This is a genomic window from Shewanella sp. NKUCC01_JLK, assembly GCF_019345615.1.
GTDB lineage: Bacteria > Pseudomonadota > Gammaproteobacteria > Enterobacterales > Shewanellaceae > Shewanella > Shewanella oncorhynchi.
The window spans coordinates 1-57671 of record NZ_JAHKRD010000011.1; the positions used below are offsets into that span (position 1 = coordinate 1).

Genomic DNA, 57671 nt, shown 5'->3' on the forward strand with positions numbered 1-57671 from the left:
ATTCAGCACTAAATGTTTTTCTGGTTGTCGATCTCATGTTTTCACCTAAAGTCATCTACGAGGTAATAATATCACCTCTATTTAGGTGGCCAAAATTAGTGTGCCACTACACTCTTACCAGTGGACTATTTCGAGCATGTTTTGGATAGGCTAAATAGGGATAGTAGGTTGCGTAAAAGATCAATGGAGGAACGTATTATAGAAGAACGTATTCATCCGGCTGCATTAGAAGAATTGGTTGTTAGATATCGAGAATTCCTAAAGTTTTTTGGTAAAACTAGACATAAATTTGGCGAAAATCCTGAAATGATGGAAGAGTTGCTCTTTTTACTTCGACGCATGGATGATCCTCTTCGATATTTATGCAACAACATAGGTATGAGGCTACCAAAAGAGATGCTTGATGAGTTTGATAGACTATAAATCAGATTTATCTTACTTTGCGGTATTTAACCATTGATACCTTCAAATACCTATCGTCATAGACTCTTGTTTATAAAGATAGGTATTTGAGCGTGAGCCATCAATGATGATCAATGGCTCTTTTGAGAGGTTACTCTTCTGTATCAGTAAATGCGGCTTCGGCTTTCTCTAACTCTTGCTCGGTTTTCAGCTGAAACGCTTGTTGCTTTTTAAGTTTGGCTTCTTCTTCAAGTGCGGCTTCTCTTTGTTTAAATTCGTGTCTCTCTGGTTTAGTCAGAAACTTAAACGCGAGCTTGTTGCCTAGTACGTAGGCGACGACGTCTTCACCTTTTGTGCGGCGCTCATCGACGCGTTGTGAAAAACGGGCGTTATCGCGGGCTTTACGTTCTTCGGCATTTAACTTACTCATAATCTGTTCTCCTCATTTAGTTAATCACGGTAGTGTTCCACTACGCTCAGTTAAACAAATGAGTTGTGTTGCACATTCATAAAGCTGATTATGCGGGATTCTACCATAAGCGCTCATGAAAGCTGTGGGATTAAAATCTACCATCCCATCACTTGCGTTAACTTTACGCACATAAGAAAGATGCGGCAGGAGTCTCTTTTAAGATACACCACGAACGCCGAAGCGACAGGAATTCACCTATTCCTGCGAACTGGCCGTTAGACATGAACCTTGTCGGCAGGGGAGATCCAAGAGGGGGTTGCAGTTGATTCTCTTTAGGTCGGTTATTGATTTGACCTTTGGTTTAGAAATTCAAACAAAGTTTCAAACTAGACTTTCTTAGTGGCGTAACGCAAATGCCGTAACTGTATTGTTGCAAACCGTACCGTTGTAAAGAGTACCGTTGCAAACTGGCCAAGGCTTGCGTAAAAGCCGAAACAACATTGGTATTCAAAGGCAACTCTCAGTAAACTTTCGCTCCCATGTTTTGATCCGGTGCTGTGATGACCTTTCCCGAGCTTTCTTCTTCCCCTGAGTCGTTAACTTTTGCTGAGCTTGGCTTAAATTCGGCGTTACTTAAGGCCTTGCCTGCAAGTCTTAAACATCCGACAAAGGTACAGCAACTCACGATTCCGGCCATTCTTGCAGGACGGGATTTGTTAGCCTTAGCACAAACTGGTAGCGGGAAAACCTTAGCCTTTGGTTTGCCACTCCTACAACAAATTTTGTTGCAACAGCAAACACAGTTGCAGAGCACTAAGTCTGTACAGTCTCTAAATGCACTGGCGTTAGTGTTGGTGCCTACACGGGAATTAGCGCTGCAAGTGACTGAGGCGCTGCAAACAGTGGCGAGTCAGTTATCGACTTCGTTGAACATTCAGCTTCTGTGTGGCGGGGTCGCGCTGGAAGACCAATTAGCCGAACTTGCAGCCAAGCCGCAGGTGTTAGTGGCAACCCCAGGACGTTTACTGGACTTATGTAAACAGGCCCACGTCAGCCTCGATTCGATAAAACATCTTGTGCTGGATGAGGCTGACCGCCTGTTGGAAATGGGGTTTTGGCCCGATGTGCAAAAGCTGATGGCGTTTATGCCTAAGCTTAAGCAAATCTTGTTGTTTTCTGCCACCTTGCCCGAGGCTTTGGATACATTGGCGGGCAAACTGCTGGTGAATAAGCCGCTACGGGTCGAAGCTCACAAGGTGAATTCAGTGGTTGGTGAAATCGAAGAACAGCTCTATTTAGTCAACAAGGGCAGCAAAGCACAGGCATTGATTGCGCTGTTAAAACAGTATCAATGGCCGCAGGTGTTGGTGTTTATCAGCGCCCGTGATGATGCCGATGCCGTCGCTAAACGACTCGCCAAAGCGGGGATGAAAGTCGCCGCGCTGCACGGTGAAAAAGAGCAAACCGTGCGCAGCCAAACCTTGGCCGACTTTAAAGCCAATCGGATCCAAGTATTAGTGGCGACAGATTTGATGGCGCGCGGCATTCATGTTGATGCCTTGCCTGTCGTCATCAATTTGGATTTGCCCATGAGTGCGCCTGTGTACGTGCACCGCATTGGCCGCACCGCGCGCGCTGGCGAAAAAGGGCTGGCGATTTCCCTCGTGTGCCACGGTGAAATGGTAACTTTAACGGCGATCCGCAGTTTAACCGCGCGGGAGTTACCGCTGGCATTATTGGCTGACTTTCCGGTAACGGATAAGCCGAGTGAAAAAATCATTGATGGCGCCACTGAGGGAAAAGCTGAGCGTAAGCGACCACCACGGGATAAACAGGCGAATCGCCGTAGCATCAATAAGCACAGCGCTAAAGAGTTTAAAGGTAAGCGCTGAGCTTGAAGCTATTCATAGCGTTCGAGCTTGGCGTGCCTCAATCACTAAACAGATAACAGAATAAAGCGCATTGGCCGCTGTTATCACTTTCGCTCTGGGTGTAACTTAGTGACTTATTTACATTAAGGAGCTAAGTCATGGGATCGACATTGGCGTTAAGCAAAGCACTTCATAAAGTGGTGAATAACGGTTTAACGACCGAGCACTTTGTACTTAGGCCATTCCAGCGAGCGGATCTTGAGGCTTTTACCGCCTATCGAGCCGACCCTAAGGTCGCTAAATATCAAAGCTGGACGGATTACAGCTATAGCGATGCACTCGCGTTGTTCGAGAAGATGGATTATGCACAATTTGGTGCGGTTGATACTTGGTTTCAGCTTGCGATTGTTACTGGCGCGTTGGGAACAAGACCGACCCAATTAGTTGGCGATCTGGCGCTGCACTTTATTGATGAGCAGCAGGTGGAAATTGGCTTTACGATTGCGCCTGAACATCAAGGTAAACATGTGGCTTTTGAGGCCGTCAGCGCATTGCTGGATTACCTCTTTATTGAATTGCATAAGCATAGAGTTATTGCCATCACCGATGCACAAAATCTTGCCTGCTGTCGCTTACTCGAAAAACTCCGCTTTAGGCGTGAAGCCCATCATGTGAAAAACATCTTCTTTAAAGGCGCGTGGGGCGATGAGTTCGTCTATGCCTTGTTAAAGGAGGAGTATTAATTCCTTTTAGGTGCAAAGTATCGCTAACGCGCGCCGCCAGTGTTTCTCTATTTGGCTTATCTTGTCTATCTCAGTAAAATCTTTCCATTAGTTGAGCCCGTGTTGGCTCAAAGATCTTCACGCCCGTCATGGGATTTAAGGAGTGCCACATGAAATCAATGCGTTTAGGCTTAGTGGGTATGGCGGTCGCGCTCGGATTATCGGCCTGTGCGACCACGCAATCGCCAACGGGGCGAGGGCAGACCTTGTTGTATTCAGCGGCGCAAATGCAGCAGATGGGCGATTCCTCCTTCGAGGAAATGAAAAAACAGCAAAAAGTGAGTAGTGATAAAAAGCTGACGCAATACGTCAATTGTGTCGCTAATCGTATTACCGCAGTGCTGCCGGACCAAACCCAGCGCTGGGATGTGGTTTTGTTTGACTCAGAACAAGTCAACGCTTTTGCTCTGCCGGGTGGGCATATTGGGGTTTATACCGGATTGCTTAAGGTCGCTAAGGGACCAGATCAGCTTGCTACTGTGCTCGGTCACGAAGTCGCGCATGTGTTGGCGCAGCACGGTAATGAGCAGGTTTCCCGTGGACAGTTAACGGGCGTTGGAATGCAGATTGCCGATGCAGCGCTAGGGGCGAGTGGTGTGTCGAATCGCGACTTATATATGTCGGCATTGGGACTCGGTGCTCAGGTGGGGGTGATCTTACCCTTTGGCCGTGCCCAAGAGAGCGAAGCCGATATCATGGGCGTAGAGTTAATGGCTCGAGCGGGTTTCAATCCGGCTCAGAGTGTTGAGTTATGGCAGAATATGTCGAAGGTGGGCGGTAGCCAAGGGCCGGAGTTATTATCGACCCATCCATCGAACAGTAATCGCATTGCTCAGCTACAACAATTGCAAGCACAGATGCAGCCACTTTATGCCAGTGCTAAAGCGCAGGTGAAGAATCAATGTGTGGCGCCGAAATAAGCTGAAGTCTATTTAAGATCTAAGTGCCCGTTTGGTGAGTGTTCGCCGTCGTTTGCGCAGAGATATGTGTCCTTAACCTATTTATGCTTTTGGATAAATACGCAATAAGTGTGTAAAAAAGCCTCCTTAGTTAAATAAGCAGTCAGTTTATCAGCATAGCTCGCTGAACTATGGTAAACTGGCGCGCAAAATTCCACTGATAATTGAGAGTCGTTAATTATGTCTGATAAATTCAGTACTGTTGAACAGCAAGCAAGCTACGGTGTAGGCCGTCAAATGGGTGAGCAACTGGCCGCCAATTCTTTTGATGGTGTGGATATTCCAGCCGTTCAAGCGGGTTTAGCCGATGCGTTTGCCGGTTTAGAAAGTGCTGTGTCTATGCAAGATCTGCAAGTTGCTTTCACTGAAATTAGCGGTCGTATTCAAGCTGCTCAAGAGCAAGCTGCTGCTGCTGCGTCTGCTGAAGGCGATGCCTTCTTAGCTGAAAATGCTAAGCGTGATGGCGTGACTGTGACTGACTCTGGTCTGCAGTTCGAAGTATTAGTCCAAGGTGACGGTGCTACTCCAACTTACGAAGATACTGTTCGTACTCACTACCATGGTTCTTTCATCAATGGTGATGTGTTCGACAGCTCTGTAGTTCGTGGCCAACCTGCTGAGTTCCCAGTTTCTGGCGTTATCGCTGGCTGGACTGAAGCACTGCAACTGATGCCAGTAGGCACTAAGTTGAAATTATTTGTGCCACATCACTTAGCTTACGGTGAGCGCGGCGCGGGGGCATCGATTCCTCCTTATTCAACTTTGGTATTCGAAGTTGAATTATTAGATATCATCTAATATTGAAAAAACGCCTAAGCCTGTCTTAGGCGTTTTCTTATGGAATACAAAGAAAGATTGAGGAGATTGAAATGAGTGGACAAGTGAGAGTGGCAATCGTCGGTGCCGGTGGTCGTATGGGACGCACTCTTATTGAAGCGGCCTACAATCACGACCATATTTTACTGGGTGCCGCCATTGAGCGTGCAGGCTCAAGTTTAGTGGGTGTGGATGCGGGTGAGTTAGCTGGTGTGGGTAAATTAAACGTCATGATCATGGATTCGCTCGATTATGCGACCGATGATTTTGATGTGTTGATCGATTTCACCGCGCCAGACGCCAGTATTGTCCATTTAGATTGGTGTGTTCGCCATAAGAAAGCTATGGTGATTGGCACAACGGGTTTCAATCATGCTCAAAAAGAACAGATCAATGCCTTTGCCGAGCAAACGCCGGTCGTGATGGCGCCGAATATGTCTGTGGGTGTCAATTTGATGTGGAAATTACTCGAACTGGCTGCCGAAGTCATGGGTGATTACACGGATATCGAAATTATCGAAGGCCACCACAGACACAAAAAAGATGCGCCGTCGGGCACAGCCCTGAAAATGGGTGAAGTGATTGCTAAGACTTTAGGTCGCGATCTTGAAAAATGTGCCGTATATGGCCGTGAAGGGATCACGGGTGAACGTGACCGTGAAACTATCGGTTTTGCGACTATTCGTGCTGGTGATTTAGTTGGTGAACACACGGCTATGTTTGCCGATATCGGTGAGCGTTTAGAGATCACCCATAAAGCTTCGAGTCGTATGACCTTTGCTAATGGTGCTATGCGTGCCGCTCACTGGCTCGTGGAGCAAAAGCCGGGCTTGTATGATATGCAGCAGGTTTTAGGTTTGCATTAATATTAAAAACGCCGATATGGCGTTTTTTTTTGCACCCAGTTACCAGTGGGTGGACGGTTTCGCGTTTTTACTGTAAACTCGCTGGAATTTGTCAAAATTTCGTAAATTAGCGGAAATTGGTATCTTAACATAACATAAAAACATTATATTTCAGTGGCTTGGCTCTTTATGGAGGTCGCGTTGACAAAGTCTGCCTTACTCGTACTCGAAGATGGAACTGTATTCTCTGGCACAGCAATTGGTGCCGATGGTCTCTCTGTTGGTGAAGTTGTTTTTAACACTTCCATGACAGGATACCAAGAAATTTTAACTGATCCATCCTACTCACGCCAGATTGTAACATTAACCTACCCACACATAGGCAACACTGGTACCAATGATGAAGATATTGAATCCGATGGGGTTCACGCTTGTGGTCTTATCATTCGTGATCTTCCGCTCATCGCAAGTAGTTTCCGTAATCAACAAAGCTTAAGTGATTATCTCAAAGCGAACAATGTCGTTGGCATAGCAGATATCGATACCCGCAAGTTAACTCGTATTCTCCGTGAAAAAGGTGCTCAAGCCGGTTGTATTATGGCAGGTGCAGACTTAGACGAAGCAAAAGCGCTCGCCGCTGCCAAAGCTTTCCCCGGTTTAAAAGGCATGGATCTCGCTAAAGAAGTCACGACTAAAACTGCCTATCCATGGCGTAAAGGTAGCTGGCGTTTAGTGGGCGGCTTACCAGAAGATACGCCAGCAAATGAGCTTAAATACAAAGTAGTAGCCTACGACTACGGCGTTAAGCAAAACATTCTGCGCATGTTAGTGGACCGCGGTTGTGACGTCACCGTAGTGCCTGCTAAAACTTCAGCTGCCGAAGTGTTAGCGATGAATCCCGATGGTGTGTTCCTTTCGAACGGCCCTGGCGATCCAGAGCCATGCGATTACGCGATTGAAGCGATTCAACAAATTCTGAAAACCGACACGCCGATTTTCGGTATTTGTTTAGGTCATCAGCTACTCGCGCTGGCCTCAGGTGCAAAAACTTTGAAGATGAAGTTTGGTCACCACGGTGCAAACCACCCAGTGAGCAATATCGAGAAAGGTAACGTGATGATCACCAGCCAAAACCACGGTTTTGCTGCCGATGAAACGACCTTACCCGCCAACATTAAGGTGACGCATAAGTCGCTGTTTGATGGTTCACTCCAAGGTATCCATCTGACGGACAAGCCCGCGTTCAGCTTCCAAGGTCACCCTGAAGCGAGCCCTGGCCCGAACGATGCCGCCCCGCTGTTCGATCACTTTATCGAGCTAATCGACATATACCGTCAGAACGCCAAGTAGTACGCTAGCTAGGAGAAGAGAGAAGCAATGCCAAAACGTACAGATATAAAGAGTATTCTTATCCTAGGCGCCGGCCCAATCGTGATTGGTCAGGCATGTGAATTTGACTATTCTGGCGCACAAGCGTGTAAAGCGCTGCGTGAAGAAGGCTACCGTGTCATTCTGGTGAACTCTAACCCTGCCACCATTATGACTGATCCAGAAATGGCCGATGCCACTTATATCGAGCCGATTCACTGGGAAGTGGTCCGTAACATTATTGCTAAAGAACGCCCAGATGCGATTCTGCCAACCATGGGCGGCCAAACCGCACTGAACTGCGCATTAGAACTTGAAGCCAAAGGCGTACTGAAAGAATTTAACGTCGAGATGATTGGCGCGACTGCCGATGCTATCGATAAAGCTGAAGACCGTAGCCGCTTTGATAAAGCGATGAAAAGTATTGGTCTTGATTGTCCGCGCGCGGGCATTGCCCACAATATGGACGAAGCTTATGGCGTACTTGATCAAGTGGGTTTCCCTTGTATTATCCGCCCATCCTTTACTATGGGTGGCTCGGGTGGCGGTATCGCTTACAACAGGGAAGAGTTCGAAGAGATCTGTTCACAGGGCTTAGAGTTATCGCCAACGAGTGAACTGCTGATCGACGAATCACTGATCGGTTGGAAAGAATACGAGATGGAAGTGGTCCGTGACCGCAACGATAACTGCATTATCGTCTGCGCCATCGAAAACTTCGATCCTATGGGCGTGCACACGGGAGACTCTATTACAGTTGCACCCGCGCAAACCCTGACTGATAAAGAATACCAAATCATGCGTAACGCCTCTATGGCCGTACTGCGTGAGATTGGTGTTGAGACAGGCGGTTCGAACGTACAGTTTGGCATCAACCCGAAAGATGGCCGTATGGTTATCATCGAGATGAACCCACGGGTATCGCGCTCTTCAGCATTAGCATCAAAGGCAACGGGTTTCCCGATTGCGAAAATCGCCGCTAAGTTAGCGGTTGGTTTCACCCTTGATGAGCTGATGAACGACATCACTGGCGGTCGCACGCCAGCATCATTCGAGCCTGCTATCGATTACGTTGTGACTAAAGTGCCACGCTTTAACTTTGAAAAGTTTGCCGGCGCCAATGATCGCTTAACCACACAGATGAAGTCTGTGGGTGAAGTGATGGCGATTGGCCGTACTTTCCAAGAGTCACTGCAAAAAGCATTACGTGGTTTAGAAGTTAGCCGTAACGGTCTAGATCCTGTCACAGACATGTCTAAACCTGAGGCGATGTCGCGTATTCGCCACGAGCTGAAAGAGCCTGGTTGCGACCGTATTTGGTACATAGCCGATGCGATGCGTGCGGGGCTGAGCTTAGATGAAATCTTTAAACTGACCAATATCGACCCTTGGTTCCTCGTGCAAATCGAAGAGCTGGTTCAGCTCGAAGGTGTTGTTGCTGAAGCGGGTCTGGCGGGTCTGGATATCGACTTACTGCGCAAACTGAAACGTAAAGGTTTTGCCGATGCGCGTCTGGCCGATGTATTAGGCGTGAACGAAGCCGAAGTACGTAAGCTGCGTGATAAGTTCGACCTGCACCCAGTCTATAAGCGTGTAGATACCTGTGCGGCTGAGTTTGCAACAGACACGGCTTACATGTACTCAACGTATGAAGAAGAATGTGAAGCTAACCCATCGACCCGTGACAAAATCATGGTGTTAGGTGGCGGGCCAAACCGTATCGGTCAAGGTATTGAGTTCGATTATTGCTGTGTGCACGCGGCGTTAGCGCTACGTGAAGACGGTTATGAAACCATCATGGTGAACTGTAACCCTGAAACCGTTTCAACCGACTACGACACTTCAGACCGTCTGTACTTCGAACCCGTCACACTGGAAGACGTATTAGAAATCGTCCGTATCGAGAAGCCAAAGGGCGTTATCGTGCAGTACGGTGGTCAAACGCCATTGAAATTGGCCCGTGCCTTAGAAGCTGCTGGCGTACCTGTCATTGGTACTAGCCCAGATGCCATCGACCGCGCCGAAGACCGTGAGCGTTTCCAGCAAGCGATTCAACGCTTAGAGATGAAGCAGCCTGAAAATGATACCGTGACTACGGTTGAAGGTGCTGTGATTGCCGCTGAGCGTATCGGTTATCCGCTAGTTGTGCGTCCATCCTATGTACTGGGCGGCCGCGCGATGGAAATCGTTTACGACAAGCAAGATTTGCTGCGTTACTTCAACGAAGCCGTGAGCGTATCGAACGCGTCGCCAGTATTGCTCGATCGTTTCTTAGATGATGCGATTGAAGTGGATATCGACGCAGTATGTGACGGTGAAATCGTGGTGATTGGCGCGATTATGGAGCATATCGAACAAGCGGGTGTTCACTCTGGTGACTCAGGTTGTTCACTGCCTCCCTACACGCTAAGCCAAGAAATCCAAGATCGCATGCGCGTTCAAGTCGGCAAGTTGGCGATGGAACTCGGTGTTGTCGGTCTGATGAACGTACAGTTCGCCGTGAAAGATAACGAAATCTATATGATTGAAGTTAACCCACGTGCTGCCCGTACAGTGCCATTCGTGTCCAAAGCAACGGGTGTGCCTTTAGCTAAGATCGCCGCGCGTGTGATGGCTGGCCAAAGCTTAACGTCGCAAAACTTCACTAAAGAAGTGATCCCACCTTTCTACTCAGTGAAAGAAGTGGTGTTGCCATTTAATAAGTTCCCAGGTGTTGACCCACTGTTAGGCCCTGAAATGCGCTCTACCGGTGAAGTCATGGGCGTGGGCGATACGTTCGCCGAAGCCTATGCTAAGGCGCAGTTAGGTGCGACTTCTGAGGTGCCTAAGTCGGGTCGTGCATTATTGTCTGTGCGTAACAGCGATAAGAAACGCGTTGCCGATTTAGCGGCTAAGTTAATTGAGCTCGGTTACCAAATCGATGCGACTCATGGTACTGCGGTTATCCTAGGCGAAGCGGGTATCAACCCACGTTTAGTGAACAAGGTACACGAAGGGCGTCCACACATTCTCGATCGCATCAAGAATGGTGAATACACTTATATCGTGAACACTACCGAAGGTCGCCAAGCGATTGAAGATTCTCGTCAATTGCGCCGCGGTGCACTGCGTTACAAAGTTAACTACACGACGACCATGAATGCTGCATTCGCCACTTGTATGGCCCATGCCGCCGATGACCGTACTAACGTGACGTCAGTACAAGAACTGCATCTGCGCGTACTGGCTAAATAAGCTATAGCGTTAATGTTGTTAATTAGAGGGCCGCATAACTTAGGTTATGCGGCCTTATTATTTAGGCCTGTATCTGTTCTATTGAATTATTGGGTCTATTTTATTTAGCTTGTTTTATTGAGTTGTTCAGCTTGTTTGAGTATGACTTAACTCATTTTATTGCCCATTTAGGTAGCCTGAAAACTATGTCTGCATCTGCCAATAGCCTTGCCAAAGCTGATACTTTTATTGCGCCGCCTTGCCTCGGGCAAATACGCGTACTCTATCAAGATAACGATATTCTACTGATTGATAAGCCGAGCGGATTATTGAGTCTGTCGGGGAAGAATCCGCTGAATCTCGACTCAGTGCATTATCGTTTAGTGCAGGATTTCCCGACGGCCACTTTGTTGCACAGACTCGATTTTGGCACTTCGGGCATCATGCTGGTGGCGCTGAATAAAAGCGTGAATGGTTTGCTGACAAAACAGTTTCAGGCGCGCACGGTTGAAAAGCGTTATACCGCCTTGCTGCACGGGCATTTAGCCGCTGACAGCGGGGTGATTAATCTGCCGATTGCTAAAGATAGTGACCATTTCCCGCTACAAAAGATTTGCCATAGCACAGGCAAAGTTGCGATCAGTGAATATCAGGTGCTGGAACGATTAACCGATCCTTTCGCCACGCGGGTCGAATTTACCCCTGTTTCTGGTCGCACTCATCAACTGCGGATCCACAGTCAGCAATTGGGTCACTCAATACTGGGGTGCGATCTCTACGGCGGCGTGGGTGAGTGCGTGACTGATAAGGCTGATGCAAATGAAGCTGATATCACTAATACGACGAGCAGCAGATTAATGCTGCATGCGACCCGCTTAGCGTTTAATCATCCTATCACGGGTGAGCGTATCGACTGGGTTTGTGAGTGTCCTTTTTAAGCGCTTTTAAAAGAGCAATAGAGTTTAGCTCTCAGCACTCATCACTTAGCACGTAGAATTTAGAGCAATGGGTTTAGTTGCTAAACCCGATACGTTCGGTTTGCATGGGCGGCGCATCGTTGGGGAGCCAAGTACGGTAAATCGTTGCGAAGGTGCCATCTGCTTTTATCGCTTCTAGGCTGTTTTTCCACTGTTCGATCACATCATTGGGCGTGCCTTGTGAGAAGGCAATGTAAAGATGATTAGCACTAATCGTGAAGAGCGACTCTACATCATCAATGCTCGCGCCCGCATCCGACAGAATACTCGGCGCGGTGAGATTGGCATTACACCAAAGATCGACACGTTGCTTCATCAATTGTTTTGCACTCAATAAGGGTTCGGATGAGGCCGCAACATTCGTAAATCCCAGTTCGAGCAATAGGCGTTCTTCCACCGAGGCACGATAGACACCAATTGCCTTAGCCGTCTTTGCATCATTTATAGTGGTTATTTTTATACCGCTATTTTTTAAGGCATAAAAATTAGTCGTGCCGACAGCAACAGGCCCAATCATAGTAAACATTTGCTCCCTTTCTGCTGTGCGCGTCATAGTAAACAACACAGTATTAGGTTGCTCGGTCAGCATTTTCCAGCCGCGAGCCCAAGGTACGACCTTGATTGGATCTGGGTTGTTTATGCGCTTTTGAATTTCTTGTACTACCTGTACAGCTAAACCATCGGGTTTGCCATCGACAGAAAAGCTGATTGGTGACCATTCTTCGGTATAGATGTTGAGCGGCTGCGCGCGAAGAGAAACTGCGCTGCTAAGGGTGAGTGATAACAATAAACTTGTGACTAATTTCATTAATAACCCTAAAAATTAGAATGTTATAATTGAGTCTCACTGCTTGCTCTTGAAACGATTAAAGATGAAGGCTGTGTTTAAATCAAGTATAGCTAGGGGTTCATTTTCTAAGATTAAATTTACTATACCGTTTTGAAAGATAAAAAAAGAGCGCTTGTATGGCGCTCTTAGGTAGGCTTATTTATGGGTGATAGCTTATCTTTCTGTGCCTATATATCACGCTCGATATACATCTCGCATAAGGTTATCAATGCAATGCACAACACGCATACTGGCGTCTTCCATTGAGTGCAGTTGTTTGACCATCTCAGGCAAATTACCTTTTTGTCTCGCATTGAGCGCCGCTTTTCCTGCCTCGTGTACCACTTTATGTGGTGCATCTAATGCTTTGAAGTTACTTAAATGCTGATAATTCTCGGCACCAAATCCTTTGAAATACCATTGCCCTAGGCGGCACTCAGTGTGTGAGTTCACATTGTGGTTATGCTGTGGTTTTTCAATTAATTGATAAACGCTACTTTTCCAGACTGCGTGGTCGAGCTTAGTGGTATTCAAGAATGACGCTGTGGCTGCGTTATGGATAACGTGCTGCATTTGTTTTGAGCGTTGCAGGACATCTTCAACGACTTGACCAATTTGGGTTGAGGAGGTGGCTACATCAACGGCACTGCTTTGATTATTATGAACAATTTCTTTAATCTCAGCTGCTTGCGCGACGATTTGTTTCACGAGCTTTTCAATATGGCTACTGGCTTCATGGGCTTTGCTCGCAAGCTGGCGCACTTCATCGGCCACCACAGCAAACCCTCGTCCTGCTTCGCCTGCACGGGCGGCTTCAATGGCGGCGTTCAATGCCAGCAAGTTTGTTTGTTCTGAAATTCCTTGAATTGCCGCAACAAATTGATTGATTGAAGAGGTCGTAGCATCGAGTTCTGTGACAGCTTTCATGCTGTTCGATGCTTGATCATTAATATAAGTCGCTCTAGTGCCTAAATTGGCAATGGCCACACGGGTTTGATCAAAAACGTGATTGAGTTCAGACAGTGATTCTTTTTCCGCAGAGAGTAATTCGGCACTGCTGGCTAAGCCTTCGCGCACGGCATTAAGCATATCTCCGCCTTGGTTTTGGCAGGCGATCACTTCAGTGTAGTGGTCTGCATTTTGGCGCGACTGTTGCTGCATGGTCTCATTTTCACGGATCATGCCACGCAGTTCATCTATTTCATTTTGGTGTTGGCGTTCTAGTTGGATGAGTCGCTCTTTAAGCGCCTGATTTTCAGCTTTGAGCTGGGAATTAAACCACATATAAAACCTCTCAAGTCGCTAGGACTATCACTATTGCTTATCGACTTACTGTGACTGGGCTCAGCGGTAAATACTGCAATGTTAATAAAAAGTAAAACGATTCAGGTATGGAAATATTAACTGATCTTTAAGCTTTATTCTTAATTTTTTTAAGGTTATTGAAGCTTTTATGCGTTGTCATAAATGGGTTAGCACTATCGAATGATAAGTGAACCACGCTAAGGTTAACTTAGCTTGGTTCACTTTGAGGCCTATGGCATAGGTAAGTCGAGCACCACAGTGGCTATGCTGAAATACACGAGTACACCTATGATATCGGCGATGGAGGTGATGAGTGGCGCACTCGCGGCTGCAGGGTCCATCTTTAACTTGCTCAGTAAGAAAGGCAGAGACATACCAATCAAGCTGCCAATAATCACCACAATTTGCATTGTGAGTGCCACAACCAGCGCGATTTCAGGTCCGCCGCGCCAAAATCCTAGCAAGGACACTGCCGCTGCCATGCTGGCTCCTAATAATCCGGCGACAAATAACTCGCGCCCTAGCATAGATAACCAATCCTTGAGAACCACTTCCCCTGTGGCTAAGCCGCGTACCATTAAGGTCGACGATTGTGAGCCCGCATTGCCGCCGCTATCTATCAGCAGAGGTAGGAAGAAGACTAAAGAGACATAACTGGCAATGGTGTCTTCGAAGAAGGCGATCCCCGCTCCCGAGAAAATATTACCAAAAACCAAGATTACCAGCCAAACCACGCGCTTGCGGTAAAGTAAGCCTATGCTGGCAGTTTTAAGGTTATGGTCAATATTGCCGATGGCCGCAGTTTTTGTGAACTCAAGATCCGCCTGTGAGCTGGCGATATCCATAGCATCATCATAGGTGACGATACCGACGAGCTGGCCTTTGCCATTGACTACTGGCAGCGCCATTAAGTCGTAATGGGCGATCATCTGCACCGCTTCTTCGCGAAAGGCATTGGCATCGAGCGCGACGGGGTCGGGTTTCATAAAGTCGACCACTCGCTCGTGCGGCTGCGCCAGCAATAACTGCCTTAATGATACAGTTCCTATTAAGCGGCCTAACATATCCACCACATAGGTTTGATAAATCGTTTCTTTATCAGCCGCTTCAGTACGCAGAGTATCGATGGCTTCTGCCGCAGTATGGCGGCTATTCAGTAATGTGTAATCCGAGGTCATGACCGCGCCGACTTTAGCTTTATCATAGGCGGCGAGGGTGCGCATATCTTCCCGTTTGGCCAATGCTAGCGCAGGTAAAATCGCCGCTTGCTGGGTTTCATCGAGCAGATTATAGAGGTCGGCACGTTCATCTGCAGCCATGTGAACCAGCAGCGCAGATAGCGTAGTTTTATCTAATTGCTGTACTAAGCTGGCTTGCAATTCATCGGTCAGATAGCGAAACAAATTGGCGCAAACCTTAGGTGAGGCCAGTTGCAATAATAGGACTTGTTGAGCTTGATTAAAGACGTTAAATACGGCTGCAATATCGGCAGGGTGGCGTTTTTCGGCTAATTCAGCCATGGCGCTGGCACTGCGTTGCTCGATAATCATTTGCAGGTTATGGATGATTTTTTTAGTGTTGTTTGTGCTGTTATTCATGTTCATAGTTCATTCTCTCAACGATCTAGTGACCAAAGTAAAAGGTGATGTCTGCGCCAAGTTGCAGCGCGTTGCCACGAAGGGCATTGCCTAAGCTCAATTCCAGCTGTAGCTGTTGTTGCGGCGAGTGTTGATAAGCAAACTGATAGGTAGTCTCGCTCAATTCTTTTTGATAAATCTCGGCTATCACGCGATGGTGACTACTGAGTTCATACGCCGCCGCGATACCCACAAGCAATTGGGTTGATTGATTAAACTCATGGGTAAAACCTAAATTGGCATAGAGACTGACATCAGAATCGCCTAAGGTTTTACCAAAAATGCCGAAGACTTCGGTGGCTAATTCGTTACTGGCATCGAGGTTTTTCTGCAAGTTGATTACCAGTGCGCTGTGCCAATCATCCTGTTGCTGCTCTGGATCTGAGTGGGAGTTTACGTTGAGCGGTAGCTTAATGCCGACTTCTGCTTGCTCCTCACGAATATCGTCATTGGCATTGGACGCTAATCCTAAATGCCATTCCCATTGATTGCGGCTGCAAGTCGTGGCCGCGTTTAATTGTGGGCGAGCATGATCCGACCTAGGTTGTTGCCAGCCCATTTCTAATTCACAGCGCTCCGCGAGGGCGGGATCATCTACTTCGAGATGGGATGCCGCCGCACTCATGCTGTAGTACAAGCTGATACTTGCACAGGATAAAGATCGCAAAATTGATGTGTTGTTTATGTAAGCCATATTTAGGCTCCTCAGATGTAAACCCATAGATGTAAATCCATAGGGAAAACGAAGTCCACTGAGGCAAAAAACTTGCTTTGAGATGCAATAAATACACATAACCGAACCCCAGCAAAATGCTGGAATTGCTAAAGCGTAGCCATAGGCTCAGGCTTATTGTCTGTGATTGATATTTTGGGGGAGGCTGAGTGAAGAATGGTTCACACTACTACCCTGCTTAGCAGGTAGCAGCAAATATTGCGGGCTAGTGCTAGGCGTTAAATCCTGTCTTTTGGACAGGGCATCTACTGTCGCTTATGTGTGTGCCCACAGTGGGTCTCCGCAATGATTAAAGTCGCCACATTCTAAGGGACTGAAATGTAAAGTCAACCGCACATGTTATTACATATGTTTTTGTTTGAATTTACACTTTAAGTAAAAGTTAATTTTATGACCATTCTTGGGCTTGCGTGATTTTGTTGGGAGTGCTGATGGTTTTGTGTACTAATCATTGTTGTGTGATTGTTTGTTTTTTTTGCGGGTAGCGGTTGATTTTTGTTGCCGGATTTAACTGTGATATTGAATTGTGGTTTTTAACGGTATGACTTATCTCAGTAAGCTGTATTTGAGTCGCCAGAGATGAGTTAACACTTTATCCATAATAGGGGATTTGGCATTAGCGCACTTCGGGTATACCCTTGTCGTGCCTGCGGTGAGTCATTGTGCTCACTCAGATTAAGTCAGATTAAGAGAGTTTGCTGTATTCAGATTTTGGGGGTATTAAGCTGTGGCACACAATATCGATGAGTTGGAATCAATAGCTGCACCTATCGATCATAAGTGCACCGCGAATATCAAGATCGCCAGTATCAATCTGTTTAACTTTATTGAGCCGCCTTTGGCTTACTATGATTTTGAAAATATCTATAGCCATGGGCAATGGCAGAAAAAGTGTCAGTGGTTGAGTGAGTTTCTCGCACATCGCCAGCCCGATATTGTGGGATTTCAAGAAGTGTTTAGCCCTGAACCGCTCAAACGAATCGCTCGCGAGCAAGGTCTAGGGTATTTTGCGGTCGTTGATGAGCCAACTCTTATCAGTGATTACATTTATCGTAGCCCTGTGGTCGCGCTTGCCTCCCGGTATCCCATAGTGGAAATCAGCAATGTCGAACCTGATGCGCGTTTAGTGGTAGCCATGGGATTATCGAGTGAATTTGCCTTTAGCCGTAAGGTGCTGCGCGCAACCGTTGAAGTGCCACATATCGGCAAGTGTGACTATTATGTGGTGCACTTTAAGTCAAAACGCGCCGGATTAGCACTTGAACCTAAGCTATTTGAACATCAGTCCCTTGAACATCAACCTCTCGAACATCAGCCACTTGGGTTAGATAACTTGGCTCCCGCAGCGAGCATGAAACTGCATTCAGAAACCCAATTACTCACAGAGCAAGCCTTAGGCCGCTGGGCATCTACCATGCAGCGCGGCGCAGAAGCAGCATTATTATTCAATGGCATATTGGTACGCAGGCAAGAATCTAAACATCCCGTTATCGTGATGGGGGACTTTAATGACAGTCTGACAATGGGCGCCTTAGATGCGTTAATGATACAGGGCGAGAGTATCCACAGTAATGACATTAAAGCCGCTGGCCTTGGGCATTTATCGGATGCGGCGTTAGCGGCGGTGTTTGCTCAGTATCAACTTAAGGATGCCTATGAGTTATTTATTGAAGCGAACTTGAGGGACAGTTTGACGGGTAATACCGCTTACCATAGGGAACACAGAGCGGCGACCCATTACTATGGCCCTAAAGGTTCAGTGCTGGATTATATTTTGCTTTCGAGTGAGTTTGATGCGAGCCATGGCCGCAGTTTAGCGCAAGTCGTAGATTATCAGACCTGCGATAGACACTTAATCAGACCTGAATATGAACGCGACGCCTACAGTACTGACCATGCGCCCGTCATTGTTGAGTTAGCGCTACGTAGCTAAGTTCTCGTGTTTACTGATTAATTCGTCTTATTTCAAATCATGTCAGTTGTCTTTACGGTTTTGTTAGCGTTGTTTCATTAACCATTCCAACATCATTTCGCATGAATATCATTCAGAATTAACCGTTAAAATAAGGTATGATCGGCCACCCGTGGATGATGGTAAATAAGCGCTTCGGCGTGTTCGGTACTCGCACTTAGGTGGCATTGGGTATATCATCCGTTTCCCATTTTTAGACAGCAGCCCTTTTTTAGTGGCGGCCCTATTTTTAAAGGCAACTATGGCTATCAGAATCAAACTTAAACCCGGCCGCGAGAAGTCACTCGAGCGTCGCCATCCTTGGGTATTTTCCAATGCTATTCATAACATTAAGGGAAAACCTGAAGCGGGTGAGACAGTCGATGTGGTCGCGCATGATGGTCATTGGTTAGGTCGTGGTGCTTGGTCGCCTGAGTCGCAAATTCAAGTGCGGATTTGGACTTTTGATCGCGAAGAGGAAATTGATCGCGCGTTTTTTGCCAGACGTTTACAGCGGGCGCAAATCGGCCGTAACGATCTAATCCGCGAGCAAGGCTTAACGGGTTACCGTTTAGTGGCTGCTGAGTCCGATGGTTTACCTGGGATCACCATCGACAGATATGCCAATGTGCTGGTGTGCCAGTTACTGAGCACAGGTGCTGATTTATGGCGCGATACCTTAGTTGAGCTATTGGCTGAGCAATATCCAGATTGTGCTATCTATGAGCGTTCCGATGTGGATTCCCGTAAGAAAGAAGGCCTGCTGCCTGTTACCGGTTTACTGCATGGCACTCTGCCAGAAATGCCAGTGATTATCGAAGAAAACGGCATCAAGATCGCCGTCGATGTGATTAAAGGCCATAAGACAGGCTTCTATCTCGATCAGCGTGATAACCGCGCCATTGCCGCCCGTTTTGTCAAAGATAAATCGGTATTGAACTGTTTTTGTTACACGGGGACTTTTGGTCTGTACGCTGCGAAAGCAGGCGCTGCCAGTATTGAAAACGTCGATGTGTCTTCTCTCGCCTTGGCGACAGCGCGTCTCAATATGCAAGTGAACGGTTTGAGTGATGACAATGTGCATTACAACGAAGCCGATGTGTTCAAGTTGCTGCGCCAGTACCGTGATGAAGGCAAAACCTTTGATGTGATTGTGCTCGACCCGCCTAAGTTTGCCGATAACAAGGCACAGTTAAACGGGGCTTGCCGTGGTTATAAAGACATCAATATGATTGCATTGCAGTTGTTGAATCCGGGTGGCGTGTTATTGACCTTCTCTTGCTCAGGATTAATGCCTGCGGATCTGTTCCAAAAAATCGTGGCCGATGCTGCGCTCGATGCGAAACGTGAAATCCAGTTTATCGAACGCTTAAGCCAAGCGAGCGATCACCCTATCGGTAGCGCCTTCCCAGAAGGATTCTACTTAAAAGGTCTAGTCGCCAGAGCTTGGTAAGCCAAGAGCTTGATATAGGCTGTCTGCGATGGGCAGCTGAGTCAGATAACATTGAACCCTAAAAAGAACCATAAAAAATGCCAGCCCTTTGAAAAAAGTGGCTGGCATTTTTACAGCGTATTTTGACAGTGTTTTTTACATCTGCAGCCGTGTGACTGGGATGTGAGTGTTAACGCTTAACTTATTTGGCGGTAAAGGTTTTTACGCCATCAGGGGTGCCAACGAGTAACACATCCGCACCGCGTTTGGCAAACAGACCGTTAGTCACTACACCGACTATCTCATTGATCTGACTTTCTAATTCTTTTGGATTAAGGATCTTAAGATTGTACACATCGAGGATCACGTTGCCGTTATCGGTCACAACGCCTTCACGGTACACAGGATCGCCGCCAAGTTTAACGAGTTGACGCGCCACATAAGAGCGTGCCATCGGAATGACTTCTACGGGTAGTGGAAATTCGCCTAGTATGTCGACTTGCTTAGTGTTATCCACGATACAGATAAACTTCTCAGCCACTGCCGCGACAATTTTCTCGCGAGTTAATGCCGCGCCGCCACCTTTAATCATATCCATACGGTCGTTGATTTCATCGGCTCCGTCCACATAGACAGATAAACGATCGACGCTGTTTAAGTCATAAACGGGAATACCCAGCGCTTTCATTTTCTGAGTTGATGCTTCAGAGCTAGAGACTGCGCCTTCGATATCGGCTTTCATGGTCGCCAGTGCATCGATAAAGTGATTCACAGTCGAACCCGTACCAACACCAACAATGCTGTCTTTTTCAACGTACTTAAGTGCGGCCCAACCGGCAGCTTTTTTCATTTCATCTTGAGTCATGTTGACATCCTGTAACGGCAAATGAGTAAAAAATTCTGGGCTTAGTATACTCTTTTCCTATAAATAATGTGGCGCAATTCCACCGTGGGTGTGATCTAGATTGCTGGCATTTTCACATTAGCAACCAGTCCCAATAACGTAAGTAACTTAAGCAGTTAAGTTGGAAAGCATTTCGCTATACGCAACTAATCTAACTAAGTTACTATGGCAAAAGCAGAATGATTTATTGAGGATTTAGCATGGCAGGCGCGAGTTTATTAACCTTACTCGACGATATCGCATCGATTTTGGATGACGTAGCGGTAATGAGTAAAGTAGCGGCAAAGAAAACCGCGGGTGTACTGGGGGATGATTTAGCCCTCAATGCCCAGCAAGTGACGGGCGTAAGCGCCGATCGTGAATTACCCGTAGTGTGGGCGGTGGCTAAGGGATCATTCCGTAATAAGTTGATTTTAGTGCCAGCAGCAATGCTTATCAGCGCTTTTATTCCCTGGGCTGTCACCCCTTTATTAATGTTTGGTGGACTGTTTTTATGTTACGAAGGGTTTGAAAAACTGCATCACAGCTATAGCCATAGAAAAGGCCAGCAACAACACGAAACCCAAGTAGAGAATGAGTTACCTGAGATTAAAGATTTCGCCGCCTACGAGGCCGAAAAAGTCAAAGGGGCGATTCGTACCGACTTTGTGTTATCGGCGGAAATTATTGCCATTACCCTTGGTATCGTGGCGGACAAATCCCTATCAACACAGTTTTTTACGTTAGCTGTCATTGGGATAGTCATGACCATAGGCGTGTATGGCTTAGTGGCGGCAATTGTGAAAATGGATGATGCGGGTTTGTACTTGAGTCAACGTGAAGGCGCCTCTGTATTAACTCAAATGAACCGTAAATTAGGTTTTGGTTTATTGAGCGCAGCTCCCGTATTAATGAAAAGTTTAACGATTATTGGCACGGCAGCCATGTTTATGGTGGGCGGTGGGATTTTAACTCATGGCCTACACCTAGTCGGCGAGCAAATCCACCATGCTGAACAAGCGGTTGCTGCCATTGGTGTTGTTGGACCTGTGTTTGCTGTGCTGACGCCAAGTATTCTTAATGGCTTATTTGGTGTCGTTGCTGGCGCTGTTGCACTTATTGCGATGACAGGAATACAGAAATTGCGTAGTTAACTAGCTGCGCGCATCAACCATCAAGGATGAGCACGATGAAGTTAATGAAGTACTGTGTCTCCCCGAGTAAGTTGGCTTGGTTACGTAAAGAGTTTGGCAAAGATGCCGATGGGTTAATGGCGGCAATGGATGCTGCTGGCACGGCTTATCTTGATAACCTCAATGCCTCGACTGAGCCGCTGAAAAGTGAGCGGGTATCGGCCGAGGCTGAAAATGCGATTAAAGCTAAAACTCAACTTCAAGCGCAGCGTCAGTGGGTATATTTGTGGCTGCAGCAACGTATCGCTTTGACTACACGTATTGATGATATTGAACTTGCAGCGTTAGCAGCTTTTGAATTTCAACATGTCCGCATCGAGGTAGTTGAGCCGTCGGAGTTCGATGCGGTTGTCGCGCGATTACAGGTTGAGCAAGTCTTAGGTTTTGATACTGAAACCCGTGCAAGCTTTGAGCGCGGCGTGCAACACCCCTTGAGTCTTATCCAAATCGCGACAGCGAATACCTGTTATTTATTTCAGCATGCCATTCTGGGAGAGCAATTTATCCAGTTAAAAGCCTTATTAGAAGATGAAACCATACTCAAAGTCGGGGTTGGTTTACGCAGTGATGCACACGCTCTCAGGCGGCAATGGGGCATTAATGTCGCCTCAACATTAGATTTAAATTGGGCACTGGCTCAACTTGGAGCGGAGAAGGAAATGGGGACGCGCCAATTAGTTGCGGCGCTTTTGGGTGCTCGTATCGACAAACCTAAAAAAGTCACCTTATCAAATTGGCAGCACGTGCCTTTATCCAGTGCGCAAATTCATTATGCCGCAGCCGATGCCTTGGCCGCACTCAAATGCTTCAACGCGTTAATCACTCAACTGACACCCTTTTATCATGCATCGAGTGCCGCAAAAGCCGCATTATTAATTCCTTCAAGTTTGATAGTGCCCTTGGCGAAATATTTTAAGGATGCAGAATGAAACACAAAACCCAAGATGCTGCAAAAGTTAAAATCATGCCATTACATTCGGATGTGAGCTCGCAAGGCACCAGTACTTTAGGTTTGATTTATCGCGTACTTGGCATCTTGCTTCTGTTAAGTGTTATCACTTTTGGGATTAATGCTTGGGCATAGATAGCGGTATTGCCAGCAGTCGAAAATAAAGGAGAACACTATGTTAGATGCTATTTGTGAACTCGAAACAGAGGATCATTTAATTGCGAGAACGACTTATAGTGTTTTTAAGTTTCAACAATTACCCGATGAGGATATCGAGCGTTTGCGGCAATGGTTAATTTGCCCCGCCTGCGGTGGTAAAGCATATTTCCGTAAAGCCTCAAAAGACGGTAAAGCCGCTTGTTTTGGCTCGCGATATCACCAAGCTGATTGCATTGAATTTAAACCTTCGGCACAAAAATCCCGTGAGGAGCAAGATGCCATTGAAGTGCAGCAACAGCTGGTGGATGCCGATGCGTTAATGATCGATTTTAGCCGTAAACCTCGTCGCCATACGCCTGCAAACAAAGTTTCGACAACACAGGCATTAAGCGGCAAGACTGAGCCAACGCCTAAATTGTCCTCTATGCCTGAGTCATCGAAAGCGTCTGTTGCATCGTCAGTGGATGATCGAATACAAGAGTCGAAAACAGGCTACCAAGTTAACACCGCTGAACATACCACTGAAAAACGAGTGCCTAGCCAAGGGCTCGAAAAGTTACTCCACAGTTTATTGCGCGGTACAGATTTAGCAAAATCGGATCTCTGGGTATACACAGACGCTGAGCGAAAATACCGTTGGCGGGCGAAGAACCTGTTTGTCAATTTTGCCGATGCGGACCCAAGCGATAATAAACCCCACATGTATTGGGGCACGATATCCCACACTGACCCGACGATGAGTTGGCTTAACCCCGCCGACAGCAAAGATATCGGCATTCCTATCGATGGGATAAAGCAACCATTATTAGCGCAATTTGAAATAGAAGATAAACGCTGCTTTGAAGGTGCGGGTTTGATTTTATTTGGTAAATGTTTTTGGAATAAAGAAAAGACCCGCAAAATTATTCAGCTATGGAATAACGATTTGCAGCGGATTTTTATCTCAAAGTTGGAAGATTAATTGGCTTTGGGGAGAGAAACTAAAAAGAGGGGAGAAAAGGGGCGATTCCCGACGCACAAAAGCGTTACAGCAAAAGTCCCTATCTATATACGCTGATGAAAGCGCTTACTTGCCGCAGCACTTCTTGAATTTTTGACCGCTACCACAAACGCAAGGCTCGTTACGATTCGGTTTTTTCTCGAAAGTCGTGGTCTTAGGCTTATTTAATAAACCTTCTAATTCAACAATATCTTCAGCGACGTCGGCATTGACTTCGATATTGGCGAACAGCTGGTGTTCGGTAACAATCGCGGCAACTTCGAGTTTACGCGCTTCGTCGGCAACAATTAATTGTAATGGTAATGCTTCTGTACCCGGTTTAGCGGCACGCTTAGTGTTGTAGCCATAGCTTTCGTGCTTCGGCTTAGGGGTTTTACGACCCTTGAAGAAAAATTTGTCAGACATGAGTGGTTCCGTCGAGCTGTGTATGAAATTGACGATGCTTATACTATAAAACGCCGATTTTATAAATCGAACTCAGATCTTTTTTCGATAAATGCGCGTCTTTAACCCTTAAGCACCTCAAAATGGCCGAAACGGCACACTTATTCGACGTCATCAAACTGATTTGTTGTGGGATCATTTAGTCGAGTTACTATTAACCTATGGGCTCTAAACTAAGTATCTACTACGTCATTAAGCTAATATGCGATGGCTTTTTAATCTCAGTGGCAGTTAAATCAACAGCAATAGCCTAACTTGTTTGAAAAACCTTCAGTTAATGAGTTTTGCCATAAAAAGTACTTTACCTTTGGAAGTGCTTTTAGCATAATGCCCCACGTCAACAGGGGTGTAGTTCCAATTGGTAGAACAGCGGTCTCCAAAACCGATGGTTGCGGGTTCGAGTCCTGCCACCCCTGCCAAATAAAACAACGGCTTGCATAGAAATATGCGAGCCGTTTTATTTTGTGTTGAATAAAGCGTAAAAAATGATTTTGCTTGGATTGAATAACTTGCCATTTTTTAACGCTACCAATTGCTGGTACTATTTCCATTTTTCTGTCGTAACCCTCCACATAACTGCGGTAGTAGGCTCATTTGCTGTCAATGCTTGTTCATCAAATAGGTTGTTGGCGAAGTCACTAATCCGCCAGTTTTTAGCTTGATAATCGATGCTAAAGCGAGTTACCACATAATCATCTGCAACTGTTATCGCCGTTATAAATTGAGCTGCCTGTGCTATCAAAGTCTTGGCTGTGTTCGAAATAAGATAGGCCAATCAGAGCCACGGTTATTTAAATCAAAACGGTATTTCTCCCATCTAAAATTTACCAATGTGTGACTGTTTGTGCCGTTACCTGTGTAAAAGTTTGCATTGAACCTTTGTCCGTCATGAACCCGCAGTACATTGATTAAGCCTATTAGCCGTCAGAAATGGTTATTCCACGACACTTTATTTTTTGTTCATCTTTGGGAGCTTAGTTCCAAAATCTAAGATTTAGTTTGAATTGAAGGTCATAACAGTACAATATAAGGGTCATATTGAATGCATCTTAAGTGTGTTCATCATCGTTCTGCAACTCGGCTAACAACTATGCTAAATATTGATGATCCTACACAAACCGAACGTACTCACGCGTTATGGCGCTTAGGCTTTAGACCTTTTTTCCTTGGGGGAGCCATATTAGCTGCGCTATATATCCCTTTGTGGCTATTAACTTGGTTTACTCCCCAATATAGCTTTTTCCCTTCATCCTTTTGGAGCAAGATACTGCCGCTATGGTGGCATCCACATGAAATGCTGTTCGGTTTCGCTATGGCAATTGTGTGTGGATTTTTGCTGACTGCCGTTCAAAATTGGACCAACCAACCCACATTAAAGGGATGGCCACTCGCATTGACCTTTAGCTGCTGGCTATTGGCACGATTATTACTCTTACTCCCAATGCAAGTTCCGCTCATTTTGCCCGCCGTGTTTGATTCATTGTTCCTTGGTATGGCAAGCCTTACCCTATGGCGCTGTATTTATAAGGTGAAGCAATGGCGCAATATTGGTTTTCCGATCATGTTGTTTGCCGCACTCGTGATTAACAATGTCAGCTATTACGCCCTTTTTGAGCGCGACTTTATTCTTGCCAACCAGATCTGGCAGGCGATGTTATGGTGGTTAGCCTTACTTATCACCATAGTCGGTGGGCGTGTGATTCCATTTTTTACCGCGATGCGCATTAAGGCCACTAAAGCAGATCCCTTAACTTGGATTGAATACCCGCTGATCCTGACGATGATCTTGCTCGTCATTCAATCACTCATCCACCTTATACCTCTGGAAGTCGAGCGAGGCTTACTGCTCATTGCGGGGCTCTTGCAGCTGGTCCGATTTGCACGCTGGTTACCCCATAAAACACTGAAAGAACCTATGCTGTGGTCCTTGCATCTTGCCTATTTAATGTTGCCACTTAGCCTGTTAGCCATGAGTTGGTATCTCGATAATGAATATGCCTATCGCAGTTTGCTTCACCTATTTGCTATTGGTTGTATGGCTACCCTGTGTCTTTCGATGATCTCCAGAGTGTCACTCGGGCACACAAGTCGAAATATTTATGAGGGCCCGAAAATGATCTTGGCATTTATCTGCCTACCATTAGCGGCACTGCTCAGGGCATTAATGCCCATCTGGTTTCCGGCCCACACCCAAGTCTGGTTATGGTTGGCTGGCAGTTGCTGGTTTATCGCATTTGCACTGTTTGTATGGCATTACTTGCCGATACTTTCTCGCCCCCGTATCGATGGGCGCCCAGGTTAATATTGATGTTAGGACAAAAGGATACAAAGTGAAAACTTATTTTAAAACAGTCACATTGCTAGAAATGATTTGCTTGCTCGCCATAACTACATGTACATCTGTAGCGGCTTCCGATACTAGCAATCAACAAAAATATCCTAACCAATATCAATCTTGGCAAGCCACCTCTGAACAGGTCGAGCGTGAGGATATGCTCGCCAATTATCCCGCCAGCATCATACTCTGGGCAGGATCTTCCTATGCCAAAGAGTACCATAGCCCACGTGGGCACCATTTTGCCGTTGCCGATGTGACGCATACTTTACGTACAGGTGTCCCCCCGAAAGCAGGAGAGAAAGGATTATCCGCCAGTTGTTGGACCTGTAAGACACCGGATGCCCCTAGATTGATTGAACAACTGGGATTTGAAGGATACTCCGCTAAAAACTTTACCGATCTGGGCAAAGAGATCCAAAGCGTAGTGTATTGCAGTGATTGCCATGAATCTGGCACTAATAAGTTAACTTTACCTCGCCCCCATGCCCAAGAGGCTATGGCTAAAATTCACCTGCCATTCGATAAACAAGATACCGATATGCAAGGTGCGCAGGTATGTGGTCAGTGTCATGTCACTTACTATTTCCGTCCGGAAAAAAGTAATGTTGTTAATATTCCCTGGATTTTTGGCAGCACAGCCGACGATATTGAAAAATATTATGACACTCGCCGCTTCTTCGAATGGATCCATCCTCTTTCGAAAACGCCCATACTCAAAGCACGTCATCCTGAGTTTGAACACTGGAGTCGCAGTAAACATGCCGAAGTCGGTGTCACTTGCATTACCTGCCATATGCCTACCCAGCAGGATGCAAAAGGTGTTGAATTTACTAGTCATAAAGTTGATAAAGCCTTACCGCATTTTGATAACAGTTGCAGTGGCTGCCATAGCAGTAAAACCAAAATTGAAACCAAGCTCGCGGCCAATAAATTAACGATTGAGACCAAAGCCCGCGAAGTTGAAGCTCTGCTCGTCAAGGCCCACTATGAAGCCAAAGCGGCATGGGATGCAGGTGCTAAATGGGAGAATATGAATGAGCCAATTATGGCGATACGACACAGTCAGTGGCGCTGGGACTTTGCCATGTCTTCACATGGTTTGTATGCACATAATCCACAAGAAGGTAAACAGCTTTTAGATAAAGCCATCGAACAAGCGAACGAAGCACGTCATCTGCTCGCTGGAATATTGAAGCAACTTAACGTGACTCAAGTTAGTTATCCAGATATCAGTACTAAGGAAAAGGTCCATCAAGCGATAGGGTTAGTTGAATCGGATTTAATCAAAGAAAAACAAAAGTTTATTGAAGAGGATGTTAATAAAAACTGGCACCCTGTCGCAAAATATGGTTACTAGTTTATTAACGGGTAGCTGATAATTTGAGGGATTTTAAAGCTCAAAAGCGAGAGGAAGTTCGAGTATTTATGCTTTGATTCAGTGAGTGTTATGCCAACAAGGCTTGGTCGGTTCTACAGCAATGCTCATCTTCTTTGCACGAGCAATAACTGCAGCCGAAATGATTCATGTCATTTCGGCTGCAGTACATAACTCATTGAGATGTTGGTCTGTAACGACAAATTAATCACTGTAATCTGTGTCAGACATCTGTAATTCAGTTTTTTAATGCGTAGAAAGCCGATCCTACTTTGAGGCAAGTGATTGATGAAATTCTATTATCTTGGTTGGCTGCCAAAGTGATTGGTTTCGGTGCGAAACTAAAACCAGTGTACAACTCTGTTCGCAAATAGCCTTGACTACGCGCTTTTCTGTCTCTTCATCCAATGCCGAGGTGGCCTCATCCATTATCAGAATCGGCGCATTTTTGATAAGCGCGCGTGCTAAGGCAAGCCTTTGGCGTTCCCCTCCCGATAACCCTGCGCCTTGCAGGCCGACTTCTTGGTAAATGCCCAGTTCTGATCTGTCTAATACTTCATCCAGAGCCACTTGGCGTGCCGCTTTATCTACGGCTTGATCGTCGGCATCAGGGTTACCAATACGAATGTTACTGGCAATGGTGCCTGTAAAGATGAGTGGATCCTGCGGCACATAGGCGAAAAAGCGGGCAAGTTCAGTTGCGGGAACTGACGTGAGCGGCACCTTGCCCAAAGTGATCAGGCCTAGGGTGGGATCATCAAAGCGCATCAATAGCTTAAGTAAGCTGGTTTTACCTGAACCGCTCGGGCCACAAATCAGCACGCGTTCACCTGATTCGATAGTGGCATTGATATTTTGCACCGCAGGGGGAAATGTTACGTTATTCAATTCGATTGTATGATTGTTCGGTGTCTTTTGTTGCGCTTGGCTTGGCTCTTTGAGCGTTGGCGCATGAGTCGCTTGTCGATAGTGTTTAATAGCCGCTAACTGATCATTAATGCTTATTGCCGCCACGGCGAGAGTCTCAAGTGGCGCCGCCGCGCGCATGGTCAACATCAAGACAGCGAGCAGCATTGGCGTATTGTTTATACCGGATAGCACCAGATAGAGTGCAATGCCTGCAATAGGTAAAAAGCTGGCGATAGCCGACAGTAATGTTGCTATAGCAGCCGCGTGATTAGTTCGTTCCAGTGCTATTTCTTGTGTTTGCCAGTTTTGCTCTAACCGTGTTGTTGCGCCGCTATATCCTGCTGCTGTACGCAGTAACTCTAAGTGGTCGATCAGTTCAAGGGTTGACTGATCTGCTGCCAATTCAGTGTTGTTTCGGTCCATATCTGCGCGGGCAAGGGCTCGTTGCGCCATACTCTGAATCACAAATGACACGAGCAACAAGCTAGCCAACATCAGTACCAGTGGCATGCCACCGATCAATCCTATGCCAAAGGTAATACAGAGCGGAATAAGCGGTGCATGAATAAATACCTGAAATTGATGTGCCGGAATACTCATAAAGCCAGGAATACTCCGAGAGACAGTTTCTATGAGTAGTGTCCTGACACTCGGTGTAAACCAAGAGAGTTTCGCTTGTTGCATGGTCGTGCCTAATGCACTGTAGAGCGCATTGGCCAGCCTTGCGCCAGCCCAAAAACCTGAACGCGAAGCCAGTATTGTGGTTAGTATGGTTATTGCGGCAATCGATAGCAGTTTTTGCGGTGATTGCTGCTGAGTCATGGCTAAAGCCAGTTGAATGTAGCATGCCGCTTCCAATATGGCCGCCACAGCCCAACCGCAGGCAACAGGTATTAAGTGCTTTATGGCTGCGTAATCTTGGGGACGATTTATCATTGGCCTTCTCCTTCCCTGTGATGATGTTTGAGTGCGAGCTTGTCATCCGCCAGCTCGGCAAGCGTTAAGTCATGGGTGACCATCACAATCGTTTTGTGGTTTGTTTTTGCGTGATGGCTTAGCGCTGTGAACACGTTAAACGCCGTTTCGCTGTCTAGGGCCGATGTGGGTTCATCAAGCAATATCACCCTAGCGGGTGAAAGAAACACACGGGCAAGATTAACGCGTTGTATTTCACCGCCAGACAGTGTGCTTGCATGAGTATTTAAGGGTTTATCCAATTGCGCGCAGTGTAATGCTGCTAAGTAATCCTCATCCGTGGCATAAGGTGCGGTGAGTGCGAGATTGTCGGCGATGGAGGTTGCCAGTAGTCCCGCACCTTGCGGCAATAGCATGATCGCGCGATTAATCGAGGTTTCATCCATCTCTTTGAGTGCCATACCAGCGAGTCGAATATCTCCGGCATTTAGCGGCTCCATGCCAGCTAATAAGCGCAGTAATGTGGATTTGCCAACACCACTGATCCCTGTAACTGCTGTCACTCTGCCAGATCTAAATTGATAGTTAATGGGCACTGTTTTACTGCTTGTAGACATTGAAGGCACGACATCGGTGAGGGTGAGCGGCATAGGTGTATTAAGCTCAATATTGCCGCTACCAACAGGGACTCTCGACTGCTCAAGAAAATCCGTTAGCCGCTGAGCGGCAGCGCGGCCCGTGGCGAGATAATCAAGCCCATGCCCGAGCTTTAGGGCTGGCGTGACTATGGCCAGACTGAAGAACAAGGCTGCAGCAAGGTTTTCTGGGGGCCATTCATACCCGATGGCATAGACAATGGCAAAAGTACAGACAGCCTGCAGTAGTGATGTGGCCACGGCGACTGAAGTTGATACCTTGCTTACCCGCTCAAGAATATCCCCAATAAAATGTGTCGTTGCCTTTTGGTAATCGGCCATAGCACCAGTTTGTACGCCATAAATGCGAAATACAGGCGCACCACGAGCGTAGTCATCTACTGCTGCAGTGATATTTCCCATCACATTGACTCGTGCTTCCCCCTGTTTTGCAGCAAGCCTTGGGATCACCACCAAATAGAAAAGCGCTGCGACTAGGCCTGGGATAAGGGCAAGTAATGCCACTAAGCCCGCACTTAAGATCAGCAAACCAATAGTGATGGCAGGGACAATGATAAAGGTCGCTAGCTCAGAGGGTAAATGCGCGATCATATGATGCAATGACGCTATGTCATCGACCATTAATCGCTTTAACTTTTCGCCCTTATATTTTGCCAAGGTACTTGGTGGCAACCTGACAAGATGCGCTGCAACATGACGCCTTAATCTTCCAGAAAATTGCGCCTCAGCATTGTGGTTAACCCAAGATGCGCCAGCTGATAGCAACGCTGACACTACCCCAAATATGAGCGCCCCCGCTAACCATAGCGAGTGATGACCAGCAATAAGTTGAATCAAGCACCAGAGTGCACCTAGTGTCGTCACGCCAGCACCTGCCGCTAGCAGCATTCCGAAAGTGAGTGCGGGAATCGCCGGACGTAGGGCGAAGGCTAATGTTGAAGTGGGACTGAAAAGTCGCTGCATTTTAATGTTCACCTAAAAAATCGAAGTGGAACAGGCTGGGCTTCGGTCTGGAAAGTGTGATTAACACAAGGCCAATGAAGCGATGAAGTCTTGATATTGCAGAGTAAAAAATAGTCTGAGTGCCAGAGTTTATGGGCAAATGAACATCCACGAGCCAAATTCCTTGTTTCATAAAAATTGAACCGCCATGAGATGGCGACCATATTAAGCGGTCATTTTTATTTATCAACATAGTGTTGATAAATGTTTTGAACGGCGATAATATAATTGATAACTATTCTCATTGGCAACAAATCTTTCGTATAAGGAGTTATTACACATGCCCCGATTTGGTAAGTTTTACCCACAATCAAAGTGGGTTATCGGTTCTCTTGCGCTGGGGCTTAGCGCTATTTCAGGCTCAACTATTGCTGATAGTGGAACTGCTCCGGATAAGCAATCCAAGCAACAAGATGCAGCGGGAAATATTGAAGTCATCACAGTTTACGGTCAGAAAATCGAGCGCACGCTGAAGGAAACGGCGAGCTCAGTGACAGTGATCAATGAAGAACAGTTGAGGAAAAATGCGGACCAATCAACGATCTCTGAAATTCTCGGCGGTACGCCAAACTTAATTTATGCCGGAAATACCGATGCGCCCATTATCCGCGGTACGGATACCAAAGGGCCTGTTGCAGCGGGTAATGCCTATTTATCTAAGCCTGTACCCGGGGCAACTATCAGTGTTGATGGTAAATATCTGAGCCCCGCAGAACTGGATTTAGGTGCCGCTGGCGTGTGGGATGTGTCGTCTATTGAAGTTTACCGTGGTCCGCAAACGACCAGTCAAGGAGCCAACAGTATTGCTGGCGCTGTAGTGATCCATACCCATAACCCCACTTATACGCCAGAATTTGCAGCGCAAGCACTTTATGGCAGTCGGAATAAGCAGCGTTTTTCGGCTATGGCATCTGGTGCGCTAAGTAATGACTTTGCCGCAAGAATTAGCGCAGATTACAGCGCTAGAGATACCTTTGTTGATTACGTTAACCCCGATTTTACTGCCCATGATTTAGATTTTGAGTTTAAAAACCAAAATCTACGGGCGAAGTTGTTATGGGAACCCGAAAAATACAGCAACTTTTCCGCCATGCTGACTTATTCCTCCACTGAGGCTAAACGTCCCAGAAACGAGGTGGTATCAGAACCCTATGATGACTTAGAAAATCGTTCAATTTTTCAGGATAATCAAGAAGTCAGCAATCATGTTGGAATTTTTGATCTTGAATATGTGTTCGACAATGGGATGAAGTTGCATAACCAACTGCAGTATTCAGAAGGGCAGTTTGATTATCGCTTCGCAGCACCTTATCAAGGGATTGCAAAACGAGATAATGAAAACTTTTCGAATGATATAAGGCTGAACTTTGGTGACAAGAGTTCAGAATTTAGTGGGGTTGCCGGTGTCTTCTACTGGGATGATAAAACGAATAACAAGCTGAATAACGTATTTGGTAATGCCGACGCCGACCTGAGACATACCAGTTTTGCCCCCTACGGTGAAGTCATATGGCGCTTCTCACCTAAGTGGGCATTCACCAGCGCTCTTCGTTATCAGTCTGATGAAATTAGCCACGATGGTATTGCCAGCTACATCCCAGGTGTGCGCCATCAATATGAAGAAACGTTTACGGCGTTATTACCTAAGGTTGCCCTGTCCTATGATCTGACAGATAACGTCTTGGTCGGCGCGATGATCAGTGAAGGTAACATTCCAGGGGGCACAGGTATTAACTTCCGCGGCGGCGAATATTATACATTCGATGCCGAATCGGCATGGAACTATGAACTTTTTACCCGTATCGATCTGCTTGAACAGCGCTTAATCATAAATAGCAATCTCTTTTACACCCGCTTTAAAGATTCACAACGTTCAGTTACTGACTACCTCGATGGACGTCCCTTTGGTTCTGTCATTATTAATGCCGATGAAGCGCAAAGCTATGGGATTGAATTAGATTGGAACTTTAAAGTGGTCGATAGTTTTAGCCTATATGGTGGGCTGGGTTTACTTGAAACTGAGATAAGTGAATTTAATGACTACCGTGGCGAGGAGTTTGTCGGCAACGAGTTTAGTAAAGCGCCAGGATATATGTTCAATGTTGGGTTTGACTATTCAATCACAGACACTATCAAAGTGAGCGGTGATGTGCGCCATACGGATGGATACTTTTCAACGGATACCAATGAGCCTGAGTTAAGAGTGGGGTCTTACACTACGGTAAACCTGAATTCTTCCTATCAAATCAACCAATATTTTGAAGCCTTTGTTTATGCACGCAATTTGCTGGATGAACGTGCACCCGTGGCAAAAATGGCTGACAGAAGTACCGGAGGCGTGGATGCATATTTACTTGAACCTCGAGAAATAGGTGTAGGCGTTAGGGCGAAGTTTTAGCGGCTAGCTTCTACCCGCGGTATTGGCTATTGCCATGCAGCGGGTAGCAAGAGCGGTTAGAATGGCTTTTTTGCCTTGGAAACCTTATCGATATGACACAAGTACCGGATCAACCCACTCAAAAACGCCAGCGTGGCAGACCTAGCCGTATTTCCCGTGAGGCTATCGCCAGAGCTGCGTTGGAGATTGGGGTTGATCAAGCGACTATCCCAGCTATAGCGGCGCATTTAAAGGTCGATCATTCTTCCCTCTACCATCACGTAGCAGGTCGAAATGATGTTATCTCCATTGCCGCTGAGCTTGCAATTAATGAGCTGGACTGGCGAGCGCCAGCGGCCACAGATTGGCGGAGCGAATTGATCATATTGACCGATGCCATTTGGGCACTCTATGAGCGTCATCCTGGCCTCGCTGAGTCTATCCATCAGGCCAGTGTTACGCCGTCATCGGGTATACGTTCTTTTGCTGAATCGGTCGAAAAGCTGCAACGCAAAGGCTTCTCCCTCGATGAGGCCGTGCTTGCCGTTGATATCTTAGTTGACATGGTGGGGGAGTGCTTTTTGGGATGGTGGTCAACCACTAAACCAGAAGCCGATGGTCGGACACGTAAAGAGCGAATTATCGCAATTTGGGAAGATGAAGCCACCAAGCTCCCTGATAAAGCTGAGCAGATAAATGCGATGGTAGACATTATGAAGGTGGGCGCCCGCAAATGGTGGGAGCGAAAACGTGACTTAGTGTTAGCGGGTATTGCCGTTACCCATGCCCAAAAGGCAGGGGGATCTGATAAGGCTCAAACATAGCGCGTCGATATGAAAACCTCATAGCGGCTGCAGATTAGTACAAGATTTATTGCGTATAGGAAGTAACAGTTTGTGAAGGTGGTTTATGCACTGACGTGCTTTTTTGTGCTTTGTTTTGCCTCATTGCTGCTAGGTGCAAAGTATGCATCTGTGACGCAGATGCTGACGTTCTCGGATGATGTCTGGTTGGTGTTATCTGCGAGTCGTCTGCCGCGGCTCTTTGCCTTGATTTGCTCAGGTGTAGGGCTCGCTGTCTGTGGCGTGATATTGCAGCAGATTGTGCAAAACAAGTTTGTTGAACCTGCTACTTGTGGCGGGCTTGATGCCGCCAAACTAGGCATATTAATTTCAATCATTCATGCCCCGAGTATGGGTGTCACCGCCAGAATGTTGGGGGCTTTGGTTTTTTGCTTGCTTGCGAGCTTAGCTTTTATTCTGATTATTCGTGGTATTCGGTATAAGAGTCCGGTGCTCATTCCAATTATTGGGATTATGTTTGGCAGTGTACTCAGTGCGATAGCGGAACTTTATGCTTATCAAAACAATATGATGCAAAATATGCAGGGATGGATGCTGGGTGATTTTTCAAAAATCGTGCAGGGTAACTACGAAATCATCTATCTGATCCTTCCCGTAGTCATACTGACCTACCTTTATGCACAGCGCTTTACCATTGTAGGAATGGGCGAAGGCTTAGCTACCACACTAGGCCTGAGTTATTTCAACCTAGTTATCTTAGGGTTAGTGCTGGTTTCCCTGACCATAGCGACCACAGTTATCACAGTCGGGAGCATTCCATTTATTGGTTTGATTATTCCTAATCTTGTCGCTATGCGTTACGGCGATAATTTAAAACGTACCTTGCCTATTATCGCCTTTGCTGGCGCAACGCTTCTGATTATCTGTGACTTGCTTGGTCGGATTATTTTGTATCCCTTTGAAATTCCTATAGGTCTAACGGCAAGCTGTTTAGGTGGACTCATATTTTTAGTTATCGTTTGGAAAATCAAATGAAAGACAGTGCATGGCGTTTTTTGAGCTGGGGGCTGCCTATTATGTTGGCAGTCACATTTTTATTGATGGGCTCAGGCTTTGATTTTGACTATGTCATACCGAATAGATTGGTGCGTTTGGGCACTATTTGCCTTGGTGGTGTCTGTATTGCGTTTTCTTCGATACTGTTTCAGACCTTAGCCGGAAATCGCATTTTAACGCCATCTATCATGGGGTATGAAGGGGTTTACTTGATTTTGCAGGCACTGTTGATCCTTATCTTAGGGATGGGCAGCAGTATTCTGATCACCGCTAACAGCAATTTCTTTGTCTCAGTCGTGGTGATGTTGCTTTACTCAATGGCGATTCACCGCTGGCTATTTAGTGGAGATCGACATGATGTGTTCTTCCTACTGCTTGTGGGCTTAGTGCTCACTGTGGTGTTAGGCAGTTTTACTCAGTTAATCCAATATTCTATCAGTCCCGGTGAGTTTTCTATTTTCCAGAGCTACAGCTTAGCGTCGTTCAACCGCGCTCAACCAGAGCAATTGCTTATCTCTCTAGTACTTGTCAGTGCCGTGTGTATTGCCGCTTGGAGAGTGCGTGTAGTGCTTGATGTATTACTGATGGGGCGGGAGCAAGCTATCTCTCTTGGTATTGATTATCAAAAAGTGGTGCGCCTGCTATTGGGTCTTATCGCGGTATTGGTCGCAATATCAACCAGTTTAGTGGGGCCAACTGCCTTTATGGGGATATTTGTCGCGAATATGGCCTATGCACTGGCAAGGCATCCGTCGCACTCATTTACTTTGATAACAGGATGTGCCGTTGCTATCTCGGTTTTTCTGATCGCGCAAATGCTTGTTGAGCATCTGTTTAATTATCAAACCAGTGTTGGGCTGTTAATTAATCTATTTTGTGGCGCCTATTTCTTTGTTTTAATTCTTAAACCTCGGAGCGCAGTGTGATAACCGTCAATAACTTATATCAGTCTTATGGCGCGAAACCTGTGCTAAAAAATGTCACGGCACAATTTCCAGAACATCAGATGACTTCTCTCATCGGTCCCAACGGTGCCGGCAAAAGTACCTTACTGATGTCGATTGGTCGGCTACTGAATATCCAGCAGGGCGAGGTATTACTCAAAGGTACTGCTATCCACAATATTCCCTTGAAGGATTATGCCAAGCAAGTGGCAACCATGCGTCAGTTTAACAGCCTCAATTTACGCCTGACGGTCAGGGAGTTAGTGGCATTTGGTCGTTTTCCCTATAGCCAAGGGGCACTCACAAAGGAAGATCATCGCGCCATTGATGAAGCGCTGTCGTTTTTAGCTTTACAGTCATTAGCCAATATATTTATTGATGAACTTAGCGGCGGACAACGCCAAATGGCTTTTCTGGCAATGGCGATTGCGCAGCAAACGGATTATTTATTGTTAGATGAACCGCTCAACAATCTGGATATGAAACATGCCGTTAGCATCATGCGGGCACTTCGCCATCTGTGTGACGATTACAAACGAACGGTAGTGTTAGTGGTTCACGATATCAATTTTGCGGCTAACTACTCCGACTATATTGTCGGTATGAAGCAAGGCGTTGTGCACTGCGCTGGACCCGTTGAAGAGGTCGTCACAGCACAAAGGTTAAAAGCACTGTACGAACTGGATCTTGAGGTGCTGAAAACGAACCAAGGAACAGTATGTAACTATTTCAACTTCAACTTACAAGGGGAATACAAGTGACGTCGAAATGTAAAAGCGGTACTAAAGTGATGGCGATTCTGTTATTTAGCTCGGCTTTTTTGCTGGCCTGCGATAATAAAACCGAATCAGTACAACTTGCATCATCGGATACGAGTGCTTCAACGGCTGAGTTGGATTTTGCCCCGATAGAGGTAGAGCATAAGCTGGGCACTACTGTTATTACAAAACGGCCAGTACGCGTTGCGGCCCTAGATATGAATGAAGTCGACTATCTCGAACAGTTGGGTATTCCCATTGTCGGTATGCCAAAGGATTTTGTTCCTTATTACCTGAAAGATTACAGCAACAATAGTGATATCGTTGATTTAGGTGCTATCGTTCAACCCAATATGGAACGTATTTATGCACTTAAACCCGATTTGGTGCTGATGTCATCCGTTCAAGCTAGTCATTATCAAGCGCTTTCCAATTTGGCACCAACCATTCATTTGGATATTGATTACCAAGACAGCAACAGCGATTACTTTGATATAGTCACAAAACACTTATTGATGCTGGGGAAATTATTCGATAAGCAAACCTTGGCAAAACATAAAGTGGATGAACTGGAAAGTAAGATCCAAGCCGCCAGAATGGTGATTAAGGACAGGCCAGAAAAAGCCTTGGTGGTGCTACATAATAACGGCGCTTTTCGATTTTTAGGTATTCGTTCTCGGTATGGGTTTATTTACAGTGCGCTAGGGGTTAAACCCGCTAGCTTATCAGAGCAGATGGGACTGCACGGTCAACCTGTATCAAGCGAGTTTATTCTTGAAAACAATCCCGACATCATTTATGTGGTAGACAGAACCGCAGTAATGGAGCGAAGCCCAGTACTGGATAAACAGTCCATAGATAACCCTCTCTTGCGTGAGACCAATGCTTGGAAGACGGGGAATGTTATTTTTGTGGATCCAGAGGCTTGGTATATCACAGGTGCGGGCATAACATCCCTTAATATCATGATTGATGATGTGTTAAAGGGTTATGTAAAGTAGCTGGCTGCAAATCGTCTATGGACGGCATAGCTAATGACTCATTAGATAAGTTACCTCTTGTAACATTTAAGCCCTACGGCTTAGGTAAATCGGTTTGCAACTTTAGTAGTGCTTAACATACAATCGCCTGCCAAATTATCTGAGGAAGTAGGGTTTGAATAGTGTGATACAAACAAGACGCACCCTAGCGATATGGCTTGCTGCCATATTGGTGCTATTGTCTGTTGCCATTGCTGTTCACAGTGTTTCCCATGCTAGTGAAGACTCCAAGGCCAATTGTTCGCTGTGCTTACATCAGCACCAGTTGCAACATGCGCTAACCAGTACACCCTTTCATTTCCAACTCGTTCAACAGGGTTATATTTCGGTTGAGTTTCAGGCCGTTTCCTTTAAGCGACCTTTTAGTCGTTTCTTCAATAGTCGTGCTCCGCCCATAACAGCATAAGTTACTGTTTATTCAATTTATCTTAATTAACTTTGAGCGCCTTGGCTTAGCTAAGGCGCCGATGCTGTTTATTTTCGGAGTGAAAATGACTTCTTTTTATGTCCCTAAGCGCACTGCGCTGTTGCTGGGCGCCTTGTTTGTGCTCAATCCTATTTCAATGCTGTTGGCCGCAGAAAGCAGTCAATCGAGTTCACAAGCTATTGATACTGTGAGTGACGCAGTGCTTGACACTGATATTGAACGTTTAAGTATCCACTATCGCCAAGCCTATCGTGGCAATGTGTCCTCAACTGAACTTCCCCAAGCGATCAGTGTGTTAGACGAGCAATTGATAAAAGATGCGGGGCTGACGCGGTTTCAAGATGTACTGGACTATTCTGCCAGTGTGGCGCGGCAAAATAATGGCGGCGGCTTATGGGATAGTTTTTCCCTACGAGGCTTTCCGGGCAACGAAAACATGCCATCGGGGTATTTAATCAATGGCTTTAATGGTGGCCGAGGTTTTAGTGGTCATAGAGATTTATCAAACGTTGCCTATGTCGAGATTTTAAAAGGCCCAGGTTCGGCACTTTATGGCCGCTCGGAACCCGGTGGCACAGTCAATATTGTGACTAAGAAACCTCAGTATCAAACCAGTGGTTATTTAAAAGCATCGGCTGGGAGTTTCGACCAATATCGGTTAGAAGGTGATGTGACCTCAGGTTTAACCGATAACTTGGCATTTCGGATTAATGGCGCTTGGCAGGAACACGATAGTTTTCGTGATTATGTGTTTAGCGATAAAAAAATCGTTACGCCGTCTATGCGTTGGCAGATTTCCGAAAAAGCTTCCTTGCTGTATGAAATGGAATACCTCAAGCAGGAACAGCTATTCGATCGCGGCATTATTGTGCTCAATAACGATATTAATACCGTACCACGCTCGCGTTATTTAGGTGAACCTAATGATGGCGCAACGGAGGTGAATGCCACAGGGCATCAGCTGACCTATGACTATGAATTAAATGATGATTGGTCATTAACTGCTGGCTATAACTATCGAGACTCTAGCTTGAAGGGGTATTCGTCTGATGCCGAGTTAGCAAAGGGGCGGCAATCGCTATTTGATGATGATCGCACGCTGACTAGGCAGCACAGATATCGTGACTACGCCTCTGAGGATAATTCGCTGCGTCTAGAGTTAAGTGGTCATGTGGATACGGGTTTTATTCGTCATAATTTACTGCTCGGTGCCGATGCCTATCACTACAATTTGAAGACAGGACTGTATCGTTATCGGGGCAAAAAAGGTGAATACGCCATCGATATCTATGCCCCTCAATACGGTGGGCTTCAGCCAGAGGTGAGTTTGTTGTATGAGAATAACGAGACTCAAAAGGCGTGGGGGACCTATCTGCAAGATCAAATGGATTTAACTGAAAAGTGGAAGTTGCACCTTGGGCTAAGGTTCGATAGTTATCAGCAAGATATCAGTGAAGTCGCGAAAGATACTCTGTCAGAGCAAACCGATAGTCGAGTCAGCCCCAAGGTGGGTCTGGTGTATTTATGGTCCGATGCCTTAAGTTTCTATAGCTCTTATTCTGAAGGCTTTTTACCGCTTTCTGGAACTGACTTTGCGGGTAAGCCCTTCGAAGCGGAAGAGAGTCAGTCGGTTGAACTGGGGATGAAGTTTAATGGTACTTGGTTAAACGATCTTCCTATAAACGGTAGTTTAGCCGTGTTCGATGCCCAAAAGAGCAATATCTTGACCTCAGATCCTATCAATGTTGGTTTTTCTGCCACCTTAGGTAAAGCTAAAAGTAGCGGGGTTGAACTCGATTTAGCCGCCGAACTGACGGAGGATTTACAAGCAAAATTATCCTATGCCTATCTTAATACCCGTACCGCCAATGACAGCTTGAATCCTGATTGGGGCGTGCTCATTCCTGCAGGCAGTCCACTGGTGAATGTGCCAAAGCATACCGCGAGTGTGATTCTGAAACAGGATTTGAATAGGCTTTCTATTGATGGTCATCTAGGGCTTAGCTGGCGTTATGTGGATTCGCGTCTCGGTGATTCTGCCGATCCGAGTTTTCAATTGCCTTCTTATCAGTTAGTTGGGTTGTTTATGAACACCCACTTAAGCGACAACTTAAGCCTTGGAGTGAATCTGGATAACTTACTGGATGAACATTACATCGCGAGTAGCTATTCCGCTCTTTGGGCCGTGCCGGGTGAGCCACGTAGCATTAAAGTGAGTGTTAGCTATGAATTCTAATATCAGCGCTAACCCAGCGTTATCTTCAGGTTTTGCTGAGCAAGAACTGGGTCGTTCTATTGGCCGCACCCGGATTAATAGTATCGATATGATGCGCGGCGCCGTGATGCTTATCATGTTACTCGACCATGTGCGGGAGCGGTTTTTCTTTCACATGCAGGTGAGCGATCCTATGGATTTGAGTTCGACCTCTTGGGGGCTTTTTGTGAGTCGCTTTGCCGCCCATTTTTGTGCGCCGGTCTTTGTGTTCTTAACCGGGGTTTCTGCATGGCTTTATGCCAATCGTAGCCATGGCGAGCCACGTTCAGCACGTATGTTTTTGATTAAACGCGGGCTGTTTTTAATCGCGCTGGAAATTTTAGTGATTAACTTCTCTAACCTCTCTTGGATGGTCAGCTATTACACCCTTTGGTTGCAGGTGATTTGGGTGATTGGTCTGAGTATGTTAGCGCTCGCTGCGCTGATAAACCTGCCTAGACCTTGGATGGCCCTTTTAGGATTTGCGATTGTTTTTGGCCATAATCTGTTGACGCCAATTGGTTTTCAGCCCAATGAGTGGGCTTACGGTCTGTGGACCATATTGCACGACCGCGGTTATCTCGTCAGCGAAGGTGCGCTTAGGGTTAAGGTGAGTTATCCCGTGCTGCCTTGGATTGGGGTGATTTTACTGGGTTATGTTGCAGGGCCTCTTTTTAGTAATAAACCGAACGGAAGCCATCTTGATACATTGGCTCGCCAGCAAAAGCTGCTGTTTTTAGGGATCAGCTGTTGGGTACTTTTTGCGGTACTACGTGGGTTTAACCTTTATGGCGAAACCTTGCCTTGGCAGTCGGGGGCACATTTGGGTGAAACCTTGATGTCGGTATTCAATTTAACGAAATACCCGCCATCATTAAGCTTTTTACTGGTGACCTTAGGCGGCATGTTTTTTTGCTTAGTGGCCTTTGAGCGGTATTTTGCATCAAGTGGGAAAGTGGGTGGGAGATTAGCGCGAGTGGGCCATGGGTTGTCTGTGTTTGGCTCAGTCCCTATGTTCTTCTATATCTTACATTTGTACGTGCTGTTACTGCTTTATACTTTAGCGAAATTCATCTTTGGCGCAAACCATGGTGAGTACTTTGGCGTGAGCAATATAGGATGGGTTTGGTTTATCGCGGGCGTGTTAGCCATCGCATTGTATTATCCCGTTAAGCGATTTAGCGAGTATAAAAAACACAGCACTCAGGCTTGGATTAAGTACCTCTAATCTATTCTGTTTGATCAAGCTTTAAAGGCAAAAGTCGCCAAGTGTTTACTTGGCGACTTTTTTGCTTTGGTCAGAGCAATAATCTATTTAGCAATTATTCTGCGAGTAAGCTGCGTAGCATCCAGGCATTTTTCTCATGCAGTTGGATGCGCTGGGTGAGTAAGTCCGCAGTCGCCTCATCATTCGCTTGATTTACCAGCGGATACAAGGCTCTGGCATTGCGGATTACTAGCTCCTGATCGCTTAATAGTTCGCGGATCATGGTTTCGGCTTGAGTGACACCTTGATCTTCTTTTATCTCGGTTAGCGCGGCATAGGCTGAATATGAGCCGAGTGCTCTGGCGCCTAATGCACGTACACGCTCTGCGATAAGGTCGACCGCAAGGGCAAGTTCGGTATACTGCTGTTCAAATAGCAAGTGTAAGCTAGTGAACATTGGGCCAGTAACGTTCCAGTGAAAGCTATGGGTCTTAAGGTAAAGACTGTAGCTGTCAGCCAATAGTTGGTTTAGCCCTGCGGCGATTTCTTCTCTGTGAGCTTGATTGATACCTATGTTAATCATGGCGTTTTCCTTCTATTGTCTTACTGAGTGTGTTTAGTCTAATCTTCTGATATTAAATGTAAAATGAGTAAATTAGATTTTGTAAATCTATAAATTCGATTGAACTTCCGAGTGTTAAATCTCGTAAGCGATAAAGCCAGATATCATCTCCTTTCGCCGTGCTGCAGTAACAATGCCATGGCAGAACTGCTATCCTAGCGGCATATTGTGAGTCGATACTTTAATTGAATAAAACTGACCTTAATGAATAAATCAGCCTATTTAACCGCCATGAATGTGACAACTTGGCGAGTGCGCGACACTAAGGTGAAACCTTATTTAGTGATTTGGGATGAAAACGGTGAGTTACCAGAAGCAGAGCCGCTTATTGACGCTGTGCTAAAGCTTATCGACATAAAGCGTGACGAATGTGATTTTGACTGTGAGCCCCATACGGGTAAACAGATCGTTTGGGATCTGCGACGTCACAAAGTTAGGCCACGTACCGCATGGTTAGTGTCTGAGCCGTTGGCCGATTTATTGGTGGGTTGGCAGGCTAAAAGCGCGCTCTGGCAGCAGATTTACCAATGGCGCGACCAAGTTAGCGGCCAAGCGCCAAGCAAGTCTTAAGCTCTACTCGTAAATACATTAATAACCAATACTTTGGAATACCGGCGTTGAACATCCCACCAGTAGATAGTCTATTCACAACACCATTCGCAGCACAATTGACAGCAGGTTTGCCTGTTGAGCTTGTGGCTCTCACGCTTGAAGATGTTCCCCAAATGGCGCAGCTTGAATCCTTGGCCCATAGCCATCCCATGAGTGAGGGGAATCTTGCCGATTGTTTTGGTCACTTGTACCGTGTCCTAGGTTTAAAGTTGAGTGCTCACTTAGAGGTAGATGTAAATACTGAGGCAAATATTGACGTCGTTTCGGATTCAGATACTTATCACGTCGAAGGACTCTTAGGGTTTGCGATAGTGCAGCAAATTATCGATGAAGTGACTTTATTGGATATTTGCCTATTACCGAGTCAGCAGGGCAAAGGTTACGGCAAGTTATTACTTAAGGCTGTGATGATATCGGCCAAGGTATCGGGCGCTGTGGTGCTTATGTTAGAAGTGCGAGAGTCTAATCTCGGCGCCCGTGCTTTATATCAAAAGGCTGGCTTTATTGAATCGGGACGTCGCAAAGGTTACTACCCGATAGAGGGCGGTAAAGAAGATGCTATCTTGATGGATTTAGCGATAACCCAAGAATAAGCAGAGCATTAGCGTTCATGTCGTATAACGACAGCTATACGAACCACTCTTCATAAACAACAGTCATAAATAACAGTCATAAAAACAGCCAATAAAAAACAGCGCCTAAGCGCTGTTTTTCTATTTTAATAACCTTGAAATCTACATCACCTAAGCTCTGTATCTAAGCAAGAAGGTTATTTCACTTCTTTACCTTGGGCTTGCAGGTCCGCATGGTAGCTTGAGCGCACTAATGGGCCACAGGCTGCATGGGTAAAACCTAACTCATCGGCTAAGGCTTTAAGCTCATCAAATTCCGCTGGCGGCACATAACGTTCAACCGGTAAGTGGAACTTAGACGGCTGTAGGTATTGGCCTAAGGTCAGCATTTCAACGTTGTGGGCGCGCAAGTCACGTAATACTTGAGCGATTTCTTCGTTGGTCTCACCCAATCCCATCATCAGGCCTGATTTAGTCGGCACATTGGGATGACGTTCTTTAAAGCGTTTGAGCAGATCGAGCGACCATTGGTAATTCGCACCTGGGCGCGCTTTACGATAATGCATGGGCGCCGTTTCTAAGTTGTGGTTAAACACATCAGGCGGCTCAGTCGATAAAATATCTAAGGCAGCATCGATACGACCACGGAAATCAGGCACTAAGGTTTCGATCTTGATGTCAGGATTTAGTTTGCGGATCTCACGGATACAATCGGCAAAATGCTGGGCGCCACCATCACGTAAATCGTCACGATCTACAGAGGTAATCACCACATATTTTAGCTTCATATCGCGGATAGTTTGCGCCAATTTAACTGGCTCTTCAGCATCAGGCTTAAGCGGACGACCATGGGCCACGTCGCAGAATGGGCAACGACGAGTACAAATCGCACCCAAAATCATAAAGGTTGCTGTGCCGTGGTTGAAGCATTCAGCGAGGTTAGGGCAAGAGGCTTCTTCACAGACAGAGTGCAGGCCATTTTTACGCAGCGCTTGCTTGATGTCTAAAATGCGTTGATTCGATGCCGGCAGTTTAACCCGTAACCAATCGGGTTTACGCAACATAGTGTCGCGCTCTGATGGGACGATTTTGACCGGAATACGAGACACTTTATCGGCATCTCTTAGTTTTACTCCGGGTTGTAAACGTTCAGGCCTATTCATGACGCTGCTAATCCTTGATGATGAACTAGGTGTTGATAGCCCAGTAATTGGCTAAAAGTAATAGTAAGTTGCTCGCCCGCTTCAATCACGGTTTGTGGTCCGCCAAGTGCTTTGCATTGCACCATTTCAAGACCGGCATAACCACAAGGGTTGATGCGGCGAAATGGTGCTAAATCCATATCGACATTAAGGGCTAATCCATGGAATGAACAGCCTTTACGGATGCGTAATCCGAGGGAGGCAATTTTACGTTCATCCACATATACGCCCGGCGCATCGGCCTTGGCATAAGCGTTAATTTCGTACTTGGCGAGCATATCGACAATGCTTTGCTCTATATGAGTAACGAGTTGACGCACGCCGACTTTACTACGTTTTATGTCGAGAAGAGGGTATACCACTAGTTGTCCAGGGCCGTGGTAAGTGACTTGGCCACCACGGTCCACTTGGATCACAGGAATATCGCCAGCATTCAAAATATGCTCGCTTTTACCAGCTTGGCCTTGGGTAAACACGGGTGGGTGTTCTACTATCCACAGCTCATCTGGGCTCTCACTATTACGCGTGTCAGTGTAGTGCTGCATGGCATGCCACACTGATTCGTAATCTTGTTTTCCAAGATGCCGAATGTGCAAAGTCGTGTCTTGCAAGGGCAACCTCTCCCCTTAGAATTGAGTGGCGCTATTATACGCCTCTTGACCATAAATGTAAGACAGATCACATTTCATGGCCTTGAGGAATATTTATAGTACGCGGCGTACACCTTCGATGGCGGCAAGTTCAGTGTACAAAATTTCGATATGGTCTTTGCTTGTCACTGTCACGCGGATAGTAATGGAGTGATAGCTACCTTTGCTCGACGTTTTTGTCGAAGGTGAATAATCACCCGGTGCATGTTTTTGTACCACAGCCACGACTTTGTCAGTTAGCGTTTCGTGGGCTTCACCGACGACCTTAAAAGGAAATGCGCAAGGGAAATCCATCAGTTCATCAAATTTAGTGTCTAACATACTCAGTACTCTTAGCGGCTATATTGGGATATATATGGTGGCGATTATACCCGATTCAAGGGCGATGCACTCCCCAAAAAAATAAAGCCACCCTAAGGTGGCTTTATTTATGTGACTTAGCTTAGCTAAACCATCCAGAAAACATCTGCTTAAAGTAATCGACTAATTTACTAAACCAGCTACCTTCGTTGACTTCTTGCAACGTCACCAGTGGGAATTGGGCAATGTCTTTACCATCAAGTTGGAAGAATAGACGGCCTACAGTTTCACCTTTTTTCAACGGTGCATCTAATGGCTTAGTCAACTCGAAGTTTGCTTTCAAGTCTTTACCGCGGCCACGGCTGATCGTAATAGGTGTATCTGTTGCGACGCCTAAATCAACTGTGCTCTTGTCACCGTACCATATCTGTTGGGTTGTGAAGCTATCACCCGCTTTGTAAGGCGTGACAGTTTCAAAGAAACGGAAGCCATAGGTCAGTAACTTTTTACTTTCAGCTTTACGGGCTGATTCACTTTGAGTACCCAGAACCACAGAAATCAAACGCATGCCGTCTTTGGTTGCAGATGCCACTAAGTTATAACCTGCACCAGAGGTGTGGCCTGTCTTGATACCGTCCACGCTCATGCTGTTATCCCACAACAAACCATTACGGTTATATTGTTTGATACCGTTGAAGGTATAAAATTTTTCGCTATAGATGCGGTATTCTTCTGGAACGTCGCGGATTAAGGCTGCACCTAACAATGCCATATCATAGGCAGTTGTTTTGTGGTTTTCTGAGTCTAATCCATGGGAGTTTTCGAAGTAGCTATCACGCATACCCAGCTGTTTTGTCCATGAGTTCATCATGTCAACGAAGGCGCCTTCGGTGCCAGCGATATGCTCTGCCATAGCCACACACGCATCGTTACCCGATTGGATGATGATACCGCGGTTTAAATCCCCGACTTTAACGGTAGTACCGACTTCAATGAACATCTTCGAGGAGTCAGAGAAGTTTTTAGACCAGGCATTTTTACTGATAGTCACATCATCATCGACCGAGACATTGCCCGCTTTGATTTCTTGACCTATGACATAGCTGGTCATCATTTTAGTTAGGCTGGCTGGGTTAAGGCTTTCATAAGCGTTACTCTCAGCGATAATCTGGCCCGAATTATAATCCATCAAGACGAAAGCCTTGGCGGCCACTGCTGGTGCATCAGGTGTAATAATAGGCTGCGCAGCATAAACGGGGAGAGACACACTGGAAATTAGCAGCAATGTTTTAATGGGACTTTTTACAAAATTCATCATTAACTTGGCACGTCTTTTGGTTGTATTAAATGGAAAGGATTCGAGAAGATCTCCAACAGTGTACCACTTTCTGACTGTGGGTTTTAGTGAAGGTTCCTTCATATCTATTTTTAAATCAATTCTGGTCCGAGCAAACAGTCATTACTCATGGACTATATAGCCCTCAGGAAAGCCATTTTGCTGGACGTTATTGAGCAGTTTGTCTGCTAATTCAGGTTGGCCTATGGGGCCGAGCTGTAGTCTAAACATATTGTTTGCGGCTTGTACACGGGTCTTTACCTGATATTTTCGCTCCAGATTTTTCGCCATGGTATTGAGTTTGGCTTTATCTTTCGATGCGACTAACTGAATGTAATGATTACCTGTATCTTGCGCGCTGGCAATAGCCGAATTAGTGGCCGCGACACTGCCGACATACACCACATCGAGTTTGATCCGCGCGGTTCCTTTGCCGAGCATGCCGAGTTTATAGGCGGCGGCGTAGGAGACGTCGAGAATACGGTCTGAGTGGAATGGCCCGCGATCGTTGATACGAATGATCACTTGCTTATTGTTATCTAAGTTAGTGATCCGAGCATAACTTGGCAGTGGCAGCGTTTTATGGGCACCTGACATGGAATACATGTCATAGGGTTCGCCATTGGATGTCTCATAGCCATGAAATTTTTCACCGTACCATGAGGCACGGCCCGTTTCACTAAAACCTTGGCCTGTGTTCATCACAGTGTAAGACTCGCCGTAAACCGTATAAGGCTTGTTACCGCGGCGACTATAGGGCTCGTACTTAGGCGTGGCATTTGGCACATGATCCACATTGGGTGGATTGAGTGGCAGCTTGTCATTCTTTAGCGAATAGCGCCCCTTGTTGGGGTCCATATTTTTTTTGTTTGTGCTGGAGCTAGCTTGGTTTGGGCTCGAAGAACACGCAACAAGTGTGAAGCACGCAACCAAAGCGACAAGCTGTAAAAGATTATTTTTTAGCGGCATGCTGTTCCTTTAATTGTTGGCTAAATTGATAAACGGCCATTGAATACAAAGGACTGCGATTATAGCGAGTGATTACATAAAAATTGTTTAAGCCAAGCCAATAATCATCGTGATCGGCTTGTTCCAGTTTAATGAGTAAGGCTTTTTGCGAGACATCCAAGTCCCTCGCATCAGCCAAGGACAAGGTTGGCGTTAGAATATTGGCGACTTTATAATTGAGCTTTTCGCCTGCCCATACTTTTGCTTTTGGCGCTGTTTGGCTGCTATTGACCAGCGGCAAAGCAACTGGTGCATTGGCTTGCCAACCGTGTTCATGGAAATAATTGGCAACACTGCCAATTGCATCCTCTGGGCTTTGCAATAAATCGCGGTTACCACTGTTATCGAAATCGACGGCGTAATGGCGGTAACTTGAGGGAATAAACTGTCCATAACCCATGGCACCCGCATAGGAGCCTTTGAGGGTATTGATATCTAAGTGTTCTTCTTTGACTAATTTCATCAACTCACCAAATTCCTTGCGAAAAAAGGTGGCGCGAGGCGGGTAGTGAAAACCTAAGGTATAGAGGGAATCAATTACGGGGTAATTACCTGTGAACTGACCGTAGAAGGTTTCAATCCCAATAATGGCAACGATAATCTGTGGGTCGACATGGTACTTAGCCGCCGCTTTAGCAATGGTTTTCTCGTGTTTTTTCCAAAAAGCGAGCCCAGCATCAAGACGTTTTTCTGTTAAAAAAATCGGGTAATACACATGCCAAGGTTTTGCTTCCCATGGACGGGTCATCGCATCGATAACCCCTTGGTTGTATTTTGCTTTGTCTAGAAAAGCGAGCACTTCTGTCCGAGTAAAACCTTGTTTTACTTGAGCTTGGATAAACTCTTCTTTGAGCTCAGCGGGAGTTGCGGGTACTAGTACTTTATCCACTGCGGGAGCCACTGGGGTGCTTGAAGCGGGTGCCTGCGCGGGTGTCGGTTCATTTGCCGTGGTGCATGCGACTAAGCATGAACTTAAACACAGTAAACCGAGTGGAGCCAAATAAGCTCGGAGAGTAGGCATAAAAAAGTCCCTAAAATTATCTATCTACGAAACGTCTATGGGTATGAATGCTCATAAGAATGCCAAACCCTGTCATCAATGTCAGCATGGAGGTTCCACCATAACTGACAAGGGGCAGTGGTACACCTACCACGGGCAGGATACCTGAAACCATGCCAATATTCACAAAAACATAAACGAAAAACGTCAGCGTGATACTGCCAGCCAGTAGACGAGCGAAACTGGTTTGTGCGCGGGAGGCGATGACTAACCCACGGCCTATGATGTAAAGGTACATAATTAACAGTAAGATACTGCCAATTAAGCCAAATTCTTCACCTATCACCGCAAAGATAAAATCGGTATGGCGCTCGGGAATAAACTCAAGCTGTGATTGAGTGCCTTCGAGCCAACCTTTGCCCCAAAGCCCACCTGAGCCGATGGCGATTTTCGACTGGATAATGTGATAACCCGCGCCGAGGGGATCTTGTTCAGGATCGAGCAGGGTTAATACCCGTGTTCTTTGGTAATCGTGCATCAAGAAATACCAAAGGATAGGCAGGAAGGCGAGTACTGCCGCGATAAAACTGCCAACAATGATCCAGCTCATACCCGATAAAAACAGCACAAAAATCCCCGATGCGGCCACCAAAATTGAGGTGCCTAAGTCGGGTTGTTTAGCGATCAATAGGGTTGGTACGAGTAAAATCACTCCTGCGCCAGCGAGGTAACGTTTCTTGGGGGGAAGAGGGAACTTACTGATATACCAAGCCATTGTGATGGGGAAGGCGAGTTTAATAAGCTCTGAGGGTTGGAACTCCATAAAGCCTAAGTTCAACCAGCGCTGCGCGCCTTTATTGATTTCACCGAAAAAGTGTACCCCAAGCAGCAAGACAACCCCCGCAAGATAAATGGGTAATGCCCAACGTTTAAGCGCTTCAGGATTGATTTGTGCCATGGTAAACATGATGCCTAGCGACAACACCATACGGAATAGTTGTCGTTCCATCATCTCTAAATCTGCACCGCTGGCAGAATAGATGACAAACAGGCCAAAGCCCATCACAGCTAATAGTCCGAGCAATAATGGCAAGTCTATGTGCAAGCGTTGCCAGATGTTTTGATATTGGCTATGGGTACTCATGGTATGGGTTTCCAAGTATCTCTAAGCATATATTCATCGAGCATAGCTCGAGCGACTGGGCCAGCATTTGCGCCGCCCCAACCTGCGTTTTCCATCACGACGGCGAGGACTATTTTAGGATCCTCGAAGGGCGCATAGGCCACAACTAAGGCATTATCGCGGAAATGTTCGGCAATTTTACTGGCATCGTATTTAGTATTTTCCGCCACGCCGATGACCTGTGCAGTACCGGTTTTCATTGCGGCAGTGTAAGTGGCATCGGTAAAGCGTGACTTATTTGCAGTTTGGCGCATAGCTTCGTTGATGATGTTCCAGTTACGGGGATTTTTAAGTTCAATTGGCGGTAACTCATTAATCGGTGAGTCAATTTTGGCAGTATTGTCTTTAATGGATCTCAGCAGATGTGGCGGGAGACGGCGGCCTTTGTTGGCCATAATCCCAACGGCATTAGCGAGTTGTAATGGCGTTGCCGTCCAATAACCTTGGCCAATACCTACGGAAATGGTGTCGCCTATATACCAAGCTTGATTGTACTTTAAGCGTTTCCATTCCTTGGATGGCATATTGCCAGCCGATTCTTCAAAGATATCAATCCCTGTATTTTGGCCAAAGCCAAATTGTTCCATAAAGCGGGCGATATGATCGACACCGACCTTATAGGCTAACTCATAGAAAAAGGTATCGCAGGATTCTACAATCGCGCTATAAACGTTGACCCAGCCATGCCCCCAGCGTTTCCAGTCGCGGTATTTACGTTCAACACCAGGTATTTGCCAAAAACCGGGATCCCACACTCGGGTACTCTCGCTAATGGCTTTCTCATCAAGGCCTAACAGTGCGAGGTGAGGCTTGATGGTAGACGCAGGTGCATATTGACCTTGAGTCGCACGGTTGATCAAAGGGCGGGATTTATCATTGAGTAACGCACTGTAATCTTTGCTATTAATGCCTTGTACAAACTGGTTTGGATCATAGCTTGGGCTCGATACCATAGCTAATACTCCACCGTCACGGGGATCGATGGCAACAATAGAACCGCGCAGACCTGTGAGTAGTTCCACCGCTTTTTGTTGCAGCTTGAGATCTAAGGTGAGGTAAATATCTTGCCCCGGCTCTGGCGGCACAATTTTTAAGGTGCGAATGGCGCGGCCGCGGTTGTTCACTTCTTCTTCTAAGTGTCCGGGTTTGCCATGCAGCAAAGATTCATAAAATTTTTCAATGCCTTGCTTACCAATGTCTTTGGTTGCCGCATAGTTTTTCCACAGATCGCTGCGTTCAAGTTGGGCGCGATCTCGGGTGTTAATTTTGCCTACATAGCCCAGCACATGGGTGATTTGCGCGCCGTAGGGATAGTTACGTTTAAGACCCGCTTCGACTGAAATACCCGGAAATCTGTGTTGGTTAACACTAAAAATGGCCACTTGCTCTTCGGTGAGCTGGTTTTTCAGTGTTAGCGGTTTGAAACGGCGATGAAATTTCAGGGCGTCAGTAAAGGTTTCGCGCTCATCATCACTGATCTCAATTAACTTGCCGAGTTCATCTAAGGTCTCTGACATGTTACTGATTTTTTCGGGCACGAGATCGAGGGAATAAAAGGGTAAATTTTCAGCTAAAAGTATACCGTTGCGATCGTAAATGAGACCACGACTAGGGGCAATTGGAACAACACGGATGCGATTATCATTTGAGCGAGTTGCATAATCTTTATAGGATTCAACCTGTAAATGATAAAGGTTGGTGACTAATACGCTAAATAGAGCGAAAACGCAAAAAAAAGTGAAAAGCGCCCTGCGCTTAAAAAGAGACGCCTCGGCGGCGTGATCATGCATTGTTATCCGCTTTTTTGGCGACACTTATGCTATCTCCGGCTGATCCCATGACGGGTGGTTGACACTCGTTAACATCAAGATCCCGCTATTCTCTATGGTAGGGGTGATTCGTGTTCACGCTCCACGCGCGGTACAAACTTTCGGCAACCACCACCCGTACGAGTGGGTGAGGTAAGGTTAATGCCGAAAGACACCAACTTTGGTTTGCCGCTTCTTTGCAAGCTGGCGCTAATCCTTCAGGTCCACCAATCAGTAAACTGACGTCGCGACCATCGAGTTGCCATTTAGTCAGTGCGGTTGCTAGCTCGGGGGTCGTCCAGTTTTTGCCAGGGAGATCTAAGCTAACAATATGATTGCCTTTGGGAATGGCCGCCAACATTTGTTCGCCTTCTTTTTGAAGTATCCGGACAATGTCGGCATTTTTCCCCCGCTTTCCAGCGGGTATTTCGATAAGCTCCAGCGCCATATCACGGGGAAAACGGCGCTGGTATTCTTCGAAACCACGGGTAACCCAATCGGGCATCCGTGTTCCTACTGCGATGAGCTGTAACTTCATCAGTCTTGCTTTTCTGACCAGAGCTTTTCAAGCTGGTAGAAATCACGGGTTTGATCTTGCATAACGTGCAGGATCACATCGCCCATGTCCACAAGAACCCATTCGCTGCTTTCGCGGCCTTCAACACCTAAAGGTGGAATACCGGCTTTTTTCGCTTCAACCACAAGGTTTTCGGCGATAGCTTTAACGTGAGTCTTTGATGTACCTGAACATATGACCATGTAGTCAGTGATGTTAGATTGCTTGCTGACATCCAGAACAACAACGTCTCTGGCTTTCAAGTCGTCGATCTTGTCGACAACAAACTGTTTTAATTCCGCGCTCTGCACGCTGGCGTACCTCATTAATTTTAAATAGCGCGGTAGTATACCAGTGTTGCTGCTGGGAATACATTGTCATTGGCAGTTGAGTTGGCGATATCTGCTTACGGTTCGAGCTAAGGTAAGTAAAGTCGTTGATTTTTGATGTAATCTAGCGTGACTGGCATGAGTAAATCGGCGGGAATTTCGCCTTTTGCCAGTTGTTCACGGATTTGAGTTGAAGAAATATCCTGTGGTGTAATCGCTACAGGGAAAATCTGCCCACAGTTTTTATGGACACAGCTAGTACGACCTTCGTCTGTCCCTTGGGGCGCTTGACTGCGGGCCGTCAATACCTGCTGCATAGGATGTTCTGCATCGAGCTGCCAACCCGGGCGCTGGCAGACAACGAGATGGGCAAAGTCGAATAGGCGTTGCCACTCATACCAGCTTTTTAATTGGAGGAAAGAGTCCATCCCCATGATAAAAAACAGCTCGTCTTCCGGATGTAAGGCTTTCAGTTGCTCAAGCGTCACAACTGTGTAGGAAGGCGTGTCGCGTTTAGCTTCGATGTCGCACAGTGCAAATCCGTCGAGTTGCTGACAGACATCAGCTACCATTTTGAGGCGCTGTGTTGTGGTTAAGTTCGGCTGCTGTTTATGGGGCGGAATATGGTTCGGCATCAGCAGGATTTTATCCAAGGCTAATGCTTGCTTCACTTCAATTGCAGGACGGATATGACCATAGTGTATCGGGTCAAAGGTGCCGCCTAAAATACCAATACGCATATCAACTCTTTGGTTAATCAATGATTAGTCTATGGCTATATGTGCTAGGTGCCGATGGGCTCTAGGATCAAATAACAGACACAGGTGGCTCAGACCAGTCCAATCCTCTTTCCCCTGTTGCTTTAAGTTGAGCTCAAGTTTCGAGGCGAGGGCGAGCATATGTTCGAGTTGTTCAAGGCTGAGTCGTTGCAGCGCCGCTTGATACAGTGGTTTACGTTTATCCCAAATTCGATGTTTACCCCAGAGTGCACTGAGCGCAACGCCTTGGGCTTGCTCGCATTTCAAATTGAATAACAAACCGAGTTCTTTAAACAAGGCCCACAGCAGGATAGGTAAGGCAGTGCCTTCGCCATTGAGCTGGGCTAGCATGTGCTGCGCGCTATCCTGTTTATTATTCAGCAATGCATCCGTGAGTTGGAATACGGTGAAGCGCGACTGATCTTCAAAATAGTGGCCCAGTTCGTCGGCACTGACGGGGTTTGCTGGGCTCAGGAGTTGCAGCAATTGCATGGCTTGATCGGCGGCCAGTAAATTCCCTTCATACAGAGAATGCAGCATAGCACGGGCATCAGGCTGCAGATTGAGCTTAAAGTGCTTGATGCGGCCATCGAGCCAGCGCATAAACTGCTCGCCCTCTGGCGTAGCGCAGGGCAGATACATGCCATGGGCATCTAAGGTCTTAAACCATTTACTGTTGGTTTGCTCTGTGGCGAGCTTTGGCCCTTCGATAATCAACAGCATATCGGGATTGGGCGTCTGCAATAGTGCTTGCAGTGTGCTTGAGCCTTCGGCACCGGGCTTAGCTTGGGGAAGGGTTAGCTCAATCAAGCGTTTACTGGAAAACAGGCTCATGGCCTGCCATTCCTGAGTCAGATCGTTCCAATTAAAGCCCGTCTCTTGAATGAGTTGGACTTTTTCATCGAATCCCTGACGCTTGGCGAATTGGCGGATCTGATCTTTGGTGGTTTCAATCAACCAAGGATCATCCCCAAAAATCAGATAACAAGGAAATAACTGGTTAAGGTGGCGGGAGAGTTGGTCTGGATAGACTCTCATTTAATGATAGCCCCGCATTAATTCACCTCAGTACTGGCCATTGCTTGCAGAATACGATCGGCAGCTTGGATACGCATTTCCTTCGTCAGCAATTCCATTTCACGGCTCTTTGCCAATGCGGTACGTGGATCGTCTAAGTAGTCGCGGCGAATTTCAACCTTGAAAGGCTGCGCTTCCTTGCCCGGCAATGCCACAGCAAATTCGACTAAATAAATCAGCTCATACTCGGCGACGTTACCTGTGGGGTACAAAGATAAGGTCGAGCGTTCAAGGGAGTCGGTGATTAATCTTAATACTGGAACATTATCTGCGGCGTCGACAACTTGGATATTGTTCAAGCGCAGGCGTTCACGCACCAAACGAGTGAGTTCACTGTATTCATCCACACTGCTCAAACTCAAATGATTGAGGGCATCAGGGATCTGATAACTGCGTTGAAGCTTAAAACCGCAACCAGCGCTGGTCATAATGACTAGTGCCATGATTGCGAAGCATATGCGTTTGATTAGCATAGATTTCGCGGTTTCCTATTCGTGGTATACCCTACAGGCTTGAAGTTGCAGCTATGCTGCAACTTCATTGGCTTTGAGTATAGCGAGTTATTAGCAGCCGTTAATTGGCCACTATGCTGAGCAGTTTGCCCGGCACATAGATCACTTTACGTACTGTTAGGCCGTCTAGGTATTTGATCACGTGTTCATCACTCATGCCTAAGGCTTCTACTGATTCTTTATCAGCGTCGGCAGCTACTGTGATTTTTGCGCGAACTTTACCGTTGACTTGCACAACGATGAGCTTGCTGTCTTCAACTAGCGCAGCTTCATCAACGATTGGCCATTGGCTGTCTTCGATGTTGCTTGCATTACCTAACTCGTTCCACAGGTTAAAGCTCACATGCGGAATGATAGGGTACAGCAAACGTACTATGGCGGATAAGGCTTCGCCGATAATGGCGTTGTCTTGGCCTGTGGTTTGTGGTGCTTTTTGCAGATGGTTCATCAGTTCCATCACGGCGGCAACCGCAGTGTTGAACATCTGACGGCGGCCGATATCGTCGGTCACTTTCGCGATCGTCTTGTGGACTTCACGGCGCAGCGCTTTTTGATCGGCAGTTAACTTGCTGACATCTAAGGCTTCGCTGTTATCTTGGTTCACATGCTCGTTTGCAAGCTTCCACAGACGTTTAATGAAGCGGTGTGCGCCTTCAACGCCAGACTCTTGCCATTCCAGAGTTAATTCTGGTGGTGAGGCGAACATCATAAATAGGCGAACCGTATCTGCGCCGTATTTTTCGACCATGACTTGAGGATCGATACCATTGTTTTTCGACTTAGACATCTTGCACATGCCGGTATAAACCAGCTCGTTGCCGTCTTTGTCGATAGCCTTAGTAATACGGCCCTTGTCGTCTTTTTCTGTGGTTGCTACATCTAAAGGAGAAACCCATACACGGGCGCCTTTTTCGTTGATGTAGTAGAAAGCATCGGCCAACACCATGCCTTGGGTCAGCAGTTGTTTGGCTGGCTCGTTAGAGTTAACCAGACCTGCATCACGCAGCAACTTGTGGAAGAAGCGGAAATATAACAAATGCATACAAGCGTGTTCGATACCGCCAATGTATTGATCCACAGGTAGCCAGTAGTTGGCTTTAGCGGGATCTAACATTTCGTCTGCATGCGGGCTGCAGTAACGGGCGTAATACCAAGAGGATTCCATAAAGGTATCGAAGGTATCGGTTTCGCGCAGCGCATCTTGACCGTTGACTTGGGTTTTCGCCCATTCTTTATCGGCCTTGATTGGGCTTTGAATACCGTCCATCACGACATCTTCTGGCAGCAATACTGGCAGTTGATCCGCTGGCGTTGGGATCACAGTGCCGTCGGCTAAGGTCACCATAGGAATAGGTGCGCCCCAGTAACGCTGACGTGAAACACCCCAATCGCGCAGGCGATAGTTGACTTGGCGCTTGCCTTTACCTTCGGCGACTAACTTGTTAGCGATGGCATTAAAGCCTGCTTCAAAGTCTAAACCGTCGAACTCACCCGAGTTAAATAGTACACCTTTTTCGGTATAAGCGGCTTCGCTAATGTCCACTTCGCTATCAACAGGCTTGATCACAGCCTCAATTGCTAGACCGTATTTTTTTGCAAATTCAAAGTCACGTTGGTCGTGCCCTGGAACTGACATTACGGCACCTGTGCCATAGTTCATCAACACAAAGTTAGCAGCCCAAATCGGGACTTGCTTACCAGTGATAGGATGAATGGCGAAAAGCCCTGTGGCCACTCCGCGTTTTTCCATGGTCGCGAGTTCAGCTTCAGATGTCGTGCTGTTTTTGCACTCATCGATAAAGGCGGCAAGCTCAGTATTGGTTTGCGCGGCGATTTCAGCTAATGGATGACCTGCGGCAATCGCCACATAGGTCACGCCCATTAAGGTATCTGGACGCGTGGTATAGATATCGAAGCTTTTATCG

Annotated in this window: 52 protein-coding genes and 1 tRNA gene (1 of these 53 running past the window's edge); 29 read left to right on the plus strand and 24 right to left on the minus strand. The window is 46.5% G+C overall.

Annotation, left to right across the window (positions count from 1 at the left end):
* Positions 1-168: 168 nt before the first annotated feature.
* The gene (locus KO537_RS12830) at positions 169-423 is read left to right on the plus strand and encodes a hypothetical protein (RefSeq protein WP_219234608.1); all 255 of its coding nucleotides are present in this window, start codon (positions 169-171) and stop codon (positions 421-423) included.
* Positions 424-553: 130 nt separating this feature from the next.
* On the opposite strand, the gene KO537_RS12835 is transcribed toward KO537_RS12830, so the two are convergent.
* Positions 554-832, minus strand: coding sequence for a DNA polymerase III subunit epsilon (locus KO537_RS12835; protein WP_173243176.1), 279 nt, complete (start codon positions 830-832; stop codon positions 554-556).
* Between the two features lie 542 nt (positions 833-1374).
* On the opposite strand from KO537_RS12835, the gene KO537_RS12840 reads away from it, so the two are divergent.
* From KO537_RS12840 to KO537_RS12875, 8 genes are all read left to right on the plus strand, one after another.
* Entirely contained in the window at positions 1375-2706 is a 1332-nt protein-coding gene (locus KO537_RS12840; protein WP_131523200.1) for a DEAD/DEAH box helicase, read from the plus strand.
* Between the two features lie 137 nt (positions 2707-2843).
* Positions 2844-3428 (plus strand): GNAT family protein, encoded by a 585-nt coding sequence (locus tag KO537_RS12845; RefSeq protein WP_131523201.1) that lies wholly within the window; start codon positions 2844-2846, stop codon positions 3426-3428.
* Positions 3429-3577: 149 nt separating this feature from the next.
* Positions 3578-4387, plus strand: a complete 810-nt coding sequence (locus KO537_RS12850) for a M48 family metallopeptidase (RefSeq protein WP_028759303.1) — start codon at positions 3578-3580, stop codon at positions 4385-4387.
* A gap of 219 nt (positions 4388-4606) precedes the next feature.
* A complete protein-coding gene (locus KO537_RS12855; protein ID WP_006083907.1) occupies positions 4607-5224 on the plus strand; it encodes an FKBP-type peptidyl-prolyl cis-trans isomerase in 618 nt (205 codons plus the stop codon).
* 71 nt (positions 5225-5295) lie between these two features.
* Positions 5296-6108, plus strand: coding sequence for a 4-hydroxy-tetrahydrodipicolinate reductase (gene dapB, locus KO537_RS12860; protein WP_105251661.1), 813 nt, complete (start codon positions 5296-5298; stop codon positions 6106-6108).
* A 168-nt stretch (positions 6109-6276) separates the two neighbouring features.
* Positions 6277-7437, plus strand: a complete 1161-nt coding sequence (gene carA / locus KO537_RS12865) for a glutamine-hydrolyzing carbamoyl-phosphate synthase small subunit (RefSeq protein WP_113941188.1) — start codon at positions 6277-6279, stop codon at positions 7435-7437.
* Between the two features lie 27 nt (positions 7438-7464).
* A complete protein-coding gene (carB, locus tag KO537_RS12870) occupies positions 7465-10689 on the plus strand; it encodes a carbamoyl-phosphate synthase large subunit (RefSeq protein WP_105251663.1) in 3225 nt (1074 codons plus the stop codon).
* A 185-nt stretch (positions 10690-10874) separates the two neighbouring features.
* On the plus strand, positions 10875-11606 hold the full coding sequence (locus tag KO537_RS12875; RefSeq protein ID WP_219234609.1) for an RluA family pseudouridine synthase: 732 nt from the start codon (positions 10875-10877) through the stop codon (positions 11604-11606).
* Between the two features lie 73 nt (positions 11607-11679).
* On the opposite strand, the gene KO537_RS12880 is transcribed toward KO537_RS12875, so the two are convergent.
* From KO537_RS12880 to KO537_RS12895, 4 genes are all read right to left on the minus strand, one after another.
* Complete coding sequence (locus tag KO537_RS12880) at positions 11680-12453, minus strand: ABC transporter substrate-binding protein (RefSeq protein WP_198571775.1); 774 nt, start codon at positions 12451-12453, stop codon at positions 11680-11682.
* A 216-nt stretch (positions 12454-12669) separates the two neighbouring features.
* On the minus strand, positions 12670-13758 hold the full coding sequence (locus KO537_RS12885) for a methyl-accepting chemotaxis protein (RefSeq protein WP_219234610.1): 1089 nt from the start codon (positions 13756-13758) through the stop codon (positions 12670-12672).
* Between the two features lie 251 nt (positions 13759-14009).
* Positions 14010-15383, minus strand: coding sequence for a magnesium transporter (gene mgtE / locus KO537_RS12890; RefSeq protein WP_173243187.1), 1374 nt, complete (start codon positions 15381-15383; stop codon positions 14010-14012).
* Positions 15384-15402: 19 nt separating this feature from the next.
* Positions 15403-16110: a hypothetical protein gene (locus KO537_RS12895; protein WP_173243190.1), complete on the minus strand. Its 708-nt coding sequence runs from the start codon at positions 16108-16110 to the stop codon at positions 15403-15405.
* A gap of 766 nt (positions 16111-16876) precedes the next feature.
* Here KO537_RS12895 and KO537_RS12900 point away from each other — a divergent pair.
* Positions 16877-18082, plus strand: coding sequence for an endonuclease/exonuclease/phosphatase family protein (locus KO537_RS12900; RefSeq protein WP_219234611.1), 1206 nt, complete (start codon positions 16877-16879; stop codon positions 18080-18082).
* A gap of 280 nt (positions 18083-18362) precedes the next feature.
* Positions 18363-19553, plus strand: a complete 1191-nt coding sequence (locus tag KO537_RS12905; protein WP_011788387.1) for a class I SAM-dependent methyltransferase — start codon at positions 18363-18365, stop codon at positions 19551-19553.
* Between the two features lie 181 nt (positions 19554-19734).
* On the opposite strand, the gene rpiA is transcribed toward KO537_RS12905, so the two are convergent.
* Positions 19735-20397, minus strand: coding sequence for a ribose-5-phosphate isomerase RpiA (gene rpiA, locus KO537_RS12910; protein ID WP_028761507.1), 663 nt, complete (start codon positions 20395-20397; stop codon positions 19735-19737).
* Between the two features lie 239 nt (positions 20398-20636).
* Here rpiA and KO537_RS12915 point away from each other — a divergent pair, with 239 nt between their 5' ends.
* Genes KO537_RS12915 through KO537_RS12930 form a run of 4 tightly spaced genes read left to right on the plus strand, consistent with a single transcriptional unit; the run spans position 20637 to position 23677 of the window.
* Positions 20637-21569, plus strand: coding sequence for a DUF808 domain-containing protein (locus KO537_RS12915; protein ID WP_105251669.1), 933 nt, complete (start codon positions 20637-20639; stop codon positions 21567-21569).
* A gap of 35 nt (positions 21570-21604) precedes the next feature.
* On the plus strand, positions 21605-22537 hold the full coding sequence (locus KO537_RS12920; RefSeq protein WP_173243194.1) for a 3'-5' exonuclease: 933 nt from the start codon (positions 21605-21607) through the stop codon (positions 22535-22537).
* Positions 22534-22692, plus strand: a complete 159-nt coding sequence (locus KO537_RS12925) for a hypothetical protein (RefSeq protein WP_173243196.1) — start codon at positions 22534-22536, stop codon at positions 22690-22692. Before KO537_RS12920 ends, KO537_RS12925 begins: the two co-directional genes overlap by 4 nt.
* A 40-nt stretch (positions 22693-22732) precedes the next feature.
* The gene (locus tag KO537_RS12930) at positions 22733-23677 is read left to right on the plus strand and encodes a hypothetical protein (protein ID WP_173243199.1); all 945 of its coding nucleotides are present in this window, start codon (positions 22733-22735) and stop codon (positions 23675-23677) included.
* Positions 23678-23782: 105 nt separating this feature from the next.
* Here KO537_RS12930 and KO537_RS12935 read toward each other — a convergent pair whose 3' ends face one another.
* Positions 23783-24121 carry a PBPRA1643 family SWIM/SEC-C metal-binding motif protein gene (locus KO537_RS12935; protein WP_219234612.1) on the minus strand — a complete coding sequence of 113 codons (339 nt, stop codon included), beginning with the start codon at positions 24119-24121 and terminating at the stop codon, positions 23783-23785.
* Between the two features lie 381 nt (positions 24122-24502).
* On the opposite strand from KO537_RS12935, the gene KO537_RS12940 reads away from it, so the two are divergent.
* From KO537_RS12940 to KO537_RS12950, 3 genes are all read left to right on the plus strand, one after another.
* Positions 24503-24579 (plus strand) — tRNA-Trp (locus KO537_RS12940).
* Positions 24580-25250: 671 nt separating this feature from the next.
* Positions 25251-26462, plus strand: coding sequence for an NnrS family protein (locus KO537_RS12945; protein WP_106651390.1), 1212 nt, complete (start codon positions 25251-25253; stop codon positions 26460-26462).
* Positions 26446-27855, plus strand: coding sequence for an ammonia-forming cytochrome c nitrite reductase subunit c552 (locus KO537_RS12950; RefSeq protein ID WP_173248566.1), 1410 nt, complete (start codon positions 26446-26448; stop codon positions 27853-27855). Before KO537_RS12945 ends, KO537_RS12950 begins: the two co-directional genes overlap by 17 nt.
* A gap of 285 nt (positions 27856-28140) precedes the next feature.
* Here the strand turns inward: KO537_RS12950 and KO537_RS12955 are convergent, their stop codons facing one another.
* Both KO537_RS12955 and KO537_RS12960 read right to left on the minus strand, forming a co-directional pair.
* Positions 28141-29718, minus strand: a complete 1578-nt coding sequence (locus tag KO537_RS12955; RefSeq protein WP_219234613.1) for an ABC transporter ATP-binding protein — start codon at positions 29716-29718, stop codon at positions 28141-28143.
* Positions 29715-31316 (minus strand): ABC transporter ATP-binding protein, encoded by a 1602-nt coding sequence (locus KO537_RS12960; protein WP_219234614.1) that lies wholly within the window; start codon positions 31314-31316, stop codon positions 29715-29717. The genes KO537_RS12955 and KO537_RS12960 overlap by 4 nt, the downstream gene beginning before the upstream one ends.
* 319 nt (positions 31317-31635) lie before the next feature.
* On the opposite strand from KO537_RS12960, the gene KO537_RS12965 reads away from it, so the two are divergent.
* The 9 genes from KO537_RS12965 to KO537_RS13005 all read left to right on the plus strand — a co-directional run bounded on the left by KO537_RS12965 (position 31636) and on the right by KO537_RS13005 (position 42242).
* Positions 31636-33753, plus strand: a complete 2118-nt coding sequence (locus KO537_RS12965; RefSeq protein WP_219234615.1) for a TonB-dependent receptor — start codon at positions 31636-31638, stop codon at positions 33751-33753.
* A gap of 92 nt (positions 33754-33845) precedes the next feature.
* On the plus strand, positions 33846-34556 hold the full coding sequence (locus tag KO537_RS12970) for a TetR/AcrR family transcriptional regulator (RefSeq protein ID WP_219234616.1): 711 nt from the start codon (positions 33846-33848) through the stop codon (positions 34554-34556).
* 105 nt (positions 34557-34661) lie between these two features.
* A complete protein-coding gene (locus tag KO537_RS12975; protein ID WP_346729610.1) occupies positions 34662-35570 on the plus strand; it encodes an iron chelate uptake ABC transporter family permease subunit in 909 nt (302 codons plus the stop codon).
* The gene (locus KO537_RS12980) at positions 35567-36517 is read left to right on the plus strand and encodes an iron chelate uptake ABC transporter family permease subunit (RefSeq protein ID WP_219234617.1); all 951 of its coding nucleotides are present in this window, start codon (positions 35567-35569) and stop codon (positions 36515-36517) included. Before KO537_RS12975 ends, KO537_RS12980 begins: the two co-directional genes overlap by 4 nt.
* A complete protein-coding gene (locus KO537_RS12985; protein ID WP_173497491.1) occupies positions 36514-37296 on the plus strand; it encodes an ATP-binding cassette domain-containing protein in 783 nt (260 codons plus the stop codon). The genes KO537_RS12980 and KO537_RS12985 overlap by 4 nt, the downstream gene beginning before the upstream one ends.
* Positions 37293-38294: a siderophore ABC transporter substrate-binding protein gene (locus KO537_RS12990; protein WP_346729605.1), complete on the plus strand. Its 1002-nt coding sequence runs from the start codon at positions 37293-37295 to the stop codon at positions 38292-38294. Before KO537_RS12985 ends, KO537_RS12990 begins: the two co-directional genes overlap by 4 nt.
* A 154-nt stretch (positions 38295-38448) precedes the next feature.
* The gene (locus tag KO537_RS12995; protein WP_219234618.1) at positions 38449-38739 is read left to right on the plus strand and encodes a DUF2946 domain-containing protein; all 291 of its coding nucleotides are present in this window, start codon (positions 38449-38451) and stop codon (positions 38737-38739) included.
* 85 nt (positions 38740-38824) lie between these two features.
* A complete protein-coding gene (locus KO537_RS13000; protein WP_219234619.1) occupies positions 38825-40996 on the plus strand; it encodes a TonB-dependent siderophore receptor in 2172 nt (723 codons plus the stop codon).
* Positions 40986-42242, plus strand: a complete 1257-nt coding sequence (locus tag KO537_RS13005) for a heparan-alpha-glucosaminide N-acetyltransferase domain-containing protein (protein WP_219234620.1) — start codon at positions 40986-40988, stop codon at positions 42240-42242. Before KO537_RS13000 ends, KO537_RS13005 begins: the two co-directional genes overlap by 11 nt.
* 94 nt (positions 42243-42336) lie before the next feature.
* Here the strand turns inward: KO537_RS13005 and dpsA are convergent, their stop codons facing one another.
* The gene (gene dpsA, locus KO537_RS13010; protein WP_028761488.1) at positions 42337-42804 is read right to left on the minus strand and encodes a DNA starvation/stationary phase protection protein DpsA; all 468 of its coding nucleotides are present in this window, start codon (positions 42802-42804) and stop codon (positions 42337-42339) included.
* Between the two features lie 243 nt (positions 42805-43047).
* Here dpsA and KO537_RS13015 point away from each other — a divergent pair, with 243 nt between their 5' ends.
* Positions 43048-43413, plus strand: coding sequence for a hypothetical protein (locus tag KO537_RS13015; protein WP_173243221.1), 366 nt, complete (start codon positions 43048-43050; stop codon positions 43411-43413).
* A 155-nt stretch (positions 43414-43568) separates the two neighbouring features.
* Positions 43569-44048 carry a GNAT family N-acetyltransferase gene (locus KO537_RS13020; protein WP_173248570.1) on the plus strand — a complete coding sequence of 160 codons (480 nt, stop codon included), beginning with the start codon at positions 43569-43571 and terminating at the stop codon, positions 44046-44048.
* A 176-nt stretch (positions 44049-44224) separates the two neighbouring features.
* Here the strand turns inward: KO537_RS13020 and lipA are convergent, their stop codons facing one another.
* From lipA to leuS, 14 genes are all read right to left on the minus strand, one after another.
* Complete coding sequence (lipA, locus tag KO537_RS13025) at positions 44225-45190, minus strand: lipoyl synthase (RefSeq protein ID WP_063883372.1); 966 nt, start codon at positions 45188-45190, stop codon at positions 44225-44227.
* Positions 45187-45840, minus strand: a complete 654-nt coding sequence (gene lipB / locus KO537_RS13030; protein ID WP_173243224.1) for a lipoyl(octanoyl) transferase LipB — start codon at positions 45838-45840, stop codon at positions 45187-45189. The genes lipA and lipB overlap by 4 nt, the downstream gene beginning before the upstream one ends.
* Positions 45841-45933: 93 nt before the next feature.
* Complete coding sequence (gene ybeD / locus KO537_RS13035; protein ID WP_006082758.1) at positions 45934-46200, minus strand: DUF493 family protein YbeD; 267 nt, start codon at positions 46198-46200, stop codon at positions 45934-45936.
* A 121-nt stretch (positions 46201-46321) separates the two neighbouring features.
* Positions 46322-47497 carry a serine hydrolase gene (locus KO537_RS13040; protein WP_028761483.1) on the minus strand — a complete coding sequence of 392 codons (1176 nt, stop codon included), beginning with the start codon at positions 47495-47497 and terminating at the stop codon, positions 46322-46324.
* Positions 47498-47638: 141 nt separating this feature from the next.
* Positions 47639-48484: a septal ring lytic transglycosylase RlpA family protein gene (locus tag KO537_RS13045; protein WP_131523223.1), complete on the minus strand. Its 846-nt coding sequence runs from the start codon at positions 48482-48484 to the stop codon at positions 47639-47641.
* The gene (gene mltB / locus KO537_RS13050) at positions 48468-49544 is read right to left on the minus strand and encodes a lytic murein transglycosylase B (RefSeq protein ID WP_219234621.1); all 1077 of its coding nucleotides are present in this window, start codon (positions 49542-49544) and stop codon (positions 48468-48470) included. Before mltB ends, KO537_RS13045 begins: the two co-directional genes overlap by 17 nt.
* Before the next feature lie 16 nt (positions 49545-49560).
* A complete protein-coding gene (gene rodA, locus KO537_RS13055; protein ID WP_028761480.1) occupies positions 49561-50667 on the minus strand; it encodes a rod shape-determining protein RodA in 1107 nt (368 codons plus the stop codon).
* Positions 50664-52520, minus strand: a complete 1857-nt coding sequence (gene mrdA / locus KO537_RS13060) for a penicillin-binding protein 2 (RefSeq protein ID WP_168822786.1) — start codon at positions 52518-52520, stop codon at positions 50664-50666. The genes rodA and mrdA overlap by 4 nt, the downstream gene beginning before the upstream one ends.
* Positions 52521-52581: 61 nt before the next feature.
* A complete protein-coding gene (gene rlmH / locus KO537_RS13065; protein WP_006082752.1) occupies positions 52582-53052 on the minus strand; it encodes a 23S rRNA (pseudouridine(1915)-N(3))-methyltransferase RlmH in 471 nt (156 codons plus the stop codon).
* On the minus strand, positions 53052-53381 hold the full coding sequence (gene rsfS / locus KO537_RS13070) for a ribosome silencing factor (RefSeq protein ID WP_006082751.1): 330 nt from the start codon (positions 53379-53381) through the stop codon (positions 53052-53054). The genes rlmH and rsfS overlap by 1 nt, the downstream gene beginning before the upstream one ends.
* 107 nt (positions 53382-53488) lie before the next feature.
* On the minus strand, positions 53489-54139 hold the full coding sequence (gene nadD / locus KO537_RS13075) for a nicotinate-nucleotide adenylyltransferase (RefSeq protein ID WP_173243231.1): 651 nt from the start codon (positions 54137-54139) through the stop codon (positions 53489-53491).
* Between the two features lie 24 nt (positions 54140-54163).
* On the minus strand, positions 54164-55195 hold the full coding sequence (gene holA / locus KO537_RS13080) for a DNA polymerase III subunit delta (protein ID WP_173243234.1): 1032 nt from the start codon (positions 55193-55195) through the stop codon (positions 54164-54166).
* A gap of 17 nt (positions 55196-55212) precedes the next feature.
* Positions 55213-55707 (minus strand): LPS assembly lipoprotein LptE, encoded by a 495-nt coding sequence (lptE, locus tag KO537_RS13085; protein ID WP_012089938.1) that lies wholly within the window; start codon positions 55705-55707, stop codon positions 55213-55215.
* A 100-nt stretch (positions 55708-55807) separates the two neighbouring features.
* On the minus strand, positions 55808-57671 hold the 3' portion of the coding sequence (gene leuS / locus KO537_RS13090) for a leucine--tRNA ligase (RefSeq protein ID WP_173248572.1). Its footprint extends 716 nt past the window's final position; 1864 of the gene's 2580 nt are visible here — the last part of the coding sequence; its start codon lies off the right edge, out of view; it ends in the stop codon at positions 55808-55810.

Coding starts and splice junctions, on each gene's coding strand:
- dpsA (WP_028761488.1), bottom strand. CDS start 42,804: ATGATTAACATAGGTATCAATCAAGCTCACAGAGAAGAAATCGCCGCA.
- lptE (WP_012089938.1), bottom strand. CDS start 55,707: ATGCTAATCAAACGCATATGCTTCGCAATCATGGCACTAGTCATTATG.
- KO537_RS12945 (WP_106651390.1), top strand. CDS start 25,251: ATGCTAAATATTGATGATCCTACACAAACCGAACGTACTCACGCGTTA.
- KO537_RS12835 (WP_173243176.1), bottom strand. CDS start 832: ATGAGTAAGTTAAATGCCGAAGAACGTAAAGCCCGCGATAACGCCCGT.
- mltB (WP_219234621.1), bottom strand. CDS start 49,544: ATGCCTACTCTCCGAGCTTATTTGGCTCCACTCGGTTTACTGTGTTTA.
- KO537_RS12970 (WP_219234616.1), top strand. CDS start 33,846: ATGACACAAGTACCGGATCAACCCACTCAAAAACGCCAGCGTGGCAGA.
- KO537_RS12960 (WP_219234614.1), bottom strand. CDS start 31,316: ATGCAGCGACTTTTCAGTCCCACTTCAACATTAGCCTTCGCCCTACGT.
- rodA (WP_028761480.1), bottom strand. CDS start 50,667: ATGAGTACCCATAGCCAATATCAAAACATCTGGCAACGCTTGCACATA.
- KO537_RS13020 (WP_173248570.1), top strand. CDS start 43,569: ATGGCGCAGCTTGAATCCTTGGCCCATAGCCATCCCATGAGTGAGGGG.
- dapB (WP_105251661.1), top strand. CDS start 5,296: ATGAGTGGACAAGTGAGAGTGGCAATCGTCGGTGCCGGTGGTCGTATG.
- KO537_RS12885 (WP_219234610.1), bottom strand. CDS start 13,758: ATGTGGTTTAATTCCCAGCTCAAAGCTGAAAATCAGGCGCTTAAAGAG.
- KO537_RS12840 (WP_131523200.1), top strand. CDS start 1,375: ATGACCTTTCCCGAGCTTTCTTCTTCCCCTGAGTCGTTAACTTTTGCT.
- KO537_RS12845 (WP_131523201.1), top strand. CDS start 2,844: ATGGGATCGACATTGGCGTTAAGCAAAGCACTTCATAAAGTGGTGAAT.
- KO537_RS12855 (WP_006083907.1), top strand. CDS start 4,607: ATGTCTGATAAATTCAGTACTGTTGAACAGCAAGCAAGCTACGGTGTA.
- KO537_RS12895 (WP_173243190.1), bottom strand. CDS start 16,110: ATGGCTTACATAAACAACACATCAATTTTGCGATCTTTATCCTGTGCA.
- KO537_RS12880 (WP_198571775.1), bottom strand. CDS start 12,453: ATGAAATTAGTCACAAGTTTATTGTTATCACTCACCCTTAGCAGCGCA.
- holA (WP_173243234.1), bottom strand. CDS start 55,195: ATGAGAGTCTATCCAGACCAACTCTCCCGCCACCTTAACCAGTTATTT.
- lipA (WP_063883372.1), bottom strand. CDS start 45,190: ATGAATAGGCCTGAACGTTTACAACCCGGAGTAAAACTAAGAGATGCC.
- ybeD (WP_006082758.1), bottom strand. CDS start 46,200: ATGTTAGACACTAAATTTGATGAACTGATGGATTTCCCTTGCGCATTT.
- KO537_RS12950 (WP_173248566.1), top strand. CDS start 26,446: ATGGGCGCCCAGGTTAATATTGATGTTAGGACAAAAGGATACAAAGTG.
- KO537_RS12875 (WP_219234609.1), top strand. CDS start 10,875: ATGTCTGCATCTGCCAATAGCCTTGCCAAAGCTGATACTTTTATTGCG.
- carA (WP_113941188.1), top strand. CDS start 6,277: ATGGAGGTCGCGTTGACAAAGTCTGCCTTACTCGTACTCGAAGATGGA.
- KO537_RS12915 (WP_105251669.1), top strand. CDS start 20,637: ATGGCAGGCGCGAGTTTATTAACCTTACTCGACGATATCGCATCGATT.
- KO537_RS13000 (WP_219234619.1), top strand. CDS start 38,825: ATGACTTCTTTTTATGTCCCTAAGCGCACTGCGCTGTTGCTGGGCGCC.
- mgtE (WP_173243187.1), bottom strand. CDS start 15,383: ATGAACATGAATAACAGCACAAACAACACTAAAAAAATCATCCATAAC.
- rpiA (WP_028761507.1), bottom strand. CDS start 20,397: ATGACTCAAGATGAAATGAAAAAAGCTGCCGGTTGGGCCGCACTTAAG.
- KO537_RS12920 (WP_173243194.1), top strand. CDS start 21,605: ATGAAGTTAATGAAGTACTGTGTCTCCCCGAGTAAGTTGGCTTGGTTA.
- KO537_RS13015 (WP_173243221.1), top strand. CDS start 43,048: ATGAATAAATCAGCCTATTTAACCGCCATGAATGTGACAACTTGGCGA.
- KO537_RS12930 (WP_173243199.1), top strand. CDS start 22,733: ATGTTAGATGCTATTTGTGAACTCGAAACAGAGGATCATTTAATTGCG.
- KO537_RS12925 (WP_173243196.1), top strand. CDS start 22,534: ATGAAACACAAAACCCAAGATGCTGCAAAAGTTAAAATCATGCCATTA.
- rlmH (WP_006082752.1), bottom strand. CDS start 53,052: ATGAAGTTACAGCTCATCGCAGTAGGAACACGGATGCCCGATTGGGTT.
- KO537_RS13005 (WP_219234620.1), top strand. CDS start 40,986: ATGAATTCTAATATCAGCGCTAACCCAGCGTTATCTTCAGGTTTTGCT.
- KO537_RS13045 (WP_131523223.1), bottom strand. CDS start 48,484: ATGCCGCTAAAAAATAATCTTTTACAGCTTGTCGCTTTGGTTGCGTGC.
- KO537_RS12955 (WP_219234613.1), bottom strand. CDS start 29,718: ATGATAAATCGTCCCCAAGATTACGCAGCCATAAAGCACTTAATACCT.
- KO537_RS13040 (WP_028761483.1), bottom strand. CDS start 47,497: ATGATGAATTTTGTAAAAAGTCCCATTAAAACATTGCTGCTAATTTCC.
- carB (WP_105251663.1), top strand. CDS start 7,465: ATGCCAAAACGTACAGATATAAAGAGTATTCTTATCCTAGGCGCCGGC.
- KO537_RS12935 (WP_219234612.1), bottom strand. CDS start 24,121: ATGTCTGACAAATTTTTCTTCAAGGGTCGTAAAACCCCTAAGCCGAAG.
- KO537_RS12905 (WP_011788387.1), top strand. CDS start 18,363: ATGGCTATCAGAATCAAACTTAAACCCGGCCGCGAGAAGTCACTCGAG.
- KO537_RS12850 (WP_028759303.1), top strand. CDS start 3,578: ATGAAATCAATGCGTTTAGGCTTAGTGGGTATGGCGGTCGCGCTCGGA.
- KO537_RS12980 (WP_219234617.1), top strand. CDS start 35,567: ATGAAAGACAGTGCATGGCGTTTTTTGAGCTGGGGGCTGCCTATTATG.
- nadD (WP_173243231.1), bottom strand. CDS start 54,139: ATGCGTATTGGTATTTTAGGCGGCACCTTTGACCCGATACACTATGGT.
- KO537_RS12965 (WP_219234615.1), top strand. CDS start 31,636: ATGCCCCGATTTGGTAAGTTTTACCCACAATCAAAGTGGGTTATCGGT.